This is a genomic window from Flavobacterium hauense (assembly GCF_054457175.1).
The window spans coordinates 1-57,671 of sequence record NZ_JBTKVX010000002.1 but is presented as its reverse complement, the minus strand read 5'-3'; the positions used below and the strand labels follow the sequence as shown (position 1 = coordinate 57,671).

Here is a 57,671-nt window from a genome sequence, read left to right as displayed (position 1 = left end):
CCGTATGTAGAAGGAGTTGACTGCCTTATCGATGCTACAAATGCCAAATGGTTTTCTGTAAACATTACAAATCCGGGCGACATTGAATATACAATCTCAATGAATAGCCAGTATAGCCCTCAGGGTGACCCTATAGGGCAAGACAGAACTTATCCTGCTTATTTAGTATGGGGGCCTTTTAGCAGTACCGAGCAAGGTTGCGAAAATTTATCATCTTCCAGGATTATACGCTGTAGTAGTGCGGGTCCTATTGGTAAATTCACGATTACCGGAAGCGTGGCGGGCGAATTTTATGTTGTATTAGTTAGTAATATCCAAACTGACGCCTACATAAAACTTGAGCAAACCGGCGGAACCGCAGCTTCGGGCAACGTCCCGGCGCCAACAGGCGATACAAACCAGGATTTTGGCCCGGGACAGACTTTGGCCGATATAGAAATGAATGATGATGTTACCTGGTATGCTAATCCCGGAGAACCTCTTTTGGCTCCTTTTAGCAACAATGACAACGAAGATAGCGAACCTGAGATTCCGCTGCCATTAACAACACCATTGGTGAGCGGAACCACCTATTATGCCGCCAAAAAGATATACAACATAGAAAGTTTTGTAAGGTTTGCCGTAACTGTAAATTTTGCCGAAGAAGTACCGGCTCCAACCGGCCCAACCCAGCAGGATTTTTACAGCGGAGAAACACTTGACGACCTGGAAATTACCGGCGAAAACATCAAATGGTATAATAACAATGAAGCCACAGTAGCATTACCATCTAACACGCTTCTTACTGATGGTGCTTCATATTCGGCTTCGCAAACAGTGAACGGACTTGAGAGTATCCAAAGGCTTACGATTATAGTTAATGAGATCGTAACTACAGTTGCACCGCCAACAGGCCCGGCTGAACAAACATTTAGCGAAGGTGAAACCCTTGCCGATCTTGACGTAACAGGCGAAAACATTAAATGGTATACCGACAGCTCTTCTACCCAATCACTACCTGCAACAACACTTTTGGCAGATGGGTACACTTATTATGCATCACAGACCATCAATGAGATAGAAAGCACAGACCGTCTTGCCGTTACAGTAGTTGCAATAGCTATACCTTTCACACCTGCTCCAACCGGCGCAACTGAACAATCATTTACCGAAGGTGAGACTCTTGCCAATCTTGAAGTTACAGGAGAAAACATTAAATGGTATGCGGATAATTCTTCTGTTCAATTACTGCCTTTTACAACGGTACTTGTTGACGGCAACACGTATTATGCATCGCAAACTATCAATGAAGTAGAAAGCACAGACCGCCTTGCTGTTTCCGTTAATCTTGTATTAAGTACTAACAGCAATACATTTGCTTCGCTGCTATACTACCCTAACCCGGTAACTGGCATACTGAATATTGAAAACACAAACGAAATTGAGAAGGTTACGGTTGCAAATGCGTTGGGGCAAAAAGTTTTTGCCAAAACAATAAAAAGCAATAAAGCCCAGATAGATACATCATCAATAAGCAGAGGTGTATATTTTGTTACAGTCACTTCAGAAGGTGCGTCAACAACCATTAAAATTATTAAAGAGTAATTCCTCTTAAATCATATTTTTAAATCCCTGAATACATATTCAGGGATTTTTTATTTAAATAAGTGACAACTCACGCAACCTTTTGTTAATTTAGACACCTTATAATAAATCAACTAAACCATTTTTTATGAAAAAATTACTACTCCTGCTCCTTTTAGGAACTATGGCCTACGCACAGCCCGCCATTAATCAGCCTGACGACCTTACCGCGTGTGAAGCTAATTATGATGGACATGCTTTTTTCGACCTCACGGTAAACAACGCTGTAATGGTAGACAACCCGGCGCTTTATACCATAACATATCACCATACACAGGCTTCCGCAGAATATGGTTTAAATGCAATGCCTAATCCGGAAAATTATTATTCTGTCAATAGCACTGTATATGCGAGCGTCATAGAAACAGCAAATCCATCCTCGCATTCAGTAGCTGCAATTGCTCTTACTGTAATGCCAAAACCGCCAGTACCGGAGACCCCGGATATTACTATATATGACAACAACGCAGCCGAAATAGGATTTACAACTATAGACCTCACCATTTACAACGACGACATTTTAGGCAGCAACCCTAATGTTGTAATTTCTTTTCATGAGACTCCAAATGATGCCGCAATGGGTGTTAATGCTATCCCTAATCCTGAAAGCTATATCAACATAACCCCATACAGCCAAACTCTGTATGTGAGGGTTGTGAGCACTGTTACTTCGTGCTATTCAACAGGTAGTTTAACCGTTACAATACAATCAGAACCCTTCCTACCACCTCCACCTACCGGAGAAGCAGAACAGACTTTCACTCAGGGCGACACTCTTGCCGACCTTGAAGTGGAAGGCGAGAATATTCAGTGGTACGAAACTTCAGAAGGCGACACCCCTCTAAACATGAGCACCATACTGGTTGATGGAACGACATATTTCGCAGCGCAAACCATTAACAATACCGAAAGCAACAACCGTCTGGGTGTAACCGTACATCTTACTGCCGGCATTGCAGATAATACTTTCAGCAGCCTTCACTATTACCCTAATCCAGCAGCCAGCAGCCTGAACATTGAAAACATAAATGGCATTGATGCTATATCTGTTACCAATACTTTAGGGCAAAAAATATTTACCCAAGCCATAAACAGCAACAGCGCCCAGATTGATGTTTCATCGCTTAATAAAGGTGTTTACTTCGTTACCGTGACCTCAGGAAGCGCATCGAAGATCTTGAAAATTATTAAAGAATAGTTTTTCACACAATAAAGCATCTGACCCTTTGAACTAATATTCAGAGGGTTATTTATTTAGACACAAAACTATATGTAAGATTTTTTTTGCTATTTTAGCCAAAACTTAAACTAAACGATTATGAAAAAACTACTACTTTTCCTTCTTTTGGGATTTATGGCCAATGCCCAGACAAACGTTGATCAACTGCCTGATATGGTAATGTGCGACATTAACTCCGATGGATTTGCACTTTTTGACCTGACCAGTTATGACGCAATGATCCTGGAAGAAGAGAGCCCAAACAACTATTCGATTACATATCATGAAACACCGGATGATGCCGAGGAGAATGTAAATGCTATTGCAAGTCCCCAAAGCTATATAAACATTGTCCAAAACCAGCAAACGATCTATGTCCGCGTAACCGAAATGACAGGTGAAAACAACTATGAAACCGGACATTTCAATATTAGTGTAAATCCGGCTCCGGTAGCAACCCCATTAGCGATAAGCATTATCGATAATAACGATGAAGATCCGGAGGATGGCAGCATAAATATGGCCTTAGAGGCAGTATTAAACCCGGTTTCGGCATTGAATCCTCTTCCTGTATTTGAAGCAGATTTTTTTACTGACGAAAGCCTTACAATGCCTGCCCTATTCCCATATACCGTTAACCAATCTGTGGTATTATATTACAGGGTTCTTAATTCTATTACAGGATGTATCAACACCAGTTCGATAGAAATTACAGTTCTCCCTGGCAACTATGTTACCCCTGTCCCTACAGGCGAAACATTGTTTGGCTATGAGTTAGGTGACACGCTTGCCAATATTCCGGTAGAAGGCGAAAACATTCAGTGGTATGCGACCGAAACAAGTGACGCCCCTTTATCAATGTCTACTGAATTGACCAACGATACGACTTACTATGCCACACAGACAATAGCGGGCCAGGAAAGCGCAGATCGACTGGCTGTTAAAGTTTACAGCATTATTATGGGCTTTCAAAAAGACACTTTCAATGCAATGAAACATTATCCTAACCCAACAGCCAGCACCCTGAACATTGAAAATGCAAACAGCATTGACAGCATTAAGGTTACTAATGCTTTAGGGCAAAAAGTATTTACCCAAGCCATAAACAGCAACAGCGCCCAGGTTGATGTTTCATCAATTAGCAAAGGCGTTTACTTCGTTACAGTAACATCGGGAAGTACCTCGAAAATTATAAAAATCATTAAAGAATAATAAAATATCACTATACAAATACTAAGACCCGTCATTGTACGGGTCTTTTAACATTTAATAAGTAGGGGATTTCCTGACTTAACTGTTATACAACTACTTAAACTAAACTCAAATGAATAAATTGCTATTATCACTAGCTGCATGGATTGGACAACTGCCTCAGCCTTAAAACAGCTTTACACCAAAATTTAACTTTGTAAGCATAATTCTACGCAACCTTTATAATACTTTTGCGTCTTATACTAAATACTACACACATCTTACTAAAAATGAAAGCACTACTAATTAGTTTATTGTTTGGAACAATGACTTATGCCCAGACTACTATCGAAACACCACAGGACCTTTATGTCAGTGACAAAGACAATGACGGATTCGCTGTATTTGACCTTACATTTAACACTTATTCACTACTTGAAGGACTGGATGAAGAAGATTATAAGATTACATACCATCTAACTTTTAAAGATGCCGACCTAAATTCTAACACCATCCAGAAGCCTGCAAAATTTATGAACACTACGAAGTACAATCAGGAACTTTACGCCCGTGTTAGCAGCATTGCCGAACCAGCAAACTATTCGGTTGATCTTTTCACCATACGTACTCATAGTTCAGTTGCTTCGGATATTGAGGCCATGAAGCAATAAGGAAAAATATTTTTTTTCATAAGCAACCTTTACACTTTTTAATCATCTATCTGATACACAAACCCTTTCATGATAATCATTATCTAACAAAGGGCATCTACATATATCTGATAAACCCCGATAGTATATATCGGGGTTTTGTTTTTCTGCTTCGAAGTCTTAGTAGGGTATTTTCAAAATAAGTTGTTTACAGTAAAAGCACAACCTTTCACTGAACATAAACCAACTTATAAATACGATCATGAAAAGGAAAATCTTACTCTTGTCTGCCTTCACCCTTTTTTCGTTATTAACGGCCTGCGAATATGAACCTGTAGATATAACTCTCGTTGAAAACACGCCTGAAAACCCAACTAATCCTGAAGTGCCCGAAGCACCTGAAGTCCCAACAGCTGCACAATTCAATGCCCTGCAGGACAGTGCCCTTGAAAATATAAAACAGGAATTCACTTTCGATGCTTCACAAAGCATGGTAACGCTTACTTCAGAGAAAGGAGTTACAATAACATTATACCCCGGCTGCCTTAGCAAAAACGGAAATCCGGTTACCGGCACCGTAGATGTAGAATATGCAGAAGTATTTAACCGCGGAAATATGCTAACCGCCAATAAGCCTACTATGGGACTTATGCCAAACGGAGACAAAGGAATGCTGATATCGGGTGGTGAGTTTTATATTAATGCCACCCAGGGCGGCGTACAGCTTGAAATGAGCTGCGGCATGCAGCTTATGGTTCCGGCAACGCTTACTGGCGGACAGGACAACGAGATGAGCCTGTGGTTTGGTGGAATAGATGAGAATGGAGACCTTGTATGGGACGAAGTAAACAATGAGAATCCGCAGGGACAGCAGGAAGCCGGCGTAGGTACCGAAGGCGGTAACTACTATTGCTACTTCAACCACTTTGGATGGACGAATGTAGACCGTTTTTATAACGACCCAAGGCCAAAAACCACCATATACGTAGATGTTCCTGAAGGATATGACAATACTAACAGTGCCATTTTTCTTGCCTACGTGGGCGAAACTAACGCACTGGCATCATTAGACACTTATGATGAGGACCTGGAACTTTTTACCGAGCATTACGGACAAATCCCAATCGGACTTGAATGTTATGTGATCTTTGTGTCGGAACAGGATGGAGAGTGGATATATGCAATAAAGGCTGCAACCATAGTAGAAGATGGAATCATCACTATTACTAATGCCGATCTTAACAGCATCACCGAAGCTCAACTCATCGCATTAATAGATGCACTGCCATAAAAATTATACAGATTTTTATCGCTGCATAAAAACAAAACCCCACTCAATGAGCGGGGTTCTTTGTATATATCAAGCTGAGACTATAGCTCAAGTGCTTTTTTAGGATTGTTGTCCATAAGCAGTTCTACAGGGTTTTCTAAACCTTCTTTAACTGCTACAAGGAAACCAACTGACTCACGTCCGTCAATGATCCTGTGGTCATAAGAAAGCGCCACATACATCATTGGGTGGATCTCAACCTTACCGTTTACAGCGATAGGACGCTCGATGATATTGTGCATACCAAGGATACCCGACTGCGGAGGGTTGATGATAGGTGTAGAAAGCATGCTTCCGAATACACCACCGTTAGTTATAGTAAAAGTACCTCCTGTCATATCGTCTACAGTGATCTGACCGTCACGTGCACGAAGTGCAAGACGTTTGATCTCTGCCTCAATACCACGGAAAGTAAGTGTCTCTGCGTTTCTAACTACAGGTACCATAAGTCCTTTAGGGCCTGATACAGCGATAGAGATGTCAGCAAAATCGTAAGCAACTTTATAATCACCGTCCATCATCGAGTTAACATCAGGGAAAAGCTCAAGAGCTCTTACTACTGCTTTTGTAAAGAAAGACATGTAACCAAGGCCAACACCGTTGTGTTTTGCTTTGAATGCATCTTTGTACTCATTCCTTACGTTGTTTATAGGTGTCATGTTTACCTCGTTGAACGTGGTAAGCATAGCTGTTTCATTTTTAGCCGCAACAAGACGCTCAGCCACTTTCCTGCGAAGCATAGAAAGCTTAGTACGCTCAGAACTACGGTTACCACCTGTAGGAGTACCCATAGACGGTACTGCATTTACAGCATCGTCTTTAGTTATCCTTCCGCCTTTGCCTGTACCGGCAACGTCAGAAGTAGCAATATTTTTCTCGTCAAGTATTTTCTTAGCAGCCGGAGATGGTGTTCCTGCAGCATAGCTTGCAGGGGCAGCCGGAGCCGGAGCCGCTTTAGGTTCTTCTTTTTTCTCTTCAGCTTTAGGAGCTTCAGGAGCTTTTTCTGCTGCAGGGGCAGCTGCACCTTCAGGTTTAGCACCGTCAGTATCGATAAGGCAAACAACCTGCCCTACTTTTACTGCGTCACCTTCTTCTGCTTTAAGGGTAATGATACCACTAACTTCAGCAGGAAGCTCTAGTGTTGCTTTATCTGAATCAACTTCGGCAATTGCTTGATCTTTTTCTACATAATCTCCGTCTTTTACAAGCCATGTTGCGATCTCAACCTCTGTAATCGACTCCCCCGGTGAAGGGACTTTCATTTCTAAAATCATGTCAGTATAATTTTATTGGTGTTCCTATCTTTTTTGAAATATCAAAAGTACGATAATTAATTAAATAAGTTTTTGTCAAAAACCATGGCAATGGCCGCTGCGTGACGTTTTTTAGAACGTGTGTAGCTACCCGCTGCAGGCGCACTGTATGCTTTAAGGGCTGCAAGCCTTAACTTCACTTCTGTAAAGTTCATAAGCATGAAGCTATAAGCACCCATGTTCCTTGGCTCTTCCTGTGCCCATACATAATCATCGGCATTAGGATATTGAGCGATAATTTCTTTCAGCTGCTCTACCGGTAACGGGAATAACTGCTCTATTCTCACTACAGCAACATCATCACGCTTAAGGTTTTCTCTCTCAGCGATAAGGTCGTAGTAGAATTTACCTGTACAGAATACAAGTGTTTTTACTTTTTTAGCATCTGCTGCTGGATCGTTGATCACTTCCTGGAAGCTTCCGTTTGCAAACTCATCAACGGTAGAAACCACTAATGGGTGACGCAGCAAGCTCTTAGGTGTAAACACGATAAGCGGTTTGCGGAACGTTGTTTTCATCTGCCTTCTCAACAAGTGGAAGAAGTTAGCCGGCGTTGTACAGTCTGCCACATACATGTTGTGGTTTGCACAAAGCTGAAGGTAACGCTCCATACGTGCCGAAGAGTGCTCAGCACCCTGGCCTTCGTAACCGTGAGGCAATAGCATCACAAGTCCGTTCTGGTTGTTCCATTTATCTTCGGCAGCCGAGATGTACTGGTCAAGCATGATCTGTGCACCGTTAGAGAAGTCACCAAACTGCGCTTCCCAGATGGTAAGTGTTTTAGGGCTTGCAAGGGCATAACCGTAGTCAAAGCCTACAACACCATATTCTGAAAGCAGTGAGTTGTAAATATGGAATTTACCTTTCTGGTCTTTCAGGTTATTTAAAAGGATTACCTCCTCTTCAGAATCTTCTACTTTAACTACTGCATGACGGTGAGAGAATGTTCCCCTCTCCACATCCTGTCCTGACATACGCACATCGTATCCTTCAGTAAGCAGTGATCCGTAAGCAAGCAATTCGGCCATGGCCCAATCCAGCTTATCAGTATCAAAGTACATTACTTTCCTGTCGTTGATAAGCTTCTGTATCTTGCTTATGAACTTTTTATCCGACGGAAGTTCTGTTATCACTTTCGCAATATCAGTAAGTATGTCTTTATTGAAAGCCGTGTTTACTTTTTTAAGCATCTCATCAGCATCTGCCTGCGCATAGCCTTCCCACTCGTTCTGCATGAACGGGGTAATGATGGTAAGCTCTTTCTTTCTTGAAGCTTCAAGGTTCTCTTCAAGAACGGCTTTGTATTCTTTTTCAAGACCGGCTACATAATCTCCTGCGATAACACCATCAGCGATAAGCTTCTCGGCATAGATATCTCTTGGGTTTTTATGTTTAGCGATGATCTTATATAGTTTTGGCTGTGTGAAACGAGGCTCATCACCTTCGTTATGGCCATATTTCCTGTATCCTAAAAGGTCGATGAATACATCGCCGCCAAACTGCATCCTGTAGTCAAGAGCAAAAAGCATAGCGTGTACCACAGCTTCAGCATCGTCAGCGTTTACGTGAAGTACCGGCGAAAGTGTAACTTTAGCAATATCGGTACAGTATGTAGACGTACGTGCATCAAGATAGTTGGTCGTGAAACCTACCTGGTTGTTCACCACAACGTGGATGGTTCCGCCTGTCCTGTAACCGTCAAGGCCTGCCATCTGAACGATCTCATATACGATACCCTGACCTGCAACAGCGGCATCACCGTGAAGCGCGATAGGTAGTACTTTAGAGAAATCGTCGGCATAATGCCTGTCTTGTTTAGCCCTTGCGATACCTTCTATAACTGCACCTACAGTTTCAAGGTGCGAAGGGTTTGGCGCAAGGTTAACATTTATCTGTTTGCCATTCCTTGTTTTTTTATCTGCCGTAAGGCCAAGGTGGTATTTTACGTCGCCATCAAAAAGGGCGTCATCGTCATAATCTTTACCGTCAAACTCGCTGAAGATATCCGATGTTGACTTACCAAACACGTTAGCAAGTACATTAAGGCGGCCACGGTGAGCCATACCCATTACGAACTGCTCAACGCCCTGATCTGCTGCCGACTCAATAAGAGCATCAAGCGCAGGGATAAGCGACTCACATCCTTCAAGAGAGAAACGTTTCTGTCCAACATATTTTGTATGAAGGAAGTTCTCGAAAGAAACAGCCTCATTAAGTTTGCCAAGAATGTTCTTCTTCTGATCAGCAGAGAAAGCAGCCTGATTAGCGTTAACCGAAAGCCTGTCCTGAATCCATTTTCTTGTTTCAGGATCACGGATATACATGTACTCAACACCAATGTGCTGACAGTATATTTTTCTTAAGTGGTCAACGATCTGAGCAAGGGTAGCATTTTGAAGCCCAACTTCTTTACCGGCATCAAAAACGGTATTAAGATCGGCATCAGAAAGGCCGAAATTATCAAGCGCTAATGAAGGGGTAAATATCCTCCTATCCCTAACCGGGTTGGTTTTGGTAAACAGGTGGCCGCGCGTACGGTAGCCTTCGATAAGGTTTAGCACCTTAAATTCTTTCTGGATCTTTTCAGGAACACCTGAATAGTCAGAACCCGACTGTGCCGCCGGAGCAGCCTGTGCAGGCGCGCCAGTAGTCTCAAAGTCAGAACCATAGTTAGCCGACCCGAAGTCAAACCCCTGGAAAAAACTTCTCCAGCTTGGCTCTACGCTGTCCGGATTCTCTATATATTGATCGTATAAATCTGCGAAAAATGCAGTATGTGCTGCGTTTAAAAAGGAAAACCTGTCCATAATTATGTCTTTATGACCTTAGTTTTTAAAAAATTTTACGCAAAAGTACAATATTTGTAATAATCTTTCAGTGTTTTTTATATATTTATATTCATTAACATCTAAGCTTTACAGTCATGAAATCAGGCATTTTCAGCTTTATAACAAAACCGGCACTGATTATCGGTTTTTTTACATGTTTTACGGCTGTAAATGCACAGCAAAGCGATTTTTGGAGTCATGTTCGTTTTGGGGGAGCCGTTGGCGCATCGTTTGGCAGCGGCTATACCGATGTTACCCTTGCACCCGGAGCGATTTACCAGTTCAACCAGTACATTGGCCTTGGCGTAGGGCTTCAGGGAAGCTATTCTGAACAGAAAAACCTGTACTCCTCATGGATGTATGGCGGCAGCCTGATCGCACTCTTCAATCCAATCCCGGAAATACAATTATCGGCAGAGCTTGAAGAGCTAAGGGTAAACCTTGATGTAGAAAAAGACCCCTACGGATACTACGACGCCTACAGCAGGGATTTCTGGAACACGGGACTGTTTTTAGGAGCAGGCTACAACACCGGAAATGTAACCGTGGGCATCCGTTACAATGTATTGTTCAGTGAAGATGATTATGTATATAGCGAAGCCTGGATACCATTTGTAAGGGTTTATTTTTAATCTGTTAATCATAACATTTTCACAACAATGCGACATATTTTAATATGATTTAAATAGTTTTATTTGCACCCGAAAATCCACCGGTTAACTAAAACTAAACAGATCATGATAATATTTGGAACTGCAGGCAGAGAAATTGCAAAAGGCAAAATAAGAGCAGCCTGTGCTAACTGCAAAGAGCCTAACAACATCAACATGTTTATAGTGCAGCGCTATGCACATGTATACGGAATTCCGTTTTTCCCTACCGAAAAAAAAGCCGTGACAGAATGCATCAGCTGCAACCATGTGCTTGAAAAAAAGCAATTCCCCGAAAGCTACATATATAATTACCTGGATATGAAATCTACCGCCAAAGCTCCTATATGGATGTTTACGGGCTTAAGTATTTTTGCCATTATTATATTTGTGGGTATTATCGCAGGTATCAGAAACGACAATGAAAATGCAGAACTTGTGCTCTCACCCAAAAAAGGTGATATTTATGAGATAAAACTATCCTACAAACAGTATACGCTTTATAAAGTGGATAAAGTAGAGGGCAATGCAGTATACTTTTTTGAAAATGAATACATATCCGATAAAACTGAAGGATTGAAAGACCTTTTACAAAAGCCATTCTATACCGAAAGCGTACCCATCATGAGAACCGACCTTAAAGCCATGCTCGAAAAAGGCGACATCATGGATATAGAAAGATAGAATAGTTTTGTCATTTCGAGCGAAATGAAATGTAGTCGACAAATCTCAAAACACATTGTTTATAGTACTATCAAGATTTCTCCATTACGCTGCGCTTCAGTCGAAATGACACACAACAATATGAAATAGGTTGCTAATACCTATTCCTGAACCACACCTTTTGCCATTCCCTTTTCAGCACTAAAAAAGCTACCTGCTCAGCAAGTTCGGCAATATCGCTGCCGTTTAGGGCTTTGATGTCTTTTTCGGGCACGTCTATAATGTATAGAAGGTTCAGGTACTCGGCAAACTTATGCTGAATAAGGTAATATATCTTATCCTGCACGCCCAGCTTTAGATTAATGGGTGTGATTTCGGTATCAAAATCAACCGATTCATTCGCCAATGTAAAATCTTTATTCAGCTGCTCTACAAGCTTAATGTAAAGCTGCTCTTTTTGTGCTTCAGATAATAGCAGATCGGTATTAAGAGGTGCGGTAAACGTCATCATACATTTCTTTGCATCAGGCTTTCGCCAAAGTTTTTCAGGAGTGCTTTTTTATCTTCGGGTATGTCGAGCTTTTCTAAAGTTGCAAAAGCTTTATAGGTATAGTCTTCAATAGCCTGTTTTGTAGTGACATCAGCACCGGTATGCCTGAAGATATTTTTTACAGCCACGATCTTGTCGCTGTTATCTTCCGGCTGCACCGAGAACCATTGCAGCAAATTTTGCTTCTCGAATTCATTAGCTTGTGCCAACGCTTTAAGATAAAGATACGTCTTTTTATTTTCGATAATATCGCCCCCTATCTGCTTGCCAAACGTAGCCGGATCGCCAAAAGCATCAAGGTAATCGTCCTGAAGCTGGAAGGCTATCCCAAGGTTAAGCCCAAAGTCATATATAAGGTCACAATTCTCTTCAGATGTTTTTGCAACAATACCTCCCATTTTCATGGCCGCCGCCACAAGCACCGCTGTTTTGTACTCTATCATTTTCAGGTATTCAGGCTCAGTAACGTCGTTGCGCATCTCAAAATCGACATCCCATTGCTGCCCTTCGCAAACCTCAAGCGCCGTTTTGCTGAACAGTTTTGCCAGCGAACGGAAAACAACCGGCTCATACTCTTCAAAATACTGGTAGGCCAATATCAGCATTGCATCTCCCGAAAGGATACCTGTATTAAGATTCCATTTCTCGTGTACCGTCTGATTACCTCTTCGCAGCGGAGCATCATCCATGATATCGTCATGCACCAGCGAAAAATTATGGAACATCTCTACCGCTATTGCTGCCGGAAGCGCCTCACGGCAGTCGGCACCAAAAATATCGGCCGCCATAAGCGTCAGTACCGGACGCATGCGCTTACCGCCAAGTGACAGTATATAGTGTATGGGACGATAAAGGTTTACGGGTTCTTTTTCCAGGGAGGCTGTTGCAAAATAATCAGAAACGATCTGCTGGTAGTGCACAATGGGAAGCATGAAATATATTTTTTTGCTAAAGTACCCCTTTTTCTTTTTCCTGTCAAAAGTTTCTCATAAGAGTTAAGCATAAGGCTACACCACAGAGATACGCCAAGAAGACACCAAGTGCCACAAAGACAAAAAAACCATTAAGCCCTCTGAGAATTCTGCAAAGGCAGAAAAAAGCTCAGTGCACTGCCTGAATAAAAACTTCGTGTGTATTTGTGTTTCTTCGCGAAACTCTGCGGTATAACTGAAAAACTCATTCTTAAGCAAATTTCACACATAAGCGTGATTCTTAAAATTATCAAAAACTTTGGAAACTTTTTTGGTTTCCAAAGTTTCCTTCACTACTTTTGCACCGCAATTTGAAATTGATGAAAGAGACTATCTTACAGAAAGCCAACGATATGTACATGGCTCATGGTTACAAAAGCGTAACCATGGATGACATTGCAGCTGAGCTTGGCATCTCTAAAAAAACCATTTATCAGCACTATGCCAACAAAAACGAACTGGTAGAAGCCAGCACGTTTTATCTTTTTGAACAAATATCTGACGGGGTAGACAAAATTTGCGAACTCGAAAAGAACGCTATCGAAGAAATATTTACTATCAGAACTTTTTTAAGCAGGAAACTCAATAACGAATCAACTTCCCCATTCTATCAGCTTCAGAAATTCTTCCCCCACACTTTCTCCACATTACACTCTAAACAATTTGAAAAAATGCACGGCTGCATGCTTCAAAACATACAAAAAGGTATTGAAAGCGGTCTTTACAGACCGGATATTAATGTAGATTTTATTTCTCGTATCTATTTTACAGGCCTTACAGGAATTAAGAATACAGAGATTTTCCCGTCGGAAACTTTTGAAGTTAACGCCCTGACTAAACAATATCTGGAATATCACCTGAGAGCAATTACAACTCCAAAAGGACTGGAAACGCTTATGATAGCACTTGAAAAATATTAACAAAATATTAACATTTGTCAAACCGAAAAAGGTATTAATTTTGCCTTGACAAAAATGTCAAACAAAAAAGTTAAACAAATATGTCAGCTAAATTAACAGATCAGGATACTGAAAAACTGATTAAAGATACAGCCAAGAAATTATTCTTTGGCGAAGGCCGCTTTAATGCGACCACACAGGAGATTGCAGATGCCGCAGGAGTGAACCGTACGCTGATAAACTATTATTTCAGATCAAGAGATAAACTGTTTGAGACTGTATTCGAAGACGCTCAAAAGCAGGAGCAGGAACTTACAGAGCAAATTGTTTTTTCAGACCTTCCGCTAAGAGAAAAAATAAGCCGCCATCTTGACAGCTGTTTTGAACAGGCAAAACAATACCCTTACCTTGAGATTTACATGGTAACCCAAATGAATCAAGGCTGCGTGTATAAAGACAGGGAAAAAATGGGCACGCTGTTAGACAAATTCTACCTGGAAATAGCGCTTGAGATGGATAAAGGAAATATCGAAAAAATGAGGCCGGAGCACTTTGCACTGAATTTTATCTCTCTTATGTCATTTCCTATATCTATGAGACCCCTGCTTCAGGAAACCATGGGTATGACAAAAGAATATTACGACACCATCCTTGAAGAACGCAAGGAAATTGTACTGAACACACTTTTTAAACAATAATCATCATCAATAAACACAGTTAACCATGAAAATCATAATTGATTTTAAAAGCTTTACTGCAAGAGGACTTGCAATGCTTATGGTGGTTTTGGCCGTTACCGGAGCACAGGCACAGACAGTGCCGGCTAAGGAACTTACGCTGAAGGACGCCATAAATTATGCGTTGGAGAACAAGGCCGAAGCACGAAAAGCAAAATTAGCGGTAGAGAACAGCGAGTACCAGATACAGGAGGTACGATCAAGAGCACTACCAAATATCTCGGCTAATGGAAACCTAACGTATAACCCCATTATTCAGCAAAACGCTGTAGACTTTGGACAAGGTACCCAGCTATTGGCTTTCGGACAGAAATGGAGCTCTGTAGCAGGTGTTTCTCTTACCCAAAACATCTTTGACCAGGCAGTTTTTACTGGTCTAAGGGCAGCCAGGACTACCCGTGAATTCTATAAAGTAAATGCGGAATTAACCGACGAGCAGGTTATAGAAAGGGTGGCCAACAACTATTATAACGTATATGTACAGCGTATACAGCTTACCGTGGTTGACAGCAATTATGTTAACACTGCCAAGATCAGGGACATCATCAAAGGGCAATATGATAACGGACTTGCCAAAAGAATAGACCTTGACAGGATTAACGTAACGGTATCTAACATAGATGCGGAGCGCATGCAACTGAAAAGTAATCTTGAGCAGCAGGAAAACGCGCTTAAGTTCTTTATAGGCATGCCTATAGAAACTCCAATCGTACTGCCGGATTCACAATTTGGCGTAACACCTCAGGCCTTTAACGATACTCCTGACACTAAGCTTCTTCCGCAATATAGATTGGTAGAAAAGCAAAAAGAGCTATTGGAGTTCAATAAAAAAGCGATCGTAGCTGAGTATTACCCAACGCTATCGCTTACAGCGGGGTATAATTACCTTGGACAGGGTCCTAAGATGCCATGGTTCCAGCCTTCATCTGCAGGCGTTTACTGGACAGACTTTTCAGCCATTGCCCTGAACCTTAATGTACCCATCTTTTCAGGTTTTGGAACACGTGCCCGTGTAAGACAGGCCGATGTTGACATCCGCGAAGCAGAAGAAGACCTTAAAGACACCAAGCTTTCGCTTGACCTTGCTTACTCTAATGCCAGGTCGCAGATACAGGTGAGCCTTACCAATATAAACAACCAGAGAGAAAATGTTAAGCTGGCACAGGAAGTACTGGATGATATCCAGAACAATTACCAGAATGGCCTTGCCACACTAACCGACCTGCTTGATGCAGAAACCGGATACATTACCTCTCAACGTAACTTTACAAATTCGCTTTTAAACTATAAGCTGGCAGAAGTGCAGCTAATTAAAGCAAAAGGAGAATTAAGAACCTTAACAAACTAATCCCATGAAAAAAATACTATATATATTAGCAGGTGTTGGTGTAATTGCTCTTGGAGCTTATATACTAAACAAGAATAAAGAAAAGAATGATTCGGAAACGGCTGTAGTGTCTCAAAAGAACAACTCAGTAGCCGTTAAGGCAGCAACCGTAAAAAATGACAAGCCTAACACCGATTATATTGCTAACGGTACCTTTGAAGCATCTCAGCAGCTTGAATTCCCGGCAGAAAACAACGGCCGTGTAATTAAGGTATTGGTAGACGAAGGTGATGCCGTGCGTGTAGGACAGGTGCTTGCCGTAATTAAAGGTGACCAGCTTTCCATCGAACTTCAAAATACCCAGACAGCATACCAAACGGCCGTTGCCGACAACCAGCGTTATGAAAACGCCTTCAAAAGCGGTGGTGTAACAAAACAACAGCTGGACCAGGCCAAACTTAGCCTTGCCAATGCTAAAGCACGCTACGACCAGGCAAAAGTAAACTTTGGTGATGCTTCTATTAAATCGAGCATAAACGGTATTGTAAACAAGCGTAACATTGAGCCGGGATCGGTGGTATCTCCCGGTACTGTATTATTCGAGCTTGTAAATGTATCTACACTTAAATTAAGGGTAACAGTAACAGAGCAGCAGGTAGCGACCCTGAAATTAGGTTCAGAGGTTCCTGTTAGCGTGAGTGTTTATCCTGACAAACAGTTTAAAGGAAAAATTACTTTCATAGCTCCTAAAGCAGATCAGACTTTAAACTTCCCGGTTGATATCGAGATTAGCAACAATACTAACAACCAGATCAAAGCAGGTATGTATGGTTCGGCCAAATTTGGCAACAGCGGTGCTGCAAACCAGCCATCGGTGCTTACAGTACCAAGGATAGCTTTTGTAGGCGGTGTAGGAAACAGTCAGGTATTTGTGGTTAAAGACAGCGTTGCCAAATTTGTAAAAGTAACTCCGGGGCGCATCTTTGGTGAAGAAGTAGAAATACTTGGCGGCCTTAAAGAAGGTGATGTTGTTGTAACAAGCGGCCAGATCAACCTACAGGATGGTACTAAAGTGAGTGTTATAAAATAACCTCAGCCTCTCCTGTATGGGAGATGTAAACCAATTAAAGACATAAAATGAAATTAGCAGAAATATCCATAAAACGTCCAACGCTTATTATAGTGTTGTTCATCATACTTACGTTAGGAGGCCTCTTTAGCTACAGCAACCTGAGCTACGAGCTTATCCCTAAATTTGAAATGAATGTGGTAACGATCTCTACTGTATATCCCGGTGCTTCGCCAGGTGAGGTAGAAAATACAGTTACCAAAAAAATTGAAGACGCGGTATCGTCACTGGAGCTTGTAAAAAAGGTAGAGTCTAAATCATACGAAAGCTTATCGCTTGTAATGGTTACGCTTGAATCTGAAGCTGATGCCGATTATTCCCTGAATGACGCCCAGCGTAAGATCAACGCTATTGAGAAAGACCTTCCGGAGGATGCCGATCCTCCTGCACTTGTAAAGTTCTCCCTGAGCGACCTTCCTATCATTACCATGGGAGCGACTTCAAAAATGGACGAAGTTGAGTTCTATGACCTTCTTGATAAAAAGATCGAACCTATCCTTGCCCGTGTTCCGGGTGTGGCCCAGGTAACCCTTGTAGGTGGACAGGAACGTGAGATCCAGGTAAACCTTAACGAAGAGAAACTGAAAGGCTATGGCCTTAGCATTCCTCAGGTACAGCAGGCTGTACTGGGCAGTAACCTTGATTTCCCAACAGGTAGCGTTAAGACACGCGAAAGCTCTATGCTTGTGCGTCTTGCGGGTAAATACCGTACGATAGAAGAAATGCGTAACCTTGTAGTATCGTCTAAAAACGGCATACAGGTGCGCCTTGGCCAGATCGCCGATGTACAGGACAGCCAGAAAGAAGCCGATAAGATTGCCCGTGTAGACCAGGGAAGCGCTATTGCTATCCAGATCACTAAACAAACCGAGGCTAATGCCGTACAGGTGAGTGAAGACGTGCACGCTGCAATCGCTAAAATTGAAAAAGATTATGCTAAACAAGGACTGAAACTGGTAATTGCCAACGATACGTCTGAATTTACGCTTGTAGCTGCTGATGCAGTAATACACGATTTATTTATCGCGGTATTCCTTGTGGCATTTGTAATGTTGTTTTTCCTTCACAGTATAAGGAATGCGCTTATCGTAATGGTATCTATCCCTGCATCGCTTATTGCTACGTTTATTGGTATTTACCTGATGGGCTATACCCTTAACCTGATGAGCTTACTTGGACTGTCGCTTGTGGTAGGTATCCTCGTGGATGACGCCATTGTTGTACTTGAGAACATTTACCGACACATGGAGATGGGCAAAAGCAGGATACGTGCTGCTTATGACGGTACTGCCGAAATTGGGTTTACCGTAATGGCGATTACCCTTGTAATTGTGGTGGTATTCCTTCCTATTGCAATGAGTACAGGACTAGTATCTAACATCATTACACAGTTTTGTGTTACCGTAGTTATCGCTACATTGTTATCGCTATTATCATCATTTACGCTTATCCCGTGGTTATCATCACGATTTGGTAAGCTGGAGCATATTACAGGCAAAAACATTTTTGGCCGTATCATCCTTGGTTTTGAAAAAGGCCTTGACCGTTTCACGCACTGGGTAACAGGTATCCTTACCTGGTCACTTAAAAGCAGATGGACAAAACTTGCCAGCCTTGGTGTTGCAGTAGGTTTATTCTTCGGATCATTATTCATTGCAGGTACATTTGTAGGTGGTGAGTTCTTTGCCAAGCTTGACAGGGGCCAGTTCATCGTACAGATGGAATTGCCAAAAGATGCATCGCTGGAACAAACGAACTTCATGACACAAAAGGCAGAAGAGTTTCTTGCCAGCAGGCCCGAAGTAAAAAGCATCATTACTACAGTAGGACAAACCAGTGAAGGTTTTGCAGGCGTACAGGCTACTGCTTACAAATCTGAGATCACGGTTACCCTTGTAGATGCAGAACACCGTACGGATAACTCATTTGTATATGCTGCAAAAACCAAACGCGAACTTGAAAAAGTATTGGTAGGCGCAAAAATTAAAACCGTTCCGGTAAGTATCATGGGTGGTGCTGACGATGCCCCTATTGCCCTTACCGTAACAGGAAGCGACCTTGAGAGCGCTATGGAATGGGCAAACAAAGCTGCTGCCGAACTTGCTAAAATTCCGGGAGCAACAGAGATAAAACTAACATCAGAGTCGGGTTCTCCTGAGGTTAACGTTCAGGTAGACCGCGATAAGATGGCGTCGCTTGGCTTAGACCTGTCAACTGTGGGTATGACAATGCAGACAGCCTTTAACGGTAATACCGATGGTAAGTTCCGTGCCGGACAGTATGAGTATGACATCAACATCCGTTTTGGTGAAGAGAACCGTATGGATATAAACGATGTGCGTAACCTTACCTTTATGAACAATGCAGGACAGGAAGTTAAGCTTTCTCAGTTTGCAGCAGTTACTGAAGGTTCAGGACCATCGTTATTAGAAAGACGTGATAAGAGTGCTGCCGTTACTATTCAGGGACAATCTGTAGGTCGTCCTGTAGGTGCTGTAATTGCCGACTGGCAGGCCGTATTCGAAAAAATAGAACGCCCGGCAGGTGTAGACTATGTATGGGGTGGTGATATGGAGATGCAGGGAGAAGGTTTCGGTACGCTTGGTATCGCATTGCTTGCAGCTATTGTATTGGTTTACCTTGTAATGGTTGCCCTTTATAACAGTTTCGTATATCCGTTTGTGGTACTGTTCTCGGTTCCGTTATCGTTCATCGGTGCGTTACTTGCCCTGGCACTGACCAACAACTCACTGAATATATTCACGATCCTTGGTATCATCATGCTTATTGGTCTTGTATGTAAGAATGCGATATTACTTGTAGACTTTACCAACCACCGTAAAGAGGCGGGTGAAACTACATTCAACGCATTGGTACAGGCCAACCACGCACGTCTTCGTCCTATCCTTATGACAACCATTGCGATGGTTATAGGTATGATTCCTATTGCATTGGCAAAAGGTGGTGCGGCAGAGATGAACAACGGTCTTGCATGGGTAATCATAGGTGGACTTGTGAGTTCACTATTCCTTACTCTTGTAATTGTACCTGTAGTATATTCAATATTCGACAGTATCATCCGCAGGGTATCTAAAGGTGAACCTATAGATTATGAAAAAGAAATGGTTGCCGACTATGAGCACAAAGAACTGAGCGAAGACGGCTTTACCACAAAACATTAAAAATTTTATTTACAATTCCTGAAGAAAAGGCTCTGTGTTAACGCACAGGGCTTTTTTTATTTTAAAAAATCTAAAGTCCATATCAATTATAAAAAAACGTACTTTCCCATCAGCAATTAGCAGATATGAAAAAGCAGATCATTATTGTTGTTACCCTTGTATTCATTGCACTATTTAGCCTTCAGGGATGCTCAGGAAAGCAGCAGTTCGTTAAAAATATAAAACTTACTCATGCCGATTCGATAAAAATAAAGGCCGATTCGCTGTTACGCATTTCAAAGCCAATTATGGGGTATCGTTTTAAAATCACAGGCGATTTTGACGGCGACCATAAAACGGACATACTGCAAGAACGTTACACCGACTCTTTATACAAAAATGAAGCGGCCAAATATTACACAAGTAATGATACCCTGTTTGAGTACACTGATGTTTCGTTCCTGAACTTTTATTTCAATAACCGGTCTTTTCTTGAGTGGAAGGAAAAGAAACTAAAACTTCCGGGTGGGCATCTTGGTTTTCATTACATTGAAAACTGTGGAGATATAAATGACGACGGTAAGGACGAAATTATAGTGGTGCAACAATGGGATGATTTTTCCAATATGAATACTGCATACGTTTACACTTTTACTAATGATGAATGGGAAGAAATATATACCATCCCGGTATGGGAATGGCAATTTCCGCCAACGCCTTCCGGCAGTATGATGCCCGGAATGTTCGGGAATTTTGAGTATGGAGTTACAGAAGATGAAAATGATAATGCAGCACTGGAAGAACAATTAAAAGCTTACAAGTTCATGAATTATTATCCGGACAGATCGGTTGAGTATACTGGCCGAAATGCAATGGGTATTTATGATGACGATGCCGCACTACAGGAACTGGAAAAGATTGGCGACAGAAACTATATAAAAAAACACTTTAAAAGTGCAGTGCTTAGCGACTCGCTGTACTTTAGCCCTGTTAAAAATCCTTCTGTTTACTATCAGGCATCCAAAGGCGCTACATTACAGGACACTACCTCTATTCTTTTACCGTTAGACGACAGTGCCAGTAGTGTAACCACCCGTATTTTTATACATCATCCGCAGTCTCCTTTTAAAGCAAAATTAAAATAGTGCCTTTCTATAGTATTACTAATTTACATGAATTAAAATCCTGCATACTACCCCCCCACAACTGCCTGAACGCTTTTTTTACAATTTTATCTGAAATTGTTAGAAAATTACTACCATCAAAAAGGTCATTTACCTGAATTAAATCGTGTAAATAAGACTAAAAACTTCATTATCTTAAAAAATAATCAAAAAATAATGGGTATGTCTTATTTTTAACGCCCTAATTATCTTTATTTAGAATAATTAAAAATAATATTGTGTAATTGATCATTGGCTATTACTTTTGCAGCACCAAAACAAAATAACCATCATAATATGAACACAATTACATTCAAAAGAGTTTTATCATGCCTAATGCTCTTTGTGTCTATCGCTATGGTAGCACAGGAACGTGGTAAAATAAACGGTACTGTTACTTTAAGCGGTAACACTCCGGCCGAGAATATCTCTGTAGCTCTTAAGGGAACAGTATATTCAGCAGTAACTGGCCAGTCAGGCCAGTATGAGATTAAAAATGTTAAGCCGGGCACCTATACGCTACGTGTTTCTGCAGTAGGTATTACCTCTATGGAAAACACTGTTACCGTTGCTGCCGGAGAAACAGTAACAAAAGATTTTGCCCTTGCCGAAAGCCAGCAACAGCTTGACGAAGTGGTAATAGACGGAAACAGCAATAAATTTTCGCGCAAGCAAAGCGACATCGTTGCTAAAATGCCGCTGAAAGACATTGAGAATCCGCAGGTTTACAACACTATTACATCTGAGGTATTAAAACAGCAGGTGGTTACCAACTTTGACGACGCACTTAAAAATGCACCGGGCTTAGACAAACTATGGGAATCTACAGGACGTGGTACTGATGGTGCAGGTTATTTCTCTTTGAGAGGATTTGCCGTTCAGCCAACAATGATCAACGGTGTACCGGGACTTACTAACGGCAGCCCTGACCCTGCTAACATTGAAAGGATTGATGTTATCAAAGGCCCATCTGGAACACTATTCGGAAGCAGTGTTATCTCTTACGGTGGTCTTATTAACGTAACTACAAAAAGGCCTTATGACACTTTTGGAGGAAATGTATCATACACAGGTGGCAGCTATGGACTTAACAGGACTACGCTAGACATCAACACTCCGTTAAACAAAGAGAATGGTGTTAACCTTAGGCTTAATGCAGCTTACCATACCGAAGGCAGCTTCCAGGATGCAGGATTCAGAGAATCTTTCTTCGTTGCCCCTTCCCTAACTTACAAAGCATCTGACAGATTATCATTCTTAGTGAATGCTGAATTCTATAACGGAAAAAGCACTAACCCTACCATGCTTTTCCTTGACAGAGGCAACCCGCTTCTTGTACATAACATGGACGAGCTTAAGTATGACAACCGTCGCTCTTATACAAGCAACGACCTTTACATGGAGACCCCAACCTTTAACTTTCAGGGTGTAGCGTCATATAAAATTAACGACAACTGGACTTCTCAGTCTATCCTTTCAAGAACATCGGCTAAATCATCAGGTTATTACTCATACCTGTATGAAGCTACACAATCTACCACTACGCTACCTGACCAAACAGTTATAAAAAACTTTGCAGGGCTTGAGAGCGGAATCGTGCTTGCACGTTACCTTAACAAACAGAACTCTGAGACTTACGGAACTGACATACAGCAGAACTTCATAGGTGAATTTAATCTGGGAACTATCAAGAACAAATTTGTTGGTGGTTTGGATTACTTCACGAGGACTATTGTTGACAACGGAAGCGGCTACGGCATGAACGGATTGGTATACATAGGAGATGCAAGCCTTCAAAATGTAAACGAGTCAGTATTTAAAATTACAAACCCTGATTTTTATATTACTGACGGTGACAGCGGTATCCTTACGCAAGCTGCAACTGATGCAGTTCTTGCAGGAGCAGATGTATCGCCAACAAGAGCAAAACAGGAAATATTCAGTGCTTATGCATCAGATGTTGCCTACCTTACATCAAGCCTTTCTGTTATGGCCAGCCTTAGGATTGACCACTTTAAGAACGACAATGGAAACCAGACAACGCTTTCACCTAAATTTGGTGCAGTTTACCAGATATTACCGGAGCAGCTTTCAGTTTTCGCTAACTACATGAATGGTTTTGTGAATACAGATCCTACAACAAACTTCTCAGCATCTGCCGCTCCAAAAGCTGTTACATTTGACCCTGAGCATGCCAACCAGTTTGAGTTTGGTACTAAGGTCAATCTTTTCAACGATAAGCTTACAGGATCAGTTAGCTATTACAACACTGAAGTGAGTAATATGGTTTACACGCTATATGGACCAACAGCCGATAATCCTGATAACATCCAGACAAGCGTTCAAGGTGGTGAGCAAAGAAACAAAGGTGTAGAGGTAAGCCTTACAGCTAACCCGATAGAGGGACTTAACATACTTGCAGGTTATAGCTATAACGAGTCAAAATTAACAGCAGGAGATCCTGATTTCGTAGGCAGAAGGCCCGAAAGTGCAGGACCACAGATTATGGCTAACCTTTGGGCAAGCTATAGGTTTAACCAGGGCATTCTAAACGGTTTTGGTTTAGGCTTTGGTGGAAACACTGCAGGAAAAAACAAAATTTTCAGCAGGAATCTTGGAGGTACATTTGTACTACCTGAATATACAGTGCTTAACGCATCGGTTTTCTACAACATAGATGCATTTGCAATAACACTGAAAGTAGACAACCTTACCAACGAGGAGTACTACAAAGGATGGTCGACCATCAACCCGCAAAAACCAAGAGTATTTGCAGCCAACTTAACATACAATTTCTAAAATCACATAAAAGCATCTTCCTTCGGGAAGATGCTTTACTTTTGTACCATGAAAAAATCTATTCTATTATTACTGTTCCTTTTTGTAACGGCAAACAGCTTTGCACACTTCATGTGGGTTGAAACAAGCCCTACAGGCAAGATCAACAAAAAACAGGAAGTCAGGGTTTACTTTGGAGAATACACTTATGGAGAAGTGGAAAATGCCGGTGAAGAAGCGTTTAATAAAGTAAAGGCTTTTGAGGTTTGGATAATAAGCCCAACAGGCGAAAAGACCAAACTGGAGATAACTCCTGCCATCAGGTTTTATGCAGGTTCTTTTGAGCCAAAAACCAATGGGACTTATACCGTTGTACTAAACAACAATAACATTGACGTTATAGATTATACACAATACAACTTTGGCATCTTTAAAACGCACTACCATGCTACCACCAAGGTAGAAGTAGGCGGAACCGCAACCGAAACAGCCGCCGTTAATCCTGACGGGCTTACAATAGTAGATATTACCAAAAAAGTACATGCCGAGAACGGCAAGGCTACTTTCAAAGTATTGTACAAAGCCCAGCCAATAAAAGATCAGGAAGTAACGGTATTTATAACCGACCAGTGGTCTAAAAAAGTACTTACCGACAAAGACGGCATCATTACCTTTAGCCTGCCATGGGGTGTAAAATACATCATGGAAGCCACTAAAAAAGAAGAGGTTCCCGGCAAGTTTAATGGTAAAGAGTACCAGTTCATCTGGCATTGTGCAACCTATTGCATTCCGGCAGTTAAAAACTAATAAAGCCGATGGCAAAGACAAATACCAAAAAGAAAAAGACTTTTAAGCAGTGGGTAGGTAAAGCGCATTTATGGCTTGGACTTGCTTCCGGGCTTGTTGTGCTGTTCCTGTCAATAACAGGCTGTATTTTTGTTTTCAGCCAGGAAATAAGCGACTGGCAGCGTGAAGATGCGCTTTATGTACCCGAGGTAAAGTCAACCCGTTTACCGGTAAGCGCTGTTTGGAATGAAACGTATAAGGCAATTGGCGATACAATCACGTTTAACGACATGCACGTTTACAAAGACCCGAAAAGGTCGGTTGAGTTTCATTGCTATAAAGCCGCAGAGAATGCTGAAGATCGTTTTTGGTATTTTGACTCCATAGACTATTACTACAATGTATATGTAGACCCATATACAGGAAAGATACTGGCAATTTATGATCAGGAGAAAGACTTTTTCAATATCGTGAAAATGCTTCACTGGAGCCTGCTTATCAATCACCCCATAGGCCAGCAGATCATTGGATGGTCAACGTTCATCTTTGTGATCATGCTTATCACGGGCATCATCTTATGGTGGCCAAAGAACAAAGCGGCACGCAAGCAGCGCTTTTGGTTCCAGTGGAAAGACACTACCAAATGGAGAAGGAAAAACTACGACCTGCATAACATATTTGGCTTTTACATTGCTTCAGTAGCCATCATCATTGCTTTTACCGGAATGGTTTGGGCATTTACCTGGTTCCAGGCCATAGTATATGTAGCAGGATCACAAAGCATAACCCCTCCCGAGCAGGTAGTTAAAACATCTACCATCAGCGATGGTAACAGGGATGCAGCGCTTGACAAAGCCTATGAGATCACTAAAGCTAAATATAAGGATGCCGATGCCCTTAGCCTTGGCAAACCGGCCGATACTGCAAAGACAGCCGTTATCGATGCCTATGTACAGCAATATCCCGGAAAATATTATGTGTACCATCAGCTGCAGTTTGACCAGTACACAGGCAAACTACTTTATACAAAGAACCATAGCGAAAGGAACTTTGGCGAAAAACTGATTACGGCAAACTACGACATTCATGTGGGTGCCATCCTGGGCATACCGGGCAAGATCATTGCTTTTATAGCGAGTTTTGTATGTATGCTTTTGCCTATATCGGGCTTCCTGATATGGCACGGGCGCACCTTCAAGAAAAAGAACAAGGCATAATTACCCTCTGAATACATAGCATTAAAAAAGGCTGTAAGATAGTATCTTACAGCCTTTTCCAAATAAACAGGTTACTGCTTATTTAACTACCACAGCTTCTTTAGACCACTTTTTAACTTCAGCAATCCTGCTGTTGTTGTAATCTACTTCATTAAGAACCGCTCCGGTCCAGAAAAACCATTTTCCAGTTTTCATACCGTTTGCATATTCTCCAATAGATTGTTTAGTACCATCTTCATTATAAGAGGCCCAGTTTCCGTGAAGTTTTCCGTCTTTGTAAGTGCCTTCTTGTTTGATATTACCATTTTCGTAATAATAAACAGCCTTTACTATATTGTTCTCTACAGAGTATTCGTGATCTTTGTTTTGGGCAGATAACACACCTGCTGATAGCAGTAATCCGGCAAATAATATCTTTTTCATATCAGTTCTTGTGTTTTAGGGTTATTGATAAATCATTATCTCTATTACAAATCTATTAAATATAATTTACATAAAAGACACATTTACATAACAATTTGGTAACACAACTGAAAACTTAACATTGGAAAAACAAAAAAACATCGAAAACATCTTATTTTATTAGCTTTAGCACAGATACCTAAAAACTAGAGTTTTATAAAAAATCAAGATTTTTTCATTGATCAAAAGACTTTTTTCTGTTAAAAACAAAAAAACCATCTGCCATAGCAGATGGTTTGGTAACATTTAGTTAACGTTAAAGATACATTAAGTTAACTTTTGTCTACTATTTATCTTATTTAAGCAGTGTGTCAAGCTGTGCCTGAAGTGCCGGGTCTGATGGCCTTTTTGCATCAGCATCAATTACTTTACCATCAGGGCCTATCAGTATAAATCTCGGTATCGAGTTAATTCCGTAAGCCTGAATAAAATCAGAACTCCAGTCCTTATCCGCAAAAAGCTGTATTCCTCCAAGTGATTTGTCCGTAACCATCTTTTGCCATTTATCATGGTCTTTTGCCTTATCAACAGAAACACTTACGAACTCGATCTTTTTACCGTGGTATTTTTTTTCTATGGTTTGAAGGAAAGGTATTTCCTGACGGCAAGGCCCGCACCATGTTGCCCATACATCTATGTACACATACTTTCCTTTAAGTTCACTCAGGCTGGTAGTCCCTCCCTTAAAATTCTCATACGTAAACAGTGGCGATGGCTGCCCTTTTAGCTTTTGTGCCTTGGCTGCCTGTTCTGCCATCATCATAAGGTTCTCGCGATCGCCTTCCAGTTCCTTTATCATGTTGGAGCTAAAAACAGCATCAAGCGCAGGGTCTTTAAGGCTTTGCTCCGATTTAGCTATGTAATCATCAATCAGTTTCTTTGGGTCTGTTTTATCACTAACGATAATCTTCTCAACCAGTACCTCGTTTGCCAGTGCCGATTTAGCCAGATAGTTATTTTCTTTCTCTCCTTTACCTTTATACACTATGCTTTCATCAAACATCTTGGCATCCATGGTAAGGCTAAGGTCAAATCCATTCTTCAGGAACAATGTAGTAGTCTCGGCACCGTCGAACAACTGATAGAATCCGGTCTCTGCTGCAAAAGCACCTTTAAAATCACCTTTTTTATTGGCTTTCAGTACTTTTTTAAAAGTCCTGTTTTGAATAACCAGCGAGTCGCTGTTTCTATTTTGTATTTGAGCGGCAAACTTAACTTCTGTCTGTGCATAGGTCCCGGTTACAGCTAAAAGTAATAAAAGAGCAATTTTTTTCATTGTATTTAATCGGTATTTATGATGTTACAAAAAAAGCTTCATTGTAAAGTAATGAAGCTTTTTTGTATGGATATTTATTTAAGTAAAGAATCAAGTTGAGCCTGAAGAGCAGGATCAGATGGTCGTTTTGCGTCAGCATCTACAATTTTCCCGTCAGGGCCTATCAGTATGAATCTTGGTATTGAATTGATACCATAAGCGGTAACGAAAGCCGAACTCCAGTCTTTATCGGCAAACAGCTGAGTACCTCCAAGAGCCTGGTCGGTTACCATTTTTTTCCATTTTTCATGGTCAGCAGCCTTATCTACAGAGATGCTTACGAACTCAATCTTTTTGCCGTGGTATTTCTCTTCAACCTGCTTAAGGAAAGGAATCTCTTTACGGCAAGGGCCGCACCATGTAGCCCAAACATCTACATATACATATTTGCCTTTAAACGATTCAAGTGAAGTAGTACCACCTTTAGCATTCTCATAGTTAAAAGTAGCCGAAGGCTGACCCTTCATGCCTTCAGATTTAGCCAATTGCTGCTCCATCTGTGCCATTTGCTGGCGTTGGGCACCTATTTGCTGTCCTAAAGTAGTACGGAAGTTTTCATCAAGAGCCGGATCTTTAAGAGCCACGTCCAGTTTCCCCATCATTTCGTTGATAAGCTTGAACTGCCCGGCCTGATCGGTCACCTTTTCAAGCTTTGTACCAAGAATCTGGTTGTCTACAGCCATTTTAGCAAGGAAATTGTTTTCTTTCTCTCCCTTACCTTTATAGTTAAGTGTCTCGTCAAACTTTTTACCGTCAACATTCATGGTAAGGTCAAATCCATTCTTCAGGTAAAGCGACGTTTGCTCTGTACCGTCAGAAAACTGGTAAAAACCTGTTTCGGCAGCAAATGTGTCGCTAAAGTTCCCTTTAGCATCTGCTTTGATCACCTTATTAAGCTTCTGGCTTCTAATAACCAGCGAGTCGCTGTTGCGGTTTTGTATTTTAGCAGTAAACTTTACCTGCTCCGTTTGCGCATATGCCCCTGCAAAAGCAAACAGGAACAGCAATGCTATTTTTTTCATAGTTATTGATTTTATTTTCGTAAAAATAAACTTTATTCCAACACTATAAGAGAAGCTTTTTTAATTTTTTATCTAATGTCCCGGAGTAAGGTTGTTCCATAGTATCCAGAATTGCACCATCCGGTGCTATGATCATTGCTTGCGGCATTGAAAATAATCGATAGTTCAGCATCAATGTCTCGCTCACATTGTCATCTGCGCTGAGACAATCAATCTTATTGTGGTGTACCGTTATCCTTCGGAGTGCCGGGCTATCCCCCGGGTAATTGATGCATAATGCCATAAAAACAAACTTTATATTCTTGCCTTCGTAAAAACCATAGTAATGCCATGCCGAAATTTCCGACACTAGTTCCATGCTGTTATTTATGGTATAAGGAGATATAAAAATTACGCAAAGCAATTTGCCCTGATAATCTTTCAGGCTTTTAGAACCCCCTCTTAAGTTATTGTACTCAAATGACAAAAGAGTATTTGCTGTCTTTTCCAAAATATACACTCTTAGTTTCTGTAAAAATATTCTTTAGCCTTCTTCTATACATCCGTACTTTTACCTGTTTTGCATCTGTTTAAAAAAACGGGCTTATCGCATTGTCCTATGCTTTTTATGCTTAAATTGCTTATACAAAACTTAAATCAGCCGTTATGAGCCGGTCATTACTCTTATTATTGTTATCAGTCAGTTTGTTTATATCATGTGAGCAAACCACAACCACTGCCCATGTAGGCAACAGGTATACGCTTGAGCTGCCGGATCATTTCCACAGGACAGGCGACATTAATAAAGATGCATCGGTGCAATATGAAAATCACGTTAAGAACATATTCGTAATAGGTATCGATGAGACCAAAGATGTTGTTACTGCAGATATTGCCCAAAAAAAGCTTAGCGAAAAATACCCTACTACCTTAGAAGGTTACTCACAGCTTATTGTTGATGGCATGGAAACTTCTATCGCCAAAAAACAACTGCCCCCTTTTGAGGAAACCAAGATAGGCGGACTCAAAGCACGTGTCATTTCGTTTGAAGGCGTATCATCAGGCAATCGTGTTTACTGGAAAATAGCATTCATTGAAGGCACCAACAGATTCTACCAAATCATGGTATGGACCGATGCCGAAAACAGGAGCAGCTACGAAAAAGAAATGGCAGGAATCATCAACTCATTCAAACAGACAGGCGGATAATAAAAAGTTAGTATCATCTTTTTGTACTTTGTAAACATTAGTTGCTAAATTTGCACTTCAAAATTTATCAAGTAATGTATAGAAGCCATAATAATGGAGAGCTTAACGCTTCACATATCAACCAGGAAGTAACATTAGCCGGATGGGTACAAAAATCACGTAACAAGGGTTTCCTTATATGGGTAGACCTTAGGGATCGTTATGGTATCACCCAGCTTATATTTGACGAGGCACGCACCCAAAAAGATGTTTTTGAGAAAGCAGCCACACTGGGCAGGGAATTTGTTATCCAGGTTAAAGGTACCGTTATAGAGCGTGAATCTAAAAATGCTGCTATGGCTACCGGAGATATCGAGATCCTGGTAAATGAGCTTACTATACTTAATACTGCCATCACCCCTCCTTTCACTATTGAAGATGAGACCGACGGTGGTGAAGACATCCGTATGAAATACCGTTACCTGGACATCCGCCGTAACCCGGTTAAGGAAAGCCTTCTTTTCCGCCATAAAGTGGCAATGGAAGTAAGAAACTACCTTTCTAACCAGGGCTTTATCGAGGTGGAAACTCCGGTACTTATAAAATCTACTCCTGAAGGTGCGCGTGACTTTGTTGTACCATCAAGGATGAATCCGGGGCAGTTCTATGCCCTGCCGCAATCGCCACAAACATTCAAACAGCTGCTTATGGTGGGCGGTATGGATAAATATTTCCAGATCGTAAAATGTTTCCGTGACGAAGACCTTCGTGCTGACCGCCAGCCGGAGTTCACGCAGATTGACTGTGAAATGGCTTTCGTAGAGCAGGAAGACATCATTGGCGTATTCGAAGGGCTTGCCAGCCACCTGCTAAAACAGGTTAAAGGCATTGACACCGGAAAATTCCCGAGAATGACCTATGCAGATGCCATGAAAAAATATGGTAACGACAAACCGGATATCCGTTTCGGGATGGAGTTTGGAGAACTTAACGAAGTAGCACAGCATAAAGACTTTGCCGTATTCAACAGCTCTGAGCTTGTGGTAGGTATTGCCGTTCCGGGTGCTGCATCTTATACACGTAAAGAAATAGACGGACTTATCGAGTGGGTAAAACGCCCTCAGGTAGGTGCCAGCGGCATGGTATATGCCAAATATGAGGCTGATGGTTCTATAAAATCATCGGTAGATAAATTCTACGACCAGGAAGACCTTAAAAAATGGGCCGAGATTACAGGCGCACAACCGGGTGACCTTATACTAGTACTTAGCGGCGATGCCCACAAAACACGTACACGCCTTAGTGCGCTGCGTATGGAGCTGGCAACACGCCTTGGATTGAGAAACCCTGAGGTATTCGCGCCATTATGGGTTGTAGACTTCCCACTATTGGAATGGGACGAGGATAGCGAGCGTTTCCACGCGATGCACCACCCGTTCACATCGCCTAAGCCGGAAGATATCGCATTGCTTGAAACTAATCCGGGAGCTGTACGCGCTAATGCTTATGACCTTGTACTTAACGGTAACGAGATAGGCGGAGGTTCGATCAGGATACACGATAAAGCGACTCAGGCATTAATGTTCAAATATCTTGGCTTTACCGAAGAACAGGCAAAAGCACAGTTTGGCTTCCTTATGGATGCATTCCAGTTTGGTGCGCCACCACACGGTGGACTTGCTTTTGGTTTTGACAGGCTTGTTGCGATCCTTGGAGGTCAGGAAACTATCCGTGACTTTATCGCGTTCCCTAAAAATAATTCAGGCCGTGATGTAATGATTGATGCACCATCGACCATAGATGATGCACAGCTTACTGAATTAAGCATTAAATTAAATGTAGCGCAATAAGCGTTCAACATAGGACCATAAAAAAAAGCGGGCATCATCTGATGCCCGCTTTTTTTATTAAACCTTTTCTTATTTTTGCGCCACTTAACCAAAAACATCCGATGAAAAAACTACACCTGCTACTAGTACTCGCCTTACCACTATTATCCTCAGCTCAGGAAGAAATAAAATACGGTATCACCATTGGCCCGACGATGTCAGACATCAGGGGCGACGGTTATGCCTCCGGCTTTAATTACGGATTGGGTTACCTGGTTGGCGCATCGGTAGAAATGCCGCTGAACCAACGATTCTCCTTTTGCACCGGAGTCAATTACGAAAGAAAAAATGCTTCCCACAAAACAAGCTTCAGCTATACCGAAACAATAGTTGGTCCGGATGGGACAGCTGTTGACTACACCATGAAAGGAAACGGTAAGATTACGACCTCTCTCGACTACGTTGTTGTTCCGGTAAACCTGAAATACTATCTTGACATCTGGGAAAACTATTATGTGACAGGAGGCGGATTTATAGGCTATGCTTTTAACGATACTTACAAGATGGAAGGCAATAAGCCCATGGAGGGATATGAACAGGATTATGAAGCATTCGACTATGGCATCAACCTTGGTTTTGGCGCAAAATTTAAGCTGACAAGGACCCAGAATATCAATGTTGAGATCAGGGATAATTTTGGCCTGGCAAACATCACAGCCATTGACTCAGACAAGATTTCTACCAACAGTATTAACCTGTTAGTGAACTGGCAGTTTACCCTGTAATTGGAATAAAATACAGCCCCGCGATTGCGGGGCTTTTTTATGTAACGAAATTCGTATCTTTTCGTCATATACTAAACCAAAACCACATTTATGAAAAAATTTACCCTCCTGCTCCTACTGCTTCCCTTTATGGCATTGGCACAAACCATTACCATAACCGGCACACTTAAAGACGCCACAACCAATGAGCCGGTAGAAATGGCAAGCATCGGTACACTGGAGTCTAACATATCGGTAATCTCAAATGAAACCGGCGATTTCAGGATTACAGTGCCATCTGCTACCAAGAGTATCTACTTTAGTCACCTTAGCTACAAAGCCGCATCACTGGCCCTTAGCGGAAAAGACGAAACCGTTACCTTAAAACTGGAACAGAACCAGATATTACTGGAAGAAACCGTAATTACCAATAAGCCCATAAAAGAAATACTTAAGGAGGCGGTAAGCGCATCTAAAAAACGACTTGAGAAATCTCTGGTACTCAATACCTATTACAGGGAGTTTGCAAAAGTAAACAGCCATTACCTGAAATTTGCCGACGGATTGCTTGACTACAATGTAAAACGCAAGAGCGGCGCCGCCGACCTCTATGTACAGCAAAGCCGTGCAAAGCAACTTGTAGACAACAATACCCAAATCTTTAAAAAGATGAAAAATGGCGACACCGAAAGCAATACCGATATTGTAGGCGCCATGAACATTTATGATGTAAAAGAAGCTGTTGCCGATGCCTCAAACTTTAAGATAGTCAACAAGCTTCTGGATGCGGACAATTACAACTACGAACTTAAGCTAAGGAAGAACAGCGATGGCAAAGACATTGAGATCATTAAAGTGATACCAAAACCCGAAGTACATGAAATACTGTATGAAGGGCAGGTCGTTTATGAAGCGGACACCAAACTTATCCTTGAGATTGATGTGAGGACTGCTGAATCGCATAAACAATATGCCGACCTGATCAATGTATTATTCTTTAAGTTCAAATTACTCAACTTAGGGAAGAAGGTGGTATTTAAAAACACCAATAACAAATACATCCTGTCGTACAGCCAGAACAGGCTGAGTGTTTATGTAACCAACAAAAACAAGTTTGACGACACCTTCGATTTTATGAGCGATGTGGTGACCATAGATTACAAAGAGGGTGAATTTGAGTTTGACAAAAACAAACGCTACAAGAAAAAAGACCTGTTTTCGGCTGGCAATAACTTTACCACAGAGTACTGGAAAACAAGCAATATGTTATTATTGACAGCCGGCGAAGAAAATGTATTAAAATCTTTCGAATAAGGATTTCGTCAAACAAATAGCACAAACATTAACTTAAACATTTGTTTAAATCAATTATTTTAACGTTTTACTTTGTAATGTCATAATAAAGTTTATCTTTGAGGTCATTATTAATTTTTTTATTACAAAAATGCGAACAGGCAAAGTAAAATTTTTTATTGAATCCAAAGGTTATGGATTCATAACTGATGACGAAACAGGAAAAGACATTTTCGTACATGCTTCCGGTCTAAATGCAGAAAACCTGCGTGAAGGCGACAAAGTAAGCTATGTGGAAGAAGAAGGAAAAAAAGGTAGGGTAGCAGCTCAGGTAGCATCGCTCTAAGCTAATATATATCACAAATCACCTTCCAATCATCACCGCCCTCTCCCGAGGGCGGTTTTTGTTGAATATTTCACAGCAGTATGTATTTTTTTAGCTTTTTTTTTAAGAATTTGTTAACAGGCAAAAAATTAAAATATCAATTCCGCACTCCGTGTTAAAATTAAAGCAATTCCATTTTTATTTAGAACCAATAAAAATTAAGCTTTTATTCTTTTTCTATCAAAAAAACGTTGAGTTTGTTCAGCTGTGACGTGTATATTTGTGAATTGTTTTATAAATTAAACACATAATATGCAGACAAATCAGGCGGATTATTTCCCAATTTTAATGCAAACGCTTCTCGCAGTTGGTTTTGTGGCAGGTACAATTTTCGTATCGAGCAAGCTGGGGCCTAAAAGGCATTCGGTAAACAAAGACAAAAACTTTGAGTGCGGTATAGAGTCAGTAGGTAACGCACGTATACCATTCTCGGTAAAATACTTCCTTGTTGCCATCCTGTTCGTACTTTTCGATGTTGAAGTAATATTCATGTATCCATGGGCGGTAAACTTCCGCGATATGGGGGTTGAAGGCTTAATAAAAATGGGAATCTTTATGCTTCTTCTTGTAGTAGGCTTCTTCTACGTGATGAAGAAAAAAGGTTTGGAGTGGGAATAAATGAAGGAGGAAACAGGTATGGCTTCAAAACCATTGCCTGATAATCAAAAATTAAAATTACAATGAGCAAGTCATCAAACATAAAAATGGTTGAAGCACCTGAAGGATTTTCGGGAGAAGGCTTTTTTGCAACAAAACTTGATACCGTTGTAGGTATGGCACGTGCCAACTCTATGTGGCCACTGCCTTTTGCAACCTCATGCTGCGGTATCGAATTCATGGCTACCATGGCATCACACTATGACGTGGCACGTTTCGGATCGGAGCGCATGAGCTTCTCTCCGCGCCAGGCCGATATGCTGTTGGTAATGGGAACCATCGCTAAAAAGATGGCGCCTATCTTACGCCAGGTATACGAGCAAATGGCTGAACCACGCTGGGTTATCGCAGTTGGGGCATGTGCTTCTTCAGGCGGTATATTCGACACTTATTCTGTACTTCAGGGTATTGACAAGGTAATTCCGGTAGACGTTTACGTTCCGGGCTGCCCTCCAAGACCGGAGCAGATACTTGACGGCATCATGACGCTTCAGGATATCGTAAGGAATGAATCAGTACGCAGAAGAAGTTCAGACGAATACAAAGAACTACTAGCTTCTTATAATATTTCATAAGTTACCAATGGCTTTAGAAACAACAGTAATACAGGATAAGCTTACCGAAAAATTCGGAGACAAAGTCAACGGCTTTATCCAGATCAAAGATATTTTCACTTTTGAAGTGGCATCAGATTCACTGTCTGAAGTTATGGGCTTTTTAAAGAATGACCCGCTGCTTCGTTTCAACTTCCTTACCGATGTTTGCGGCGTACATTACCCTGACAATGAATTGGACAGGCAGTTTGCTACGGTTTACCACATGCACAACTGGTATGATAACGTTAGGATTCGCTTCAAGTGTTTCCTTAACGGAGAAAACCCGGAAGTAGCATCGGCAACAGAGCATTTTCTTGGTGCAAACTGGCAGGAGCGTGAAACGTATGATTTCTTCGGGATCATATTCAACGGGCACCCACAGCTGAAAAGGATCCTGAACATGGATGAGATGGTATCTTTCCCGATGCGTAAGGAATTCCCGATGGAAGACGGAGGAAGAACTGATAAAGACGACCGATTCTTCGGCCGTACGCAGGACAACTGTTAATTAATAAAGAACAAGGAATAAATTTTTATATAAAATGTCAGACCTGTTATTACCACCGGAGCATCGCTATGCCAAGATGATCGAACAGAAGCAGAATGAAGACGGCAGCGAGCTTTCAATACTAAACCTTGGGCCTACACACCCTGCAACCCACGGTATTTTCCAGAACATCCTGCTTATGGATGGTGAGAGGATACTTGATGGCGAAAGTACCGTAGGCTACATTCACCGTGCATTTGAAAAAATTGCCGAGAACAGGCCATTTTATCAGGTGACCCCGCTTACCGACAGGATGAACTACTGCTCTGCCCCTATCAACAATATGGGCTGGTGGATGACACTGGAGAAAGCACTGGATATCGAGGTGCCAAAAAGGGTTCAGTACCTAAGGGTAATTATCATGGAGCTGGCACGTATTGCCGACCACATCATCTGTAACTCGGTTCTTGGTGTAGATACCGGAGCACTTACAGGTTTCCTTTACGTATTCCAGTACAGGGAAAAAATATACGAAATTTATGAAGAGATATGCGGTGCCCGCCTTACCACTAACATGGGAAGGATTGGCGGTTTCGAAAGAGACTGGAGCCCGGAAGCCTTCAAAAAAATAAATACATTCTTAGAGGAGTTCCCTGCAATATGGACAGAATTTGAGAGCCTGCTTACCCGTAACAGGATCTTTATGGACCGTACCATCGATGTAGGCCCTATCTCTGCCGAAAAAGCAATGAGCTATGGCTTTACAGGCCCTAACCTTCGTGCTGCCGGTATAGATTATGACGTTCGCGTTATGCAGCCGTACAGCTCTTACGAAGACTTTGAATTCAACGTTCCTGTTGGAAAATCAGGTGATACTTACGACCGTTTCTGCGTGCGTAATGCAGAGGTTTGGGAAAGTTTGAGCATCATCAAACAGGCATTGGAAAAACTGCCGGAAGGTCCTTTCCACGCTAATGTTCCTGATTACTATCTTCCGCCAAAAGAAGATGTGTATACCAACATGGAAGCACTTATTTACCACTTTAAAATTGTAATGGGCGAAGTTCCTGTACCTAAGACCGAAGTATACCATCCGGTAGAAGGCGGTAACGGAGAGCTTGGCTTTTACCTAATAACTGATGGAAGCCGTACTGCTTACAGGCTACACTTCCGCAGGCCTTGCTTTATTTACTATCAGGCCTTTAACGACATGGTAAAAGGACAAATGCTGTCTGATGCCATTGCAACATTATCAAGCCTCAATGTTATTGCAGGCGAACTAGACGCTTAAGATTATGAAAATTTCACACGCAAAACAGGATATAAACATTACCCCTGAACTTCAGGCCAGGATTGATGAGCTGATAAGCCACTACCCTGCTGACAAAAGGAAATCGGCATTGCTACCCGTGCTTCACGAAGTACAGGATGCGCACGACAACTGGCTGAGCATTGAGCTTCAGGACAGGGTTGCCGAAATTCTTGACATCAAGCCTATCGAGGTGTATGAGGTAGTATCATTCTATACCATGTACAACCAGCAGCCTATCGGCAAGTACATGTTTGAGTTCTGCAGGACTTCTTGCTGTGCCATTCGCGGAGCAGAGAACCTGATGGACTACACCTGCAACAAACTGGGCATTAAAGAAGGCGAAACCACTCCTGACGGTATGTTTACCATAGTAGGCGTTGAGTGCCTTGGTGCCTGCGGTTATGCACCTATGCTTCAGCTGGGTGATTATTACAAAGAGAACCTGACAATGGAGAAAGTTGACACTCTTATTGATGAGTGCCGAAACGGACAGGTTAATTTACACTAATTAGAGACCATTACACCAAGTAACGATGGGACAGAAAATATTATTAGAGCACGCAAACGTACCGGGGATAAAAACCTATGAAGTGTACCGCCAGCATGGTGGGTACCGCTCTGTAGAGAAAGCTATCAAAAGCATGACTCCGGACGAAGTGGTAGAAGAAGTAAAGACTTCAGGACTTAGAGGCCGTGGAGGGGCAGGTTTCCCTACCGGTATGAAATGGAGTTTTATAGATAAAAAATCAGGCAAGCCAAGGCATTTGGTTTGTAACGCCGATGAGTCGGAGCCGGGAACGTTCAAAGACCGTTACCTGATGGAGTACATTCCTCACCTTTTGATCGAGGGTATGATCACTTCGAGCTACGCACTTGGGGCTAACCTATCCTACATCTACATCCGTGGTGAATATATGTGGGTTTACCGCATATTGGAGAAAGCCATTAAAGAAGCTTACGCTGCCGGATGGTTAGGTAAAAACATTTTAGGTTCTGGTTTCGACCTTGACCTTCACGTACACTGTGGTGCGGGAGCCTACATCTGTGGTGAAGAGACTGCGCTTATCGAGTCGCTTGAAGGCAAAAGAGGTAACCCGAGGATCAAGCCGCCATTCCCTGCTGTAAGCGGACTATGGGCTAACCCTACTGTGGTAAACAACGTAGAGTCTATCGCTGTTGTGCCATGGATCGTAAACAATTCAGGAGAAGATTATGCTAAAATAGGTATAGGACGCTCTACAGGAACAAAACTGATATCAGCTTCAGGGCACATCAAAAACCCGGGAGTATACGAAATAGAATTAGGCCTTAGCGTTGATGAGTTCATGAACTCTGACGAATACTTAGGCGGAATGATGGACAGCAGGCCATTAAAGGCATTGGTTCCCGGAGGTTCTTCGGTGCCTATCCTTCCTGCACACTTAATTTACAAAAACGCTGAAGGCGGCGACCGTTTAATGTCATACGAATCACTTTCTGAAGGTGGTTTTGCAACAGGGTCAATGCTTGGTTCAGGTGGTTTCATCGTGTACAACGACACTACATGTATCGTAAGGAACACCTGGAACTTCTCACGCTTTTACCACCACGAAAGCTGCGGACAGTGTTCGCCTTGCCGTGAAGGTACGGGATGGATGGAAAAAGTACTGCACCGTATCGAGAATGGTCATGGCCGTGAAGAAGATATCGAGCTGCTTTGGGATATTCAGCGCAAGATTGAAGGAAACACGATCTGCCCTCTTGGCGATGCAGCAGCATGGCCGGTGGCAGCAGCTATACGCCACTTTAGGGACGAGTTTGAATACCACGTTCGTTTCCCGGAAAAAATTAAGAACAGAGACCACTTTGTAGCAGAACCTTTTGATCAGGTAAAGCATTTAGTGGCAAAACAAGAAGTATAAGTTACAAAGCTGCAAAGTTGCAAAGCCGAAATGTTTTCAACTACAGCATCCAAAGAATATACAAATGAAAGTAACAATAGACGGACAGGAAATAGATGTAGAACCGGGGACCACCATCCTGCAGGCTGCACGTATGATAGGCGGCGAATCCGTACCGCCGGCAATGTGCTACTATTCTAAACTTAAAGGAAGCGGTGGTAAATGCCGTTGCTGCCTTGTAGAGGTTTCTAAAGGTAGCGAAGCCGACCCACGCCCTATGCCAAAACTAATGGCATCGTGCGTAACGGGTGTTATGGACGGTATGGAAGTAAAAAGCATCTCTTCTGAAAGGGTGGTTGATGCCCGTAAATCGGTTACCGAATTCCTATTGATAAACCACCCGCTGGATTGCCCTGTGTGTGACCAGGCCGGTGAGTGTGACCTGCAGAACCTTAGCTTTAAGAACGGTTCTTCTAAAACACGCTTTATCGAGGAGAAACGTACGTTTGAACCTGAGAACATAGGCAACAACATACAGCTTCACATGAACCGTTGCATCCTTTGCTACCGTTGTGTGATGACTGCTGACCAGCTTACCGATAACCGTGTGCATGGTGTACTGAACCGTGGTGACCATTCACAAATATCTACTGCTATCTCTAAAGCTATCGATAACGAATTCTCAGGAAATATGATCGACGTGTGCCCTGTAGGAGCACTTACTGATAAGACGTTCCGATTCAAGCAAAGGGTATGGTTCAACAAACCATACAACGCGCACAGGGATTGCGATAAATGTTGCGGTAAGACTACGCTTTGGATGTTTGGAGAAGAGATACAAAGGGTTACTGCCCGTAAAGATGTATACCACGAAGTGGAAGAGTTCATCTGTAACGAGTGCCGTTTTGACCACAAAGAAACTAAAGACTGGGTTATTGAAGGACCAAGGAAATTCGAGAAAGATTCTGTTATCAACCAGAATAACTATACAAGGAAACTTGACACAGTTACTATCGAGACAGAAAAGCATATCCTTTTAGGGCGCGAAGAAGACAGGAAGAAAATCAGTATGCCTGCCATTCCGCTTAAAAAAGACGAAGTTAAGGTATTTAAAGAAGGAAATATATAACTATGGATCAGGCAATAATTATAGAAAAAGGTATTTTCATCATAGCGATTTTCGCGATCACCATGCTTTTTGCCATGTATGAAACACTTGCCGAGCGTAAGATCGCTGCCTGGCTTCAGGACCGTATAGGTCCTAACCGTGCCGGTAAAGGCGGTATCCTTCAACCATTGGCCGACGGACTTAAACTTTTCTCTAAAGAAGAGTTTATGCCAAATACCCCAAACAAATTCCTTTTCATAGTAGGCCCTGCCATATCTATGAGTACTGCGCTTATGACAAGTGCCGTAATTCCGTGGGGTGACAGGCTGCATATCTTTGGACGTGATGTTATCCTTCAGGCTACTGATATTGACGTTGCCATGCTTTACGTATTTGGCGTATTGTCAGTAGGTGTATATGGCATCATGATCGGCGGATGGGCTTCTAACAACAAATTCTCACTGATGAGCGCCATGCGTGCTTCGTCACAAATGATATCCTATGAGGTTGCAATGGGCCTTGCGCTTATTGCCCTTATCATGATGACCGAATCATTAAGCTTACGCGAAATGGCTGCCGGACAGCACGGAATGAACTGGAACGTATTCTACCAGCCGGTAGGTTTCCTTATCTTCCTTGTATGTTCATTTGCAGAGACCAACCGTACGCCGTTTGACCTTGCCGAATGTGAGGCTGAGCTTATCGGTGGTTACCATACCGAATATTCGTCAATGAGAATGGGCTTCTACCTGTTTGCTGAATATGCAAGTATGTTTATCTCTTCTACTATCCTTGCAGTGCTTTACTTTGGGGCTTATAACTACCCGGGTATGGACTGGATGGCAGAGAATGCAGGAGCTAACGTGGCTAACGTAATAGGAATATTTGTATTGTTCGGTAAAATATGTGCCTTCATATTCTTCTATATGTGGATACGCTGGACGATACCGAGGTTCCGTTATGACCAATTGATGAAACTGGGATGGAAAATGCTTATTCCGCTTGCCATCGCAAACATCATCATCACCGGAATAGTAATATTACTGGCTGACGGCAAACTTTAATTAAGTACGAAAAAACGCCTTCGGGCAAAAAGAAATACAAAATGTCAATAGAAACCATATCATTATCGGGAAGGAAGAAGGAGGTATCTAACAAAAAGATGACTTTTTGGGAGAGCCTTTACCTTGTAGCGATCGCAAAAGGTTTATGGATAACCATTGGGCACTTATTTACCCGTAAAGTAACCATTAAATACCCGGAAGAAACCAGGGAGCTTAGCCCCGTATACCGCGGTCAGCACATGCTGATGCGTGACGACGAAGGCCGTGAGCGCTGTACTGCCTGCGGACTGTGTGCCCTTTCATGCCCTGCCGAAGCTATCACCATGAAAGCCGACGAAAGGAAACCGGATGAAATGCACCTGTACAGGGAAGAGAAATATGCTTCTATCTATGAAATAAACATGCTTCGCTGCATTTTCTGCGGACTGTGTGAAGAGGCATGCCCAAAACAGGCTATCTACTTAACCAAATCGAGGGTTATGGTAAAATCGAACAGCAACAGGGAAGACTTTATCTTTGGTAAAGACAAACTGGTTATGCCGCTTGATATGGCTATTAATAACACTAAACCACAAATGGCGAACTAAGATGCTTCTAACTATATTCTATATCCTATCGGCCATTACATTAGCGACTGCGTTTTTGACTATCCTTAGCAAAAACCCTATACACAGTGCTATTTACCTTGTATTATGTTTCTTCTCTATTGCCGGGCATTACCTTATGTTCAATGCGCAGTTTCTGGCAATCGTGCATATTATCGTTTACTCAGGTGCCATCATGATCCTGATGCTCTTTACGATAATGCTTATGAACCTTAACAAGGAAGACGAAAAAAACAAATCTATGCTTACCCGGATCGCAGCAGCGGTATCGTTCTGCCTTGTGGCGTTCGTACTGTTGGCTACCTTCATAAAAGCACAGCCCGTTATAACCGAATATAAAGTATCAGGACAGGATTATCAGTCGATCAAAGTATTGGGACAGGTATTGCTTAATGATTACATGGTTCCGTTTGAGTTTGCATCGGTACTGCTTCTTGTATCTATGATTGGTGCGGTATTGCTATCTAAAAAAGAACACATCAACAACTAGTATGGAAAATATATTACAGCAAATAGGCATCGAAAACTACATATACCTTTCTACACTACTGTTTTGTGTTGGTATTTTTGGTGTGCTTTACAGACGAAATGCTATCGTAATGTTCATGTCAATAGAGATCATGCTTAATGCGGTTAACCTGTTATTGGTAGCTTTTTCTACCTACCACCAGGATGCTGCAGGACAGGTTTTCGTATTCTTCTCTATGGCCGTGGCCGCAGCAGAGGTTGCCGTAGGACTTGCTATACTTGTAGCAGTATACAGGAACCTGAACAACATTGACATTGATAATTTAAAGAACTTAAAAGGATAACGCCTGATGGATACAAATTTGGCTTTACTATTATTATTTGCCCCGTTTGCAGGATTCTTGCTTAACGTTTTCTTTGGTAAGAAGCTGGGCAAAGGAGCATCGGGCACATTAGGAACCCTTGCTGTGGCAACATCGTTTGTTGTAACATTAACTTTCTTCTTACAGGTTATTACTACCGGAAAACCGGTAATAATCGATCTTTTCGAATGGCTTAGGCTTGCTAACTTCAGGGTAAACTTCGGTTTTCAGTTAGACCAGCTTTCGTTACTGTGGCTAATGTTCGTAACAGGCATTGGTACACTTATCCACGTGTACTCCATCAGTTATATGCATGATGACGAGAACATGCATAAATTCTTCGCTTACCTGAACCTGTTCATATTCTTTATGATCACGCTGGTAATGGGAAGCAACCTGCTGATTATGTTCATCGGCTGGGAAGGCGTTGGGCTTTGCTCATACCTTCTTATCGGTTTCTGGTACAAGAACCAGGAGTATAACGATGCAGCTAAGAAAGCATTTATCATGAACCGTATAGGTGACCTTGGTTTCCTTATCGGTATCTTCATCATTGGTTATCTATTCCATTCAGTAGACTATACAACTATTTCTGCAATCCTGTCTTCAGGTAAAGAAGTAGACGCGACATGGCTTAGCATTGCTGCCCTGTGCCTATTCATAGGTGCATGTGGTAAAAGTGCCCAGCTGCCGTTATATACATGGTTACCCGATGCGATGGCAGGACCTACGCCGGTTTCGGCACTAATCCACGCGGCTACGATGGTAACAGCAGGTATCTTCATGGTAACACGAATGAACTTCCTGTTTAACCTTGCCCCGGATGTACAGTCTGTAATTGCAGTAGTAGGCGCGCTTACGTCACTTGTTGCGGCGGCTATCGGACTTGTTCAGAATGACATCAAAAAAGTACTCGCTTATTCTACAGTATCACAGTTAGGCCTTATGTTCCTTGCTCTTGGGCTTGGTGCTTATGAGATCGCTGTTTTCCACGTGATAACACACGCATTCTTTAAAGCATGTCTTTTCCTTGGCTCAGGATCAGTTATCCACGCGCTGCATGGCGAACAGGATATGCGCAATATGGGAGGCCTGAAAAAAGTAATGAAAATCACTTTCATCACATTCCTTATCTCTACACTTGCAATTTCGGGATTACCGCCATTCTCAGGTTTCTTCTCTAAAGACGAAATTTTGATGACGGCTTTCCACCACAATAAAGCCCTATGGGTTATCGCTTCATTGGCTTCGATCATGACGGCTTTCTACATGTTCCGTTTACTGTACCTTACTTTCTATAAAGATTTCAGGGGTACAGAGGAGCAGAAGCACCACCTGCACGAATCGCCGGCACTTATTACATTCCCGCTTATCGTTTTAGCGATACTTGCATTAGTGGGCGGTCTTATCAGCCTTCCGGGCAACAGTTGGCTAAACCATTATCTGGCACCTGTACTGGCTAAACCTGCACACCACCACGAACTTGACGGCACAACTTACATGCTTATGGGTATTGCGGTTGTGGGAGCACTTATCGGTATCGGTATTGCTTACACGAAGTACATAAAACAATCTGTAGTGCCTGCACAGGACAGTGAGATTACAGGATTTGCAAAAGTATTGTATAACAAACTTTATGTAGACGAGATTTACACAGCCATTATAGTAAACCCAATTTATGCTATCGGAAGCTTCTTCAGGGATGTGACGGAAGCTGCATTCTCAGGCTTTATCTTTGGCCTTGGAAAAGTTGTCAACATGCTTGGCGGCGAAGGAAAGACCCTTCAGACAGGAAGTATCGGCTTTTACCTTTTTGCATTCGTGCTGGGTATCTGCTCAATAATCGTTTATATATTTTTGGCAAAATAATTCATAACTGATGGATATATCATTTGTACTTATTATCTTATTATTCGGGGCGGCGGCAACTTACTTTGTAGGCGATAAATGGGCCTCTAAGGCAGCGCTTCTTTTCAGCACTGCGGCATTTGCGGCAGCTATTTATATTACCTGCCTTTACAATCAGCATATTCCGGTTAACGTCATGAAGACCTGGATAAAAATTCCGCATGTTTATATTAGCCTTCAGGCCGATGCACTATCATTGAGCATGCTGTTGCTTACAACGGCTCTTACACCTATAATCATCCTGTCTACTTTCAGGAATGTTTTTGCAAAGGCAAGAACATTTTATGCTCTTATCATGTTTATGGCATTTGCCATGGCCGGAACCTTTATCAGTACTGACGGATTTCTCTATTATATCTTCTGGGAACTATCCCTGATACCTATCTACTTCATATCTCTTATATGGGGTAATGGTGACTGGGAAAGCAGGAAAAAAGCAGTTGTCAAATTCTTCATTTATACATTTGCAGGTTCTTTGTTCATGTTGGTTGCCTTTATATACCTGTATCAAAAAACAGGAAGTTTCCTTAGCATGAAGCTGTATTCAGCGGTACTTACGCCAAACGAGCAATTCTTTATATTCCTGGCTTTCTTCCTGGCTTATGCGATCAAGATCCCTATTATACCTTTCCACACATGGCAGGCTAATGTTTACCAAAAATCACCTGCCGCTGGCACGATGCTTTTATCAGGTATCATGCTGAAGATGGCAATCTACAGCATCATAAGATGGCAGCTTCCTATTGCTCCGCAACCGGCTGCTGAATACATGTATGTTTTTGTTGGCCTTTGTATCGCAGGTGTTATCTACGGTTCAATCCTTGCATTAAAGCAAACCGATATTAAAAAACTCCTTGCCTATTCATCTCTTGCCCACGTTGGTCTTATCGCTGCGGGTGCATATACCCTAACCATCGACGGACTTCGCGGTGCTTTTCTTCAGATGCTGGCACACGGATTTGTGGTTGTGGGACTATTCTATGCAGCCGAAATCATTTCACGCCGTTACAATACAGGCGAAATCAGCGAAATGGGCGGTATCAGGATACAGACACCTAAATTTGCTTCAATGTTCATGATACTGGTGCTTGCATCGGTAGCCATGCCATTAACATTCAATTTCGTTGGAGAGTTCGAGCTGCTTTACAGCATGGCACAGACAAATATCTGGATTGCCGTGATTGCAGGAACAACAATAATATTGGGTGCTTTTTACATGCTGAGAATGTTCCAGCAGGTAATGCTTGGTGAGCAAAATTCAAAACCGTTTGCTGATGTTACTTTTGGCGAAGGCTTTGTTTTCATAATCATCATTGCCGTACTGATATTCTTTGGTATCTATCCGAAGCCAATACAAGATTTTATCACTCCGGATCTTGAAAAGATTGTAACGATTATAAACAGATTTAACTAAGCCCGATATAAAAGATGTATACATTAATAGCTATTGCAGGATTAGGCTTAATATGCCTTATAGCTGAAATTTTTAATTTAAGGAAGGCTATCGTACCGGTAACCATATTGGGGCTGTTAGGCACGCTTGCACTTACGGTGCAGGATTATGGGCATCAGCTAAGCTACTATAACAATATGGTAGTTACAAATGATTACTCGGCGGCATTTTCAGGTTTGTTTATCATACTTACCATATTCCTTGTAGCCCTTACGCCTGATTTTCACAAAGAACACAAGCCAAAAATATCAGACTTTGTTGCCATAAAGCTTTTCCTTCTGACAGGAGCTATTGCTATGGTATCATTTGGCAATCTTGCCATGTTCTTCCTTGGTATTGAGATTTTATCAATTGCGCTTTATGTATTAGCGGCAAGCCAGCCTAAAAACCTGAAAAGCAACGAGGCAGGAATGAAATACTTCTTGATGGGAGCATTCGCATCAGGTTTCATTCTATTTGGAATTGCACTTATATATGGCGCTACAGGTTCGTTCGATACTGCTGTAATCTATGGTAAGATCCTTGAGAACCAACCTTTGCCAAAATGGTATTTCATAGGTATTGTAATGATGTCTATTGGCTTACTTTTCAAGATTGCTGCTGTACCGTTCCATTTTTGGGCACCGGATGTATATGAAGGTTCTCCTGCACTAACTACTGCAACCATGAGTACCCTTACTAAAGTTGCGGCGATCGCTGCCTTCTTTAAACTTATGGTAAGCCTTAACATGACTGTACCTGGTACATACATAACAATAATCAGTATCATCTCGATACTCTCTATGACTGTAGGTAACCTTACAGCACTGATGCAGACCAATGTAAAGCGTATGCTGGCATTTTCGGGTATATCTCATGCAGGTTTTATGCTTATGGTATTCTTTAATCCTACTGCTACTGCCGATACTCTGTTATATTATACTGCAGCCTATTCGCTTGCCGGTATTGCTGCCTTTGCAGTAGTGCTTTCGGTTTGTGGCGATAAAGGAAATGAAGAAATATTCAACTTTAACGGGCTTGGAAAAAGAAATCCGTTAATGGCAGCTGTATTAACGTGCTCTCTTTTATCAATGGCAGGTATACCTATATTTTCCGGATTCTTTGCCAAATTCTTCCTGTTCAACCAAGTATTGAGTACAGGCCACGTTGCCATCATTATCATCGCTATACTGAACTCTATTGTGAGCGTTGGCTACTACTTTAAACTGATACTGGCCATGTACACAAAAGAAGATATCATTGAAAAACAACCGGTTCCTGTAATGTACACGCTGGTGGCTGTACTATCAATAGCGCTAAACATTGCAATAGGTATTTGCCCTAAAATTGTATTGGACCTGCTTCACCTGTAAAACAAAAACTAACATAATGCCAAAAGGCCACCGCTTTACCACGGTGGCCTTTTACTTTTTAGCAATATTCTGTGTTTATATCGCCGTATATCCTCCGTCGGCAATGATATAGCTTCCTGTTGTAAATGACGATTTATCAGAACTAAGGAACAAAACCAGTTCGGCAATTTCCTGCGGTGTTCCCAGCCTTTTCATAGTACTTTTATCGGCTACAGCCTGCATCATGTCTCTATTAAGATGGTCTGTAAGTAAAGGAGTTTCTATATAGCCCGGGCCAACCGCATTACAGCGGATGTTTTTCTCACCATATTCTGCTGCGATATTTTTAGTAAGTCCAACAACCCCATGTTTAGAAGCCGTGTAAGCAGGACTGTTAGGAGCTGCTACTGTACCATGAATCGAAGCAATATTCACGATGCTTCCTCCCCCATTCTTCATCATCTGTTCGATCTCATAACGACAGGCATAAAACACACCGTTAAGGTTTAGCGCAATTACCTTATCCCATGCATTTGGGTCATATTCCCCGGTAGGAGCTGCAGGCCCACCCATGCCGGCATTGTTACAGGCAATATCAAGCCTTCCGTATTTTGCTACTACAGCTTCAACCAGTTTTTTATTTTCTTCCGCAACCGACGAGTCAGCCTTAACAAAAAAAGCCTCTCCACCGGCTTCCTCAATTGCTTTTACGGTAGCATTCCCGTGTTCTTCGTTTATATCGGTTATCACAACTTTTGCACCTTCGCGTGCGTAGGTTTCAGCCACAGCACGGCCTATTCCTGATCCGGCACCTGATACAACAGCTACCTTATCTTTTAATAATGACATAATATGTAAATTTAGAATTGTAACTTACAATTTACGAATAAGCCCGCGAAACGTCTGTTACCCAACCGTTACTTAACACCACTTTAACAGCTTATTTTGATTCATTAATCGCCTTTTTCTAACTGCGGAATACTTAATTTTGCAGTATGTATGCCCTCGTAGACTGCAATAACTTTTATGTATCCTGTGAAAGGGTTTTCCAGCCGCAATGGCAGGGAAAGCCTGTTGTGGTATTGTCTAATAACGACGGCTGCATCATTTCCCGAAGCGACGAGGCAAAAGCAATGGGCATAGGAATGGCGGTACCTGAGTTCAAGATCCGTGAGCAGCTCAAGGCAGATAACGTAAAAGTATTCTCCAGCAATTACTCATTGTATGGCGACCTGAGCCAGCGTGTTTTTGGCATCCTGCGCCTCTTTACCCCAAATGTGGAGGAATACAGCATAGACGAAGCTTTTCTTGACTTTAACGGCATCGATATTGCCGATTACCACAACTACGGCGTGGAGATAAAGCAGCGCATCAACAAGTGGCTTAGCATACCGGTATGCGTAGGCATCGCGCCAACCAAAACCCTCGCCAAGGCAGCTAACCGCATTGCCCGGAAATATCCCGACCAAACGCAGGGTGTGCATATCATGGACAGTGACGAAAAACGCATCAAGGCATTGAAATGGCTGAAGATTGAAGACATTTGGGGTATTGGCTACCGAACCGCAAAAAAGCTGAAAGCAAGAAACGTGTTCACGGCCTATGATTTCATACAGCCCCACATGGAGCAATGGATACAGAACGAAATGGGCGTGGTAGGCAAACGCATTAAATGCGAACTGGAGGGTGTTCCCGCCATAGGCAGCGGCGAAGTGCCCGACAAGAAAAAAAGCATTGCCACTACCCGTAGCTTTCCCAAACAGCTCAAAGATTATGACCTGATACGCGAACGGGTATCTACCTTTGCAACCGTAACCGCCGAAAAGCTCAGGAAACAAAACTCCTGCTGCCACACCATCATTGTGATGCTGGTAGCAGACAAACACAGCATTAATGACCCTAAATACTATTACAGCAAGTCGGTAACGCTGCCCTATGCGACTAATTCGGCAATTACCATAAGTAATGCCGCCATTCAGCTGCTAAAGGAAATGATGGAAGATACCAATACCATAAAATTCAAAAAAGCGGGTGTAGTGGTTACCGAGCTGATTCCTGATAACGCCAAACAGTTTAACCTGTTTAATGACGAAGACCCAAGGCACCTCGCGCTCATGAAAGCCATGGACAGCATGAATACAAAACATGGTGGACGAAAGATCCGTCTTGCGGCACAAGCCGAAAAAACTTGGGACATGAACCAAAACATGCTTTCACCACGTTATACCACCGATATTAAAGAAATACTTGTAGTGCAATGCCGATAAAAAAAAATGATAACCCCAACCTCTCCATTCATACTCCCGACTTTGAGAGCGGCAACGCACAGCCTTTTGTTACCCATGCAGTAAAGGCAGGTTTTCCTTCGCCGGCGTTGGACTTCATGGAGTATAAGATCGACCTGAACAAATACCTTGCAGAGAAGAATCCGCTGGCTACTTTTTATATTAAAGTAGCAGGCAACTCAATGACAGATGCAGCTATTGATGATGGCGATATTCTGGTAATCGACCGAAGCCTTGAACCCGCCGACGGTAAAATAGCCGTCTGCCTTATCGATGGCGAGTTTACCGTTAAGCGCCTAAAGCTCGAAACCGACTGCCTCTACCTGATGCCCGAAAATTCCGCTTACCAGCCCATAAAAGTAACCGAAGACAACCAGTTCGTCATCTGGGCGATTGTGACCTATGTGATCAAGAGGGTGGGATAGTTTTAAGTCCGAAGTTCGAAGTTGTCGATACCGTAAAAAAAATCCCGAACTTTGTTTTTCCAAAAAACAGCTACAATTTTATGCAGGATACTCCCATCACCAAAACCCAGCTCGCAGTCATGTCGGCAGCGGCCGGTATATGCGTTGCCAATATTTATTACAACCAACCCATACTGAAAGACATTGCCCACGACTTTAGCGTAAGCGAAAGCAGGGCAGGAATACTGTCGGTGCTGGCACAGGCAGGCTATGGCTTCGGGCTTTTCTTTATTACGCCGCTTGGCGATAAGATCAACCGCAAAAAACTGATACTGGTACTTCAACTATTGCTGATAGGCACCTTGGTAGGTACAACATTCGTACAAAACTTTTTCTGGATAAGCGTTTTCAGCCTGCTTATCGGTTTGCTGAGTGTTGCCGCACAGGTAATACTCCCTCTGGCCGCAAGTATGGATAGCCAGAACCGTGGTCGCAATGTAGGCATCATTATAACCGGTATACTGGTGGGCATACTTGCCGCAAGGGTGTTCAGCGGACTCATTGCCGAGTGGGCCAATTGGCGTTGGGTATATGGCATATCTTCAGGTATGGTAATCATGAGCGCACTGACCTTTCAATTTACCATACCCGACAGGCACCAGGCGATGTTTGAAGGTAACTATATCCAATTGTTGGGTTCGTCGCTACAGCAGTTCAGGCGCTTTGCGCTGTTGCGAAGGACTGCCCTGCTGGGTGGGCTTGCCTTCGGGATCTTCTGTTCTTTCTGGACTACCCTTACCTTCCACCTGAGTGGCGAGCCTTTCAACTATGGTACTGACATTATCGGGCTTTTCGGGATATTGGCCATAGGCGGCGCATTAATTGCACCATTAGTGGGCAAACTCGCTGATAAAGGCAACCCGGCACGTGCGCAGGCCATATCGATGGCACTTGTAATAGTTGCAATCCTTTTGGTTATGGCTGCCCCTGAATCGGTAACTGCGTTTATAATAACCGTATTGTTGCTGGATGTGGGCGTACAGGCCGCACAGGTTACCAATATTGCCACCATTTACTCACTGGATGCTACCGCGCACAGCCGTATCAATACCGCTTACATGACGAGTTATTTCATTGGCGGATCTTTAGGCACTTTCGTAGGCATACAATGTTGGGATGCCGGAGGCTGGCCGCTTGTTACCGGACAACTCTTGTTATGGGGAGTAGCCTGTTTAGTGATTACTGTTTGGGGGTTGAGGAGCTAGAAGTCGGATGTAATAATCTTCTTACCAAGAAGAATTATTGTATTGTTTTTTCATAACCTTGTAAACATCACTTCTTAAAATCTTATCAGTAAAAGAAAGATAATCCTCTATTAGCTTTTGAAGTTCAATCCCTTTTTGAGGTATAATTTCTATATAATAAAAGCTAGGGTGTGTAATCAATAATTCAATTTTATATTCATTATACCCATCATAGGAAATGTCTTCAAGTTTATTTAAAATTTGCTCACAATCGGTTCTGGATTTTCGAATTTTAATTACATATCTTGAATCTATCATAACATCTGCAAACGGAAGTAAATTATCACAGAAAACATAACTTGAAGTCCTTTTGAAAAAGGAGTTCCTGAAATTATCAACAAAGGATTGAAAAATTTTCTCTACCTGATAATCATTAAACTGTTTCTTATCATCATAATTTTGACGCGATATCCTTTGAAATGTGACTGTCTTCGTTATACTTTGCTTTTCAACTTTAGTTTTGCCCGCTAACACATATTTATTGACAAAATCAACTAATTCCTTTCGCTCAGCTTCCTGATCTGTTTTGTAGGCAACATCTATTGATTTAATATCAGAATAATGCACCATATTAAGTGATGAAACAATGGCATGACTCTCACTAATATAAACTTTCGCATGTAAATCATCAACTAATATGGGTGTGATACCTATAGCCTTTAACTCCGAAAAATCCTGTTTGGCATTTTTTCTGGCTATAAATGTTATTTCAATATCATTTGCTACTGCCTTACTTAGACATCTTTTCATTTTGTCCCAATCATTAATATTAACATAGGGAGATACAATTATCAACTTTTTATCTGCTTCCTGTATTAGTGTCATTATTTGAGAAGCTATTTCTAATGGCGGTATGAATTTCATTTGAACAAAAATATTTGTCAAAAGTAATGAAAATCGTACAATCAAGAAAGCCCCTCGATTGAGGGGCTTTCTTTCACAAACAATCACTAACCAAGTGATCGGAACAGATTCTTGGGGGAACCTAAAATCGTAATATCTTAATGCGTGCCATTGGTACACGGACAGTCGCTTATACCCTGGAAGATATCAAGCCCTATCGTTACCATGTGGGTTCCGCTGTTGTAAGCCAGCATTTCGTTGGTTGTTACCTGGTAGGAATAAGCAAAATAAAAGTTATGGTATTTTACACCTGCCATTGGGCCAATAGCTAACGGATCTCCAAACTGGTCGTTCAGGAAACGGTAGTTAACACCCGCCCAGTAATAGTTCTCATTATCCATAAGGCGCACTTTAAGGTTAAGGTCGGTACTCGACCTGCCGTCTGCTTCAAAATAATGAAAATACGTAGAAGGCTCTATCTCCAGATTGTTATCCTTAAATGTATAACCGGTGTATACCTGGTAGTTCCTTAATTTTTTTGGCTCGTTAATGCCGTAAATATCCACATCCTTATTCAGGATATTTCCTGCTGTAAAGCTCGCATAGAACGCTTTTATACGGAATAACGCCGATACATCGAAGTTATGGTTAACGGTATAGCGGTTATTATTAATCGATCCGTCCGGTGTCTGAATATCTTCAATATCAATCTTAAACTGGTTCAGATTGTATGAGATACCAAGTGAAAGGTACTCTTCATAATAATCGTCTAAAACAAGGTGATGCGCATAAGAAAGTCGCCCTCCGTACTGCCTGGTGTAACCATTCTTGTCATTGTACATGAATATACCTACCCCATCGCGGGCTGTAATCCTTGCATCAGCAGCAAGCGACTGGCTATCGGGAGCATCTTTGACACCTACCCATTGGGTAAGTCCGTTGGCTCTTATTTTCACGTAGTCCCCAATACCGGCATAAGCGGGAGATATGATAAATGGGTTGTCGGCCAGGTACTGCGTAAATGTAGGGATGTTAAGCTCCTGTGCATTTACATAGGGGAATGCTATAATTAGTACTAACAGCGTATATAATTTTTTCATTGTGTCCTAAAAGTTTTTGTCCAAATTGAAATTTTTAATTCGGGCCACGCCATGTAGTAAGCGTGGCCGTCATTAATCTTATCTGTAAATTGTGAAGTGTCCTATAAACGACCTGTCTTCTGCATCTCCCAGTTTAACAAGGAACCAGTAATCTCCCGTAGGCATTGGGTGGCCATCATAAGTACCATCCCATGTCTGACCCTGTCTCAGCGTAGCCAGTTTTCGTCCGTAGCGGTCAAAGATCTCAGAGTTGATGTTAGGGTAGTTTGCAGTGTTACCCGGCGACCAGGTATCATTTTGCCCGTCTCCGTCAGGAGTAACCACATCCGGTAGTATAACATCTGTAAATTCTACTGTTATGCTTTCCGTTTTGGTACATCCCCTGTTGTCGGTTACCATAACTTCATATATACCACTCTTAAAGAATGTAAATACATTTTTAGTTCCCATACTGTCACCATCAAATGTAAATCTGTAAGGCCCCTCGCCTCCCATAACTGTAGCCTTGATCTGGTTCAGTCCGGTTTTATCAAGCACAAGGGCAAGGTCAGCAAAACTTGAAACATTGAATGGATCTGTAACATCTGTACAGCCCGTTACCGTATTCACGACCTCAACAGTATAAATTCCGTCCTCAAGGTTAGTGAATACATTCGACACTTGTGGAGGGTTATTAGCATTCTTAGGCCCTGTAATTGTATAACTTAATTCAGCAGGGTTAATACCGCTATTGGTGACAATAGTAACCGTAATCTCACCACAATTATCAACAATATTTGCTTTCGCATCAATATCGAGCGGTGAGGTCAGTGTTACATTGTGTGTAGTTGTACAGCCATGAGCATCCTGTATGTATACCGTATAGGTACCACCGTCAAGACTATCAAATAAAGTCTGTCCTTCTACAAATGGCCCACTGGCATTAAGGCTCGTTTCATATGGTGCAGTACCTCCTGCAATTGCAATCTCAAACGCTGCATCATTATCTTCGATACAGGTCTCCGGAAGGTTCATCACATCGGTTACCGTTATAAGTGCAGGCTCTCCTATTGCAGGGAAGCTACTGAAGTCAACATAACATCCGTACTGATCCTGTACCCTCACCGTGTACGTTCCGGCAGCCAATCCTGTAAATACAGGGTTGTTTGTCATTACATAATTTGGAGATATACCATATTGCAGCGTTCCTGTCCCACCTGTAGCCGTTACTGTAAGCGTACCGTCTGCAACTCCGTTACAAGTAGCATCTACAGGTGTTGCAGCTGTTACTGTAAGCGGCACTCGTGGCTGAACCGTAAATCTAAAGTCTTTCTGGCAGCCATTGATATGCCTTACCGTATACACATAGTCGCCCGGGGCAAGATCCCATGTATGGTTAGCAGCAAAATCCTGTACAAGTGTTCCTGTTATAGTCTCAAGCCTGTACTGAACGTTGTTTACTATGGTACTTAATGTTGCAGTAACTGTATTTACCGGTGCATTATTCACACAGCTTAATACTGTCTGTATGTTAGGAACCAAGTTCACACCTCTTTCTACCGTTACCGTTTTTATAGCATAACAGCCGCTGGCATCTCTTACATAAACATCATAAGCCATTAAGCGCCCATACAGATTTGCAAAGTCCGGTGTCGCTGCAGGGTTATATGGCTGGAAGTTTGTCGGCGAGTCTATCGCTACGGTATATGGTGGTGTACCTCCTGTTATCGAAGTGATATCGATGGTACCGTCATGCGAATTCACACAGCTTTCATGCTGGCCTACTGCCGCATTTATAATAAGTGCTGCTGCCGGCTCGGTTAACGGTGTATTGTATGTTTCAACACATCCCATTGCATCTTTTACCCAAATGGTATAACCTTCGTTCACGTTCGGAAGAAGTTCCACGAATGTATTCGATGGACTATAAATTGGTGTCGGCCAGTTACCCCATGTAATAGCATATTGCAGCTGACCTGTACCGCCTGTAGCGTTCACAGTTATCGTACCTACAGCCTCACCGTGACATCTTACGTTAGTAACATTCAAAGTCGCACTGATAGGTACTACCGGAGCAATCGTAAACGGTGGTGGTGTCTCCGAACATCCCTGTGCGTGTGTTACCGTAACAGTGTGTGGTACTGCCGAATTTAGCACTACATCCTGGAAGGTATTAGATGCCTGAGGGGTTCCGCCATCAAGCGAGTAGGTTACCTGTCCTGCAACGGAAGGGTTAACGCTCACTACTACAGTAGCTTTCTCACACACCTGGGTAGTAGTTACCGTAGCTCCTATAACGATACCCGTAAGTACCGTAGCACTGTTAGAAACAGTACAGTTATTAGCATCTCTTACCTGGATAGCATAAGTACCACCTGCAAGGTTGCTGAATACGATTGGTGTTCCCGCTGGCATTGCAACAGTAAAGCCACCTCCGTTAATGCTCGCGCTATATGGAGCGATACCGCCCGCAGGTGTTATTGTAATTGAACCGTTATTATCGTTAAGACACGCCTCATCTGTATGTGCAACCGTTGCAGACAGAGCTGAAGCAGGCTGGCTGATCGTAAAAGTAGCAATAGCGCTACAGCCATTAGCATCGGTTACTGTTGCCTGATAGTTTCCGGCGGTAAGGCCGGTAGCCGTAGCCGTGGTCTGTACCGGGGTAGTATTCCAGCTATATGTATAAGCCGTAGTACCACCTGCCGCTACTACCGTAGCCGAACCTGTCGCTGCACCAAAACAAAGAACGTTTGTCTGGGTTCCGGCAGTGGCGGTCAATGCCGTTGCAGGTTGTGTTATAGTAAACGCCTGTGATATGTTACAGCCGTTAGCATCGGTTACTGTTACTGTATATGTACCTGCTGTAAGGCCTGTAGCCGTAGCAGTTGTTTGTACAGGAGTTGTAGTCCAGCTATACGTATAACCCACAGTACCACCTGTTACCGCTATTGTAGCCGAACCTGTCGTCCCTCCAAAACAAAGAACGTTTGTCTGGGTAGTAGCTGTTGTCACCGATAGCGGTGCTGCAGGCTGAGTAATCGTGAATGCCTGAGTTTTTGTACAACCGTTGGCATCAGTCACCGTTACCGTATATGTACCTGCTACAAGGTTTGTTGCCGTAGCTGTAGTCTGTACCGGAGTTGTATTCCAGCTGTAAGTATATGCTCCAGTACCACCTGTTACATTTACTGTAGCTGCTCCTGTAGCATTACCAAAACAAAGAACATTTGTTTGTGGTCCTGCTGTAGCAACAAGTGCCGCGGCAGGTTGTGTGATCGTGAATGCCTGAGTTGTTGTACAAGCGTTAGCATCTGTCACTGTTACTGTATATGTCCCTGCTACAAGGTTTGTTGCTGTAGCGGTAGTTTGTACCGGTGTAGTATTCCAGCTGTAACTGTATGCACCTGTACCACCTGTTACATTTACTGTAGCAGCTCCGGTAGCATTACCAAAACAAAGAATATTTGTCTGAGGGCCTGCTGTAGCAACAAGTGCCGCGGCAGGCTGAGTAATCGTGAATGCCTGGGTTGTTGTACAAGCGTTAGCATCGGTTACTGTTACTGTATATGTCCCTGCTGTAAGGTTTGTTGCCGTAGCGGTAGTTTGTACCGGTGTAGTGTTCCAGCTGTAAGAGTATGCAGTTGTACCACCAGTCACGTTTACGGTAGCCGAACCTGTTGCATTACCAAAACAAAGAACGTTAGTCTGTGCTCCTGTTGTAGCGGTAAGCGCTGCGGCTGGTTGCGTAATTGTAAACGACTGGGTTGTTGTACAAGCGTTAGCATCGGTTACCGTTACTGTATACGTACCTGCTGTAAGGCCTGTAGCCGTAGCTGCAGTTTGTACCGGGGTAGTGTTCCAGCTATAGCTGTATGCACCTGTACCACCCGTTACATTTACTGTAGCAGCTCCTGTAGCATTACCAAAACAAAGAACATTCGTTTGTGTTCCTGCTGCTGTAGCGGTAAGTGCCGCTGTTGGCTGCGTAATCGTGAATGCCTGAGTTGTTGTACAAGCGTTAGTATCGGTTACCGTTACTGTATACGTACCTGCTGTAAGGCCTGTAGCCGTAGCTGCAGTTTGTACCGGGGTAGTGTTCC

The 57,671-nt window shown here is 42.3% G+C and carries 50 protein-coding genes (1 of these 50 running past the window's edge); 38 read left to right on the top strand and 12 right to left on the bottom strand.

Annotation, left to right across the window (positions count from 1 at the left end; translation table 11 throughout):
• The 5 genes from ACX0HA_RS01390 to ACX0HA_RS01370 all read left to right on the top strand — a co-directional run.
• Positions 1-1,584: the end of a T9SS type A sorting domain-containing protein gene (locus tag ACX0HA_RS01390; protein WP_458843476.1), read on the top strand. It extends 4,080 nt beyond the left edge of the window; only the last 1,584 of its 5,664 coding nucleotides appear in the window; its start codon lies off the left edge, out of view; it ends in the stop codon at positions 1,582-1,584.
• Positions 1,585-1,711: 127 nt separating this feature from the next.
• Positions 1,712-2,821, top strand: a complete 1,110-nt coding sequence (locus ACX0HA_RS01385; protein WP_458843475.1) for a T9SS type A sorting domain-containing protein — start codon at positions 1,712-1,714, stop codon at positions 2,819-2,821.
• Positions 2,822-2,941: 120 nt separating this feature from the next.
• Entirely contained in the window at positions 2,942-4,054 is a 1,113-nt protein-coding gene (locus ACX0HA_RS01380) for a T9SS type A sorting domain-containing protein (RefSeq protein WP_458843474.1), read from the top strand.
• A gap of 269 nt (positions 4,055-4,323) precedes the next feature.
• A complete protein-coding gene (locus ACX0HA_RS01375; RefSeq protein WP_458843473.1) occupies positions 4,324-4,704 on the top strand; it encodes a hypothetical protein in 381 nt (126 codons plus the stop codon).
• 241 nt (positions 4,705-4,945) lie between these two features.
• Complete coding sequence (locus tag ACX0HA_RS01370; RefSeq protein ID WP_458843472.1) at positions 4,946-5,974, top strand: hypothetical protein; 1,029 nt, start codon at positions 4,946-4,948, stop codon at positions 5,972-5,974.
• Between the two features lie 80 nt (positions 5,975-6,054).
• On the opposite strand, the gene odhB is transcribed toward ACX0HA_RS01370, so the two are convergent.
• Positions 6,055-7,287: a 2-oxoglutarate dehydrogenase complex dihydrolipoyllysine-residue succinyltransferase gene (odhB, locus tag ACX0HA_RS01365; protein ID WP_458843471.1), complete on the bottom strand. Its 1,233-nt coding sequence runs from the start codon at positions 7,285-7,287 to the stop codon at positions 6,055-6,057.
• 56 nt (positions 7,288-7,343) lie between these two features.
• Positions 7,344-10,133, bottom strand: a complete 2,790-nt coding sequence (locus ACX0HA_RS01360) for a 2-oxoglutarate dehydrogenase E1 component (protein WP_458843470.1) — start codon at positions 10,131-10,133, stop codon at positions 7,344-7,346.
• Between the two features lie 116 nt (positions 10,134-10,249).
• On the opposite strand from ACX0HA_RS01360, the gene ACX0HA_RS01355 reads away from it, so the two are divergent.
• Both ACX0HA_RS01355 and ACX0HA_RS01350 read left to right on the top strand, forming a co-directional pair.
• Positions 10,250-10,786: a hypothetical protein gene (locus tag ACX0HA_RS01355; protein ID WP_458843469.1), complete on the top strand. Its 537-nt coding sequence runs from the start codon at positions 10,250-10,252 to the stop codon at positions 10,784-10,786.
• 105 nt (positions 10,787-10,891) lie between these two features.
• Complete coding sequence (locus tag ACX0HA_RS01350) at positions 10,892-11,488, top strand: hypothetical protein (RefSeq protein ID WP_458843468.1); 597 nt, start codon at positions 10,892-10,894, stop codon at positions 11,486-11,488.
• A gap of 133 nt (positions 11,489-11,621) precedes the next feature.
• Here ACX0HA_RS01350 and ACX0HA_RS01345 read toward each other — a convergent pair whose 3' ends face one another.
• On the bottom strand, positions 11,622-11,975 hold the full coding sequence (locus tag ACX0HA_RS01345; protein ID WP_458843649.1) for a hypothetical protein: 354 nt from the start codon (positions 11,973-11,975) through the stop codon (positions 11,622-11,624).
• Positions 11,975-12,949: a polyprenyl synthetase family protein gene (locus ACX0HA_RS01340; RefSeq protein WP_458843467.1), complete on the bottom strand. Its 975-nt coding sequence runs from the start codon at positions 12,947-12,949 to the stop codon at positions 11,975-11,977. The genes ACX0HA_RS01345 and ACX0HA_RS01340 overlap by 1 nt, the downstream gene beginning before the upstream one ends.
• 359 nt (positions 12,950-13,308) lie before the next feature.
• Here ACX0HA_RS01340 and ACX0HA_RS01335 point away from each other — a divergent pair, with 359 nt between their 5' ends.
• The 9 genes from ACX0HA_RS01335 to ACX0HA_RS01295 all read left to right on the top strand — a co-directional run bounded on the left by ACX0HA_RS01335 (position 13,309) and on the right by ACX0HA_RS01295 (position 26,185).
• Positions 13,309-13,908: a TetR/AcrR family transcriptional regulator gene (locus ACX0HA_RS01335; RefSeq protein ID WP_458843466.1), complete on the top strand. Its 600-nt coding sequence runs from the start codon at positions 13,309-13,311 to the stop codon at positions 13,906-13,908.
• A gap of 80 nt (positions 13,909-13,988) precedes the next feature.
• Positions 13,989-14,585: a TetR/AcrR family transcriptional regulator gene (locus ACX0HA_RS01330; RefSeq protein WP_458843465.1), complete on the top strand. Its 597-nt coding sequence runs from the start codon at positions 13,989-13,991 to the stop codon at positions 14,583-14,585.
• 25 nt (positions 14,586-14,610) lie between these two features.
• On the top strand, positions 14,611-15,972 hold the full coding sequence (locus ACX0HA_RS01325; RefSeq protein ID WP_458843464.1) for a TolC family protein: 1,362 nt from the start codon (positions 14,611-14,613) through the stop codon (positions 15,970-15,972).
• A gap of 4 nt (positions 15,973-15,976) precedes the next feature.
• Positions 15,977-17,041 carry an efflux RND transporter periplasmic adaptor subunit gene (locus tag ACX0HA_RS01320; protein ID WP_458843463.1) on the top strand — a complete coding sequence of 355 codons (1,065 nt, stop codon included), beginning with the start codon at positions 15,977-15,979 and terminating at the stop codon, positions 17,039-17,041.
• Positions 17,042-17,088: 47 nt separating this feature from the next.
• The gene (locus ACX0HA_RS01315; RefSeq protein WP_458843462.1) at positions 17,089-20,262 is read left to right on the top strand and encodes an efflux RND transporter permease subunit; all 3,174 of its coding nucleotides are present in this window, start codon (positions 17,089-17,091) and stop codon (positions 20,260-20,262) included.
• 125 nt (positions 20,263-20,387) lie between these two features.
• Positions 20,388-21,386, top strand: a complete 999-nt coding sequence (locus ACX0HA_RS01310) for a hypothetical protein (protein WP_458843461.1) — start codon at positions 20,388-20,390, stop codon at positions 21,384-21,386.
• Between the two features lie 315 nt (positions 21,387-21,701).
• On the top strand, positions 21,702-24,203 hold the full coding sequence (locus ACX0HA_RS01305; protein WP_458843460.1) for a TonB-dependent siderophore receptor: 2,502 nt from the start codon (positions 21,702-21,704) through the stop codon (positions 24,201-24,203).
• 48 nt (positions 24,204-24,251) lie between these two features.
• Positions 24,252-24,989 (top strand): DUF4198 domain-containing protein, encoded by a 738-nt coding sequence (locus ACX0HA_RS01300; protein ID WP_458843459.1) that lies wholly within the window; start codon positions 24,252-24,254, stop codon positions 24,987-24,989.
• An 8-nt stretch (positions 24,990-24,997) separates the two neighbouring features.
• Positions 24,998-26,185, top strand: a complete 1,188-nt coding sequence (locus tag ACX0HA_RS01295; RefSeq protein ID WP_458843458.1) for a PepSY-associated TM helix domain-containing protein — start codon at positions 24,998-25,000, stop codon at positions 26,183-26,185.
• Between the two features lie 78 nt (positions 26,186-26,263).
• Here ACX0HA_RS01295 and ACX0HA_RS01290 read toward each other — a convergent pair whose 3' ends face one another.
• The 4 genes from ACX0HA_RS01290 to ACX0HA_RS01275 form a co-directional block, all read right to left on the bottom strand.
• The gene (locus tag ACX0HA_RS01290) at positions 26,264-26,608 is read right to left on the bottom strand and encodes a toxin-antitoxin system YwqK family antitoxin (RefSeq protein ID WP_458843457.1); all 345 of its coding nucleotides are present in this window, start codon (positions 26,606-26,608) and stop codon (positions 26,264-26,266) included.
• A gap of 334 nt (positions 26,609-26,942) precedes the next feature.
• Positions 26,943-27,923 (bottom strand): TlpA family protein disulfide reductase, encoded by a 981-nt coding sequence (locus ACX0HA_RS01285; RefSeq protein WP_458843456.1) that lies wholly within the window; start codon positions 27,921-27,923, stop codon positions 26,943-26,945.
• Between the two features lie 74 nt (positions 27,924-27,997).
• Entirely contained in the window at positions 27,998-28,984 is a 987-nt protein-coding gene (locus tag ACX0HA_RS01280) for a TlpA family protein disulfide reductase (RefSeq protein ID WP_458843455.1), read from the bottom strand.
• 43 nt (positions 28,985-29,027) lie between these two features.
• Positions 29,028-29,474 carry a hypothetical protein gene (locus ACX0HA_RS01275; protein WP_458843454.1) on the bottom strand — a complete coding sequence of 149 codons (447 nt, stop codon included), beginning with the start codon at positions 29,472-29,474 and terminating at the stop codon, positions 29,028-29,030.
• 155 nt (positions 29,475-29,629) lie between these two features.
• On the opposite strand from ACX0HA_RS01275, the gene ACX0HA_RS01270 reads away from it, so the two are divergent.
• The 19 genes from ACX0HA_RS01270 (at position 29,630) to ACX0HA_RS01180 (ending at position 47,674) form a co-directional block, all read left to right on the top strand.
• Positions 29,630-30,172, top strand: coding sequence for a hypothetical protein (locus tag ACX0HA_RS01270; RefSeq protein ID WP_458843453.1), 543 nt, complete (start codon positions 29,630-29,632; stop codon positions 30,170-30,172).
• A gap of 74 nt (positions 30,173-30,246) precedes the next feature.
• The gene (gene aspS, locus ACX0HA_RS01265; protein ID WP_458843452.1) at positions 30,247-32,001 is read left to right on the top strand and encodes an aspartate--tRNA ligase; all 1,755 of its coding nucleotides are present in this window, start codon (positions 30,247-30,249) and stop codon (positions 31,999-32,001) included.
• 101 nt (positions 32,002-32,102) lie between these two features.
• A complete protein-coding gene (locus tag ACX0HA_RS01260) occupies positions 32,103-32,765 on the top strand; it encodes a porin family protein (RefSeq protein ID WP_458843451.1) in 663 nt (220 codons plus the stop codon).
• 90 nt (positions 32,766-32,855) lie between these two features.
• Positions 32,856-34,058, top strand: a complete 1,203-nt coding sequence (locus ACX0HA_RS01255; RefSeq protein WP_458843450.1) for a carboxypeptidase-like regulatory domain-containing protein — start codon at positions 32,856-32,858, stop codon at positions 34,056-34,058.
• Positions 34,059-34,188: 130 nt separating this feature from the next.
• Positions 34,189-34,383 (top strand): cold-shock protein, encoded by a 195-nt coding sequence (locus ACX0HA_RS01250; protein WP_458843449.1) that lies wholly within the window; start codon positions 34,189-34,191, stop codon positions 34,381-34,383.
• Positions 34,384-34,674: 291 nt separating this feature from the next.
• A complete protein-coding gene (locus ACX0HA_RS01245; RefSeq protein ID WP_458843448.1) occupies positions 34,675-35,040 on the top strand; it encodes an NADH-quinone oxidoreductase subunit A in 366 nt (121 codons plus the stop codon).
• A 62-nt stretch (positions 35,041-35,102) separates the two neighbouring features.
• A complete protein-coding gene (locus tag ACX0HA_RS01240; RefSeq protein ID WP_458843447.1) occupies positions 35,103-35,654 on the top strand; it encodes an NADH-quinone oxidoreductase subunit B in 552 nt (183 codons plus the stop codon).
• A 7-nt stretch (positions 35,655-35,661) separates the two neighbouring features.
• A complete protein-coding gene (locus ACX0HA_RS01235; protein ID WP_458843446.1) occupies positions 35,662-36,183 on the top strand; it encodes an NADH-quinone oxidoreductase subunit C in 522 nt (173 codons plus the stop codon).
• A gap of 34 nt (positions 36,184-36,217) precedes the next feature.
• Positions 36,218-37,453, top strand: a complete 1,236-nt coding sequence (locus ACX0HA_RS01230) for an NADH-quinone oxidoreductase subunit D (protein WP_458843445.1) — start codon at positions 36,218-36,220, stop codon at positions 37,451-37,453.
• A gap of 4 nt (positions 37,454-37,457) precedes the next feature.
• Positions 37,458-37,982 (top strand): NADH-quinone oxidoreductase subunit NuoE family protein, encoded by a 525-nt coding sequence (locus tag ACX0HA_RS01225; RefSeq protein WP_458843444.1) that lies wholly within the window; start codon positions 37,458-37,460, stop codon positions 37,980-37,982.
• 25 nt (positions 37,983-38,007) lie between these two features.
• Positions 38,008-39,375, top strand: coding sequence for an NADH-quinone oxidoreductase subunit NuoF (nuoF, locus tag ACX0HA_RS01220; RefSeq protein WP_458843443.1), 1,368 nt, complete (start codon positions 38,008-38,010; stop codon positions 39,373-39,375).
• A 64-nt stretch (positions 39,376-39,439) separates the two neighbouring features.
• On the top strand, positions 39,440-40,483 hold the full coding sequence (locus tag ACX0HA_RS01215; RefSeq protein ID WP_458843442.1) for a 2Fe-2S iron-sulfur cluster-binding protein: 1,044 nt from the start codon (positions 39,440-39,442) through the stop codon (positions 40,481-40,483).
• A gap of 2 nt (positions 40,484-40,485) precedes the next feature.
• Positions 40,486-41,526 (top strand): NADH-quinone oxidoreductase subunit NuoH, encoded by a 1,041-nt coding sequence (nuoH, locus tag ACX0HA_RS01210; protein WP_458843441.1) that lies wholly within the window; start codon positions 40,486-40,488, stop codon positions 41,524-41,526.
• 41 nt (positions 41,527-41,567) lie between these two features.
• The gene (locus tag ACX0HA_RS01205) at positions 41,568-42,113 is read left to right on the top strand and encodes a NuoI/complex I 23 kDa subunit family protein (protein ID WP_458843440.1); all 546 of its coding nucleotides are present in this window, start codon (positions 41,568-41,570) and stop codon (positions 42,111-42,113) included.
• A 1-nt stretch (position 42,114) separates the two neighbouring features.
• Entirely contained in the window at positions 42,115-42,621 is a 507-nt protein-coding gene (locus tag ACX0HA_RS01200) for an NADH-quinone oxidoreductase subunit J family protein (protein ID WP_458843439.1), read from the top strand.
• A gap of 1 nt (position 42,622) precedes the next feature.
• Complete coding sequence (nuoK, locus tag ACX0HA_RS01195; RefSeq protein WP_458843438.1) at positions 42,623-42,943, top strand: NADH-quinone oxidoreductase subunit NuoK; 321 nt, start codon at positions 42,623-42,625, stop codon at positions 42,941-42,943.
• A gap of 6 nt (positions 42,944-42,949) precedes the next feature.
• The gene (nuoL, locus tag ACX0HA_RS01190) at positions 42,950-44,830 is read left to right on the top strand and encodes an NADH-quinone oxidoreductase subunit L (RefSeq protein WP_458843437.1); all 1,881 of its coding nucleotides are present in this window, start codon (positions 42,950-42,952) and stop codon (positions 44,828-44,830) included.
• A 10-nt stretch (positions 44,831-44,840) separates the two neighbouring features.
• Positions 44,841-46,283, top strand: coding sequence for a complex I subunit 4 family protein (locus tag ACX0HA_RS01185; protein ID WP_458843436.1), 1,443 nt, complete (start codon positions 44,841-44,843; stop codon positions 46,281-46,283).
• A 14-nt stretch (positions 46,284-46,297) separates the two neighbouring features.
• A complete protein-coding gene (locus ACX0HA_RS01180; RefSeq protein ID WP_458843435.1) occupies positions 46,298-47,674 on the top strand; it encodes an NADH-quinone oxidoreductase subunit N in 1,377 nt (458 codons plus the stop codon).
• 75 nt (positions 47,675-47,749) lie between these two features.
• Here the strand turns inward: ACX0HA_RS01180 and ACX0HA_RS01175 are convergent, their stop codons facing one another.
• A complete protein-coding gene (locus ACX0HA_RS01175) occupies positions 47,750-48,502 on the bottom strand; it encodes an SDR family NAD(P)-dependent oxidoreductase (RefSeq protein ID WP_458843434.1) in 753 nt (250 codons plus the stop codon).
• A gap of 146 nt (positions 48,503-48,648) precedes the next feature.
• Here ACX0HA_RS01175 and ACX0HA_RS01170 point away from each other — a divergent pair, with 146 nt between their 5' ends.
• From ACX0HA_RS01170 to ACX0HA_RS01160, 3 genes are all read left to right on the top strand, one after another.
• On the top strand, positions 48,649-49,920 hold the full coding sequence (locus tag ACX0HA_RS01170; RefSeq protein WP_458843433.1) for a Y-family DNA polymerase: 1,272 nt from the start codon (positions 48,649-48,651) through the stop codon (positions 49,918-49,920).
• Complete coding sequence (locus tag ACX0HA_RS01165; protein WP_458843432.1) at positions 49,911-50,363, top strand: LexA family protein; 453 nt, start codon at positions 49,911-49,913, stop codon at positions 50,361-50,363. The genes ACX0HA_RS01170 and ACX0HA_RS01165 overlap by 10 nt, the downstream gene beginning before the upstream one ends.
• Positions 50,364-50,443: 80 nt before the next feature.
• On the top strand, positions 50,444-51,607 hold the full coding sequence (locus ACX0HA_RS01160) for an MFS transporter (protein ID WP_458843431.1): 1,164 nt from the start codon (positions 50,444-50,446) through the stop codon (positions 51,605-51,607).
• Between the two features lie 21 nt (positions 51,608-51,628).
• Here the strand turns inward: ACX0HA_RS01160 and ACX0HA_RS01155 are convergent, their stop codons facing one another.
• From ACX0HA_RS01155 to ACX0HA_RS01145, 3 genes are all read right to left on the bottom strand, one after another.
• A complete protein-coding gene (locus ACX0HA_RS01155; protein WP_458843430.1) occupies positions 51,629-52,510 on the bottom strand; it encodes a phospholipase D-like domain-containing protein in 882 nt (293 codons plus the stop codon).
• 137 nt (positions 52,511-52,647) lie between these two features.
• On the bottom strand, positions 52,648-53,589 hold the full coding sequence (locus tag ACX0HA_RS01150) for a PorP/SprF family type IX secretion system membrane protein (RefSeq protein ID WP_458843429.1): 942 nt from the start codon (positions 53,587-53,589) through the stop codon (positions 52,648-52,650).
• Positions 53,590-53,667: 78 nt separating this feature from the next.
• Positions 53,668-57,671 (bottom strand): T9SS type B sorting domain-containing protein (locus ACX0HA_RS01145; protein WP_458843428.1); only part of this gene is annotated, 4,004 nt, incomplete at its 5' end.

What these genes read in the sequence shown, in the direction of transcription:
- ACX0HA_RS01385 (WP_458843475.1), top strand. Translation starts at nt 1,712, where the DNA reads ATGAAAAAATTACTACTCCTGCTCCTTTTAGGAACTATGGCCTACGCA.
- ACX0HA_RS01380 (WP_458843474.1), top strand. Translation starts at nt 2,942, where the DNA reads ATGAAAAAACTACTACTTTTCCTTCTTTTGGGATTTATGGCCAATGCC.
- ACX0HA_RS01375 (WP_458843473.1), top strand. Translation starts at nt 4,324, where the DNA reads ATGAAAGCACTACTAATTAGTTTATTGTTTGGAACAATGACTTATGCC.
- ACX0HA_RS01370 (WP_458843472.1), top strand. Translation starts at nt 4,946, where the DNA reads ATGAAAAGGAAAATCTTACTCTTGTCTGCCTTCACCCTTTTTTCGTTA.
- odhB (WP_458843471.1), bottom strand. Translation starts at nt 7,287, where the DNA reads ATGATTTTAGAAATGAAAGTCCCTTCACCGGGGGAGTCGATTACAGAG.
- ACX0HA_RS01360 (WP_458843470.1), bottom strand. Translation starts at nt 10,133, where the DNA reads ATGGACAGGTTTTCCTTTTTAAACGCAGCACATACTGCATTTTTCGCA.
- ACX0HA_RS01355 (WP_458843469.1), top strand. Translation starts at nt 10,250, where the DNA reads ATGAAATCAGGCATTTTCAGCTTTATAACAAAACCGGCACTGATTATC.
- ACX0HA_RS01350 (WP_458843468.1), top strand. Translation starts at nt 10,892, where the DNA reads ATGATAATATTTGGAACTGCAGGCAGAGAAATTGCAAAAGGCAAAATA.
- ACX0HA_RS01345 (WP_458843649.1), bottom strand. Translation starts at nt 11,975, where the DNA reads ATGACGTTTACCGCACCTCTTAATACCGATCTGCTATTATCTGAAGCA.
- ACX0HA_RS01340 (WP_458843467.1), bottom strand. Translation starts at nt 12,949, where the DNA reads ATGCTTCCCATTGTGCACTACCAGCAGATCGTTTCTGATTATTTTGCA.
- ACX0HA_RS01335 (WP_458843466.1), top strand. Translation starts at nt 13,309, where the DNA reads ATGAAAGAGACTATCTTACAGAAAGCCAACGATATGTACATGGCTCAT.
- ACX0HA_RS01330 (WP_458843465.1), top strand. Translation starts at nt 13,989, where the DNA reads ATGTCAGCTAAATTAACAGATCAGGATACTGAAAAACTGATTAAAGAT.
- ACX0HA_RS01325 (WP_458843464.1), top strand. Translation starts at nt 14,611, where the DNA reads ATGAAAATCATAATTGATTTTAAAAGCTTTACTGCAAGAGGACTTGCA.
- ACX0HA_RS01320 (WP_458843463.1), top strand. Translation starts at nt 15,977, where the DNA reads ATGAAAAAAATACTATATATATTAGCAGGTGTTGGTGTAATTGCTCTT.
- ACX0HA_RS01315 (WP_458843462.1), top strand. Translation starts at nt 17,089, where the DNA reads ATGAAATTAGCAGAAATATCCATAAAACGTCCAACGCTTATTATAGTG.
- ACX0HA_RS01310 (WP_458843461.1), top strand. Translation starts at nt 20,388, where the DNA reads ATGAAAAAGCAGATCATTATTGTTGTTACCCTTGTATTCATTGCACTA.
- ACX0HA_RS01305 (WP_458843460.1), top strand. Translation starts at nt 21,702, where the DNA reads ATGAACACAATTACATTCAAAAGAGTTTTATCATGCCTAATGCTCTTT.
- ACX0HA_RS01300 (WP_458843459.1), top strand. Translation starts at nt 24,252, where the DNA reads ATGAAAAAATCTATTCTATTATTACTGTTCCTTTTTGTAACGGCAAAC.
- ACX0HA_RS01295 (WP_458843458.1), top strand. Translation starts at nt 24,998, where the DNA reads ATGGCAAAGACAAATACCAAAAAGAAAAAGACTTTTAAGCAGTGGGTA.
- ACX0HA_RS01290 (WP_458843457.1), bottom strand. Translation starts at nt 26,608, where the DNA reads ATGAAAAAGATATTATTTGCCGGATTACTGCTATCAGCAGGTGTGTTA.
- ACX0HA_RS01285 (WP_458843456.1), bottom strand. Translation starts at nt 27,923, where the DNA reads ATGAAAAAAATTGCTCTTTTATTACTTTTAGCTGTAACCGGGACCTAT.
- ACX0HA_RS01280 (WP_458843455.1), bottom strand. Translation starts at nt 28,984, where the DNA reads ATGAAAAAAATAGCATTGCTGTTCCTGTTTGCTTTTGCAGGGGCATAT.
- ACX0HA_RS01270 (WP_458843453.1), top strand. Translation starts at nt 29,630, where the DNA reads ATGAGCCGGTCATTACTCTTATTATTGTTATCAGTCAGTTTGTTTATA.
- aspS (WP_458843452.1), top strand. Translation starts at nt 30,247, where the DNA reads ATGTATAGAAGCCATAATAATGGAGAGCTTAACGCTTCACATATCAAC.
- ACX0HA_RS01260 (WP_458843451.1), top strand. Translation starts at nt 32,103, where the DNA reads ATGAAAAAACTACACCTGCTACTAGTACTCGCCTTACCACTATTATCC.
- ACX0HA_RS01255 (WP_458843450.1), top strand. Translation starts at nt 32,856, where the DNA reads ATGAAAAAATTTACCCTCCTGCTCCTACTGCTTCCCTTTATGGCATTG.
- ACX0HA_RS01250 (WP_458843449.1), top strand. Translation starts at nt 34,189, where the DNA reads ATGCGAACAGGCAAAGTAAAATTTTTTATTGAATCCAAAGGTTATGGA.
- ACX0HA_RS01245 (WP_458843448.1), top strand. Translation starts at nt 34,675, where the DNA reads ATGCAGACAAATCAGGCGGATTATTTCCCAATTTTAATGCAAACGCTT.
- ACX0HA_RS01240 (WP_458843447.1), top strand. Translation starts at nt 35,103, where the DNA reads ATGAGCAAGTCATCAAACATAAAAATGGTTGAAGCACCTGAAGGATTT.
- ACX0HA_RS01235 (WP_458843446.1), top strand. Translation starts at nt 35,662, where the DNA reads ATGGCTTTAGAAACAACAGTAATACAGGATAAGCTTACCGAAAAATTC.
- ACX0HA_RS01230 (WP_458843445.1), top strand. Translation starts at nt 36,218, where the DNA reads ATGTCAGACCTGTTATTACCACCGGAGCATCGCTATGCCAAGATGATC.
- ACX0HA_RS01225 (WP_458843444.1), top strand. Translation starts at nt 37,458, where the DNA reads ATGAAAATTTCACACGCAAAACAGGATATAAACATTACCCCTGAACTT.
- nuoF (WP_458843443.1), top strand. Translation starts at nt 38,008, where the DNA reads ATGGGACAGAAAATATTATTAGAGCACGCAAACGTACCGGGGATAAAA.
- ACX0HA_RS01215 (WP_458843442.1), top strand. Translation starts at nt 39,440, where the DNA reads ATGAAAGTAACAATAGACGGACAGGAAATAGATGTAGAACCGGGGACC.
- nuoH (WP_458843441.1), top strand. Translation starts at nt 40,486, where the DNA reads ATGGATCAGGCAATAATTATAGAAAAAGGTATTTTCATCATAGCGATT.
- ACX0HA_RS01205 (WP_458843440.1), top strand. Translation starts at nt 41,568, where the DNA reads ATGTCAATAGAAACCATATCATTATCGGGAAGGAAGAAGGAGGTATCT.
- ACX0HA_RS01200 (WP_458843439.1), top strand. Translation starts at nt 42,115, where the DNA reads ATGCTTCTAACTATATTCTATATCCTATCGGCCATTACATTAGCGACT.
- nuoK (WP_458843438.1), top strand. Translation starts at nt 42,623, where the DNA reads ATGGAAAATATATTACAGCAAATAGGCATCGAAAACTACATATACCTT.
- nuoL (WP_458843437.1), top strand. Translation starts at nt 42,950, where the DNA reads ATGGATACAAATTTGGCTTTACTATTATTATTTGCCCCGTTTGCAGGA.
- ACX0HA_RS01185 (WP_458843436.1), top strand. Translation starts at nt 44,841, where the DNA reads ATGGATATATCATTTGTACTTATTATCTTATTATTCGGGGCGGCGGCA.
- ACX0HA_RS01180 (WP_458843435.1), top strand. Translation starts at nt 46,298, where the DNA reads ATGTATACATTAATAGCTATTGCAGGATTAGGCTTAATATGCCTTATA.
- ACX0HA_RS01175 (WP_458843434.1), bottom strand. Translation starts at nt 48,502, where the DNA reads ATGTCATTATTAAAAGATAAGGTAGCTGTTGTATCAGGTGCCGGATCA.
- ACX0HA_RS01170 (WP_458843433.1), top strand. Translation starts at nt 48,649, where the DNA reads ATGTATGCCCTCGTAGACTGCAATAACTTTTATGTATCCTGTGAAAGG.
- ACX0HA_RS01165 (WP_458843432.1), top strand. Translation starts at nt 49,911, where the DNA reads ATGCCGATAAAAAAAAATGATAACCCCAACCTCTCCATTCATACTCCC.
- ACX0HA_RS01160 (WP_458843431.1), top strand. Translation starts at nt 50,444, where the DNA reads ATGCAGGATACTCCCATCACCAAAACCCAGCTCGCAGTCATGTCGGCA.
- ACX0HA_RS01155 (WP_458843430.1), bottom strand. Translation starts at nt 52,510, where the DNA reads ATGAAATTCATACCGCCATTAGAAATAGCTTCTCAAATAATGACACTA.
- ACX0HA_RS01150 (WP_458843429.1), bottom strand. Translation starts at nt 53,589, where the DNA reads ATGAAAAAATTATATACGCTGTTAGTACTAATTATAGCATTCCCCTAT.